Raw genomic sequence first — 57,671 nt, 5'->3', positions numbered from 1 at the left:
CGTCTGATCTGGCTCACCTTCCGGCGTCACAAGCTGGCCATGACGGGCCTCGTGATCGTCAGCCTGTTCTATCTGATCGCGATCTTTGCGGAATTCCTGGCGCCGTTCGCGCCGAACCAGACATCGTCCGCCAACATCTTCCACCCGCCACAGGCGCTGCACTTCATTGATGCTAGCGAGGATGGCGGCTGGCGCATCCGCCCCTATGTCACAGGCATGGATTTCAAGCGTGACCCGTTCACGCTGCAGACGACCTATACGGCCAATCCGGACAAGAAGATCTACATAAACATCTTCGGCAAGGGCGAAGCCTACGAGCTCTGGGGCCTCATTCCCATGGAGCGCCATCTGATCGCCCCGGCAGACAGCGCAGAACGCTTCTACCTTCTGGGCGCGGACCGGCTTGGCCGCGACATGCTGAGCCGCATCATCTACGGCACCCGTATCTCCATGTCGATCGGGCTTATCGGCGTCGGACTGAGCCTCTTTCTCGGTCTGCTGCTCGGCGGTATATCGGGCTATTTCGGCGGACGGATCGACATGCTGATCCAGCGCGTCGTCGAGCTTATCCTGGCACTGCCGACCATACCCATCTGGCTGGGCTTAAGCGCGGCCTTGCCGCAAAGCTGGTCACCCTTGACCCGCTATTTCGCGATCACGGTAATCCTTTCATTGGTCGCCTGGACGGAACTGGCACGCGTGGTGCGCGGGCGCTTTCTGGCGCTCCGAACCGAGGATTTCGTCACCGCCGCCCGGCTTGACGGCGGCAGTCAGGGGCGCATCATCTTCCGGCACATGATGCCCTCCATGGTCAGCCACATCATCGCCTCGGTGACGCTGGCAATCCCGGTCATGATCATTGCCGAGACCTCCCTCTCCTTTCTCGGACTGGGACTGATGCCGCCGACGATTTCCTGGGGCGTTCTCCTGAAGGAAGCGCAGAATGTCCGCTCGATCGCGCAGGCCCCGTGGCTGTTCGCGCCGGGCGGTGCGGTCTGCCTTGCCGTTCTGGCGCTCAACTTCCTCGGTGACGGTCTGCGGGATGCCGCCGATCCGTATTCCCAGGTCACGCATTGAAGCGAGTTTGCACATGACCCAGTCGAACGAAGAGACCGTTCTCGAGATCAAGAACCTGACGACGGAGTTTCCCGGCCGCGAGCAGAACTTTCGCGCCGTGGACGATGTCTCGATCGAACTTCATGCCGGCAAGACGCTTTGCGTCGTCGGCGAAAGCGGCTCAGGCAAGAGCGTGATGTCGCGGTCGATCCTGCAGATCGTGGACAAGCCCGGCCGGATCGCCGGGGGCCAGATCCTGCTCCACCGACACCGCACGGCCAAGGGCAGCGGGGAGGAAGAGGTAATCGACCTTGTCCAGCTCGACCCCAAATCGCAGGCGATCCGCAACATCCGCGGCCGCGATATCGCGATGATCTTTCAGGAGCCGATGAGTTCGCTCTCGCCGGTTCACCGGATTGGCGACCAGATTGGCGAAGCGATCCGCCTGCACGAGCATGTCAGCAAGAAGGAGGCGCGCCTGCGCACGCTCGAACTGCTGCGCAAGGTCGAAATTCCGCGACCCGAGACCGCCATCGACGCCTACCCCTTCGAATATTCAGGCGGCATGCGGCAGCGGGCGATGATCGCCATGGCGCTCGCCTGCAATCCGTCGGTGCTGATCGCCGACGAGCCGACCACGGCGCTGGACGTGACCATCCAGGCCGAAATCCTGGCGCTGATCCGCTCGCTGCAGAAATCCAGCAACATGGCCGTGCTGTTCATCACGCATGACATGGGCGTGGTGGCGGAAATCGCCGACGAGATCGCGGTGATGCGCTTCGGCAAGGTGGTCGAGCGCGGCGATGTTCACGCGATCTTCGAAAACCCGCAGCACGACTATACCAAGCGCTTGCTGTCGGCGGTGCGCGAACTCGACAATCCCTCGCAGCGCCGCCTAGCCATGCGCGAAAGTCGCCCGGTGGGAGCGCCGTGCCTGGTTTCGGACGGTATCCGCAAGGAATTCTACTACAATCACGGCTTTCTGGGGCGCAAGCGCGGCAGCATTGTTGGCGTCGATACCGCCAGTCTCGAGCTCCGCACCGGCGAAAATCTCGGCATTGTCGGCGAGAGCGGCTCGGGCAAGACCACGCTGGGGCGCTGCCTGCAGCGCGTTTACAATGTCACCGATGGTCGCGTGCTTTACACCAATGCCGAGGGCAGGACGACCGATCTGGCGCCGCTCGGCGACAACCAGCTCAAGCCCTATTGGCGCGATATTCGCACCGTGTTCCAGGACCCCTTCGCCTCGCTCAACCCGCGCATGACGGTCGGGCAGATCATCGCCGAGCCGCTGGTGGTCGAAGGCAAGCTGACAACCGCGCAGATACGCGACCGGGTGATGGAACTGCTCGAACTTGTAGGCCTGCCGACGCTTGCCTATTCGCGCTTTCCGCATGCCTTTTCGGGCGGCCAGCGTCAGCGCATCTCCATTGCCCGCGCGATTGCGCCCAATCCGCGGATCATCATCGCGGATGAGGCGACATCGGCGCTCGATGTCAGCCTGCGCACGCAGATTCTCGACCTGCTGCTCGATCTTCAGGACAAGCTGCATCTCAGCTACATCCTGATCAGCCACGACATTGCCGTCATCCGCTATTTCTGTGATCGTCTCGCCGTCATGTACAAGGGGCGGATCGTCGAGACCGGCGACACGGAAGAGGTCTGCACCAATCCGCAGCACGATTACACCAAGGCTCTTCTATCTGCCGTGCCGTCCGCCGATCCGCGCCGACGCGGCATGGCGCAGCGTTTCCGCTATCAGGAAGCAAACTGAGGACGTTTCATGAAAATTACCGATATCAAAACCTATCTGATGCAGGTTGGCGCCCGGCCCGGCCTGAGCGGTGCCGAGGGCTCGTTTCGCGGATCGCGCAACTGGCTGTTCGTCAGGATAGAGACGGATGAAGGCATCAGCGGCATCGGCGAGTGCTCGGGCTGGCCGCGCGTCATCGAGCGCGCCGTCCTTGATTATCGCTCCATCCTGATCGGCGAAGATCCCCGCGACATCGACCGACTGTGGCAACGCCTGTTCGTGGGCTCGATGGGGCACGGCATGGTTGGAACCGTGGGCGGGGGCGCGCTCACCGGTATTGAAATGGCGCTATGGGACATCAAGGGCAAGGCACTCGGCCAGCCTGTCTGGAACCTTCTCGGCGGAAGGTTCCGCGATCGCATTCAGGTCTATGGCCACGCCAAGAAACCGGAACGCGCCCGCGAATTGCTGGAGCGCGGCTACAAGGCCGTGAAGGTTGGCTTCACCGGCGCTGTCGACCTCGACCTCGTCGGGGCGATCCGCGATACGATCGGACCCGATATTGATCTGATGGTCGATGCCCATGGGCCATCCTGGATGACCACGCGCGACGCGATCCTGGTGGGCCGCGAACTCGAGCAGCACGACCTTCTGTTCTACGAGGACCCGATCGCGCCGGAAAATCTCGACGCTCTGGAACGGGTGCGCGATCAGGTGGCGATACCGCTGGCTGCCGGCGAGCGGGTCAGCACGATCTACGGCATCCGTCCCTACGTCCAGCGCCAGCTCGTCGATGTGATCCAGCCGGATACCGGCCGCGCCGGCGGCATCACCCAGATGCGCAAGATGGCGGCCATGGCCGAGTCGAACTACATCACCATGGCGCCGCATTCCGGCTCGCTCGGACCCGTCGCGGAATTTGCCGCGCTGCACGTCATGGCCACCATCCCGAACGCGCTCATGCTCGAGCGTGTCGAGTTCGACTGGCAGGGCCGCTATGAGGTTGTCGATCCGGTGCTGAAGGTCGAGGACGGCCATCTGCCCGTGCCGGACGCGCCGGGGCTCGGCGTGGAACTGGTCGAGGAGGAGATCGCCAGATATCCGAGCGAGCGCAACGTCTCGGACATGCCCCAGAATGATGGCGCCTACGAGCCGGGCACGGTCGATGAATGTGTCTACTTCCAGACGCGTCTGCGCCGCGGTTCGCGCCTCCGGCTGAAAAGAACCGGCGACAAATAGCCGTTTCAGAATCGCCAGCAAATACGGCCGGGGAATGCTCCCCGGCCTTTTTCGCCCTTGAACCATGATTTCCGCTCGGAATGGCCGATAAAAGCGCGGCAGGCTTTTCAGCTAAAAAACCGACATCCTCTTTCCCGACCCTCTTTTTCAGCGCCCTCGTGGGAAAGCCGCCTCGCCTCCGCTAGAGCATTTCCGGTGAAAACAGAATCACCAGAAATGCTCTATCTATTTGTTTTGGCGCATTTTCGCGGACGTCAGGTGATTCCACCTGACTGCGAAATGCTCTAGCGAATACGTATGGGGCCCTGGTAGTCGGTGGCAACAAACCTCCCGCCCTGATAGAACGCCTCGACCTCGCTTTCATCGCTTTCGGCAAAAGCTTCGGGTGCGGCGCGTTCGACAATCATGTCAACGGGAGCGTAGCCAAGCTTTTCTGCCGCGGAATTGTCCCACCAGCTTCCGCCGCCCTTCGAAACGCCGAATACGGTCGTGACATCGACGTCTTCGTGGGTCAGACCGATGAGAACCAGTTGCCGCAGGTCCGCCGGGCTGACCCAGATTTCCAGAGCACGCGGCGTCTTTGGACGATCGGCCGAATTGCCGATGCGGATAATGAAACTCCTGAGTCCGTATTTGTCGTAATAGAGTCCTGCCAGAAGTTCGCTCCAGCATTTTGACAGACCGTAAAGCCCGTCCGGCCGCATCGGACTTTCCGGCGAAACCCGGGTGGTGCGGGGATAAAACCCGACGGCATGATTACTGGACCCGAGCACGATCCGGCCGATGCCGGCGACCCGCGCGGCCTCGTAAACAGTGGAAGTTCCGCGCACATTGATTTCCAGAATATCGTCAAGCGACGCTTCCCTGGGGATACCGGCGAGGTGAACAAGCCCGTCCAAACCGGCAAAAGCCGTCTCGAGCGAGGCCTGGTCCAGCATGTCGACGGCGCGGAATTCCTCGTTTTCAGCGAGTTCGGACGGGGCGTTCAGGTCCAGGACGCGGATCGACCTCACCCTTTTCGACAGCTCGCGCCGCAGAGCCGTCCCGACACGCCCGGACCCGCCCACAATTCCGATATTCATCTGACCAATTTCGGGCATGAGGCCTGTCTCCGCTTGTTTCAATTGATTGTTTTTATATGAATATTGCGATTATTGTCAATATTTGTAAAGATAAGGTTCAGATCGGACAATACCTGTCACGAGGCCAGCTCAGAAAGATCGATCGTGCATGAATAAAGAAAACAGAACGCCCGCCGAACAGCAATTAACGATCTCCCGTGGCGGCCTGACGATTGAAGTCTCCGAATATGGCGCCCGGCTGACCAGGTGCCTCGTGCCGGCGAGTGACGGCAGCATTGCCGATGTCGCGCCCGGCATGGACAGTGCGGAAGATTATGCGGCACGCGGCGGAACCATGGGCGCGGTTCTGGGTCGCTATGGCAACATCATCAGCGACGCCAAGGTCGAGATCGGCGGAAAGACATACGCCCTGTCGGCCAACAGGCCACCGCACAGCATGCATGGCGGGGCCGGCAATTTCGGAACCCGGTTCTGGAGCGGCGACAAGATCGACGCCGGTACGATCCGCCTGTCGCTGGAAAGCCCCGACGGCGACCAGGGATGGCCCGGCCGCGTGCGCGCGGCAGTCGAATATGGGCTGAGCGAAAACCGCGAACTGACGATCGAAATGACGGCGCACTCAGACCGTGACACCTATCTCAACATGCTTTTCCACGGCTACTGGAACCTTCGCGGCCATGGCTCGGGTTCCGTGCGGTGCCACCGTCTCAGGATTGCCGCCGATCACTATCTCCCCAAACGGGCGGATGGAGCGCCCGATGGGCGGATGATGTCTGTCACAGACACGCCGTTTGATTTCACGCAGGCACGGGAGATCGGCGAGGGCATAGACCGGCTTGGACGCGGTTACGCCCACAATCTCTGCCTTGACCGGAAAGCGCCGGAAGCGCTGGGGGAAGTTGTCAGACTGGCCGATCCCTCAAGCGGACGCGCGCTGGCGCTTTCAACCGACCAACCCGGCGTCCAGCTTTTTACCGCCAATCTATGGTCGGGGCTGAAAGGCAAGGGCGGCGCGATCTACAACGCCCATGACGCGGTGGCGCTGGAAACCCAGCTTTATCCCAACACCCCGAACACGCCGTCCTTCAAGCCGCAGCTCATTCGGGCCGGAGAGACCTACAGACACCGCATGGTCATCGCGTTCCACGCGCTCGATCCGGCAAATATCGATAATTTTCTGAATGCGCCGTTTTGAGACGCAGCCCGCCTCTGGGCCGTTGCCTCAGATGCCCTCGAACATGCGCTTTCTGGCATTGACGATATGGTTCTTCATGGCGTCAAAGGCGTCATCTTCCTTCTGCGCCTTGATCGCCTTCACGATCATCTCATGTTCCTGCTGGACGGCGCGGAGATGCGGCTCGGACCGGCGCATGCTCAGGCTCCTGGTGACATTCATACCGGCGATGACGTGTGAACGCAGCGAAGCCTCGATGGAACTGTGATAGTGATTTTTCGTCGCGATCGCGATGGCATTGTGCAGCTCGAAATCTTCCTCGGCCCCGAGCCGTCCTTCGGCAACGCACTTGTCCAGCACGGCCATCGCCTCATCGATGCGCGCGAGATCCTCGTTATCGCGCCGAAGCGCTGCCAGCGCCGCCGTTGCGGGCTCAAGGCCCGCCCGGAACTCGAAGCAGCGCTGAACATCGGCGAGCGACCCCACCGGCACCAGTTGCAGCACCTCGACATCGGGCCGCCGCTGAACATAGGAACCGGACCCCTGACGGGAGACGATCAGCCCGTCATCGCGCAAGCGCTGCAAGGCCTCTCGAACAACAGGACGCGAGGCCTCGAACCGCTCCGACAGATCCATTTCGGAGGGAAGGCGACTCTTGACCGGAAACACATTGCTGGCGATCAGTTCAACGATCTTCTCGTAGACGACGCCGCTCATGCGACCGTTTATATGCGTTTCCGACTGTTCTTCATCCAAGGTCGCTGCCATGCCTTCTTTCCGGTTTAGCGTCCGTTTTTCTGCCGCCAGTCGCCGAAAGCCTTCTGCGCTTCTTCATCGGGCGGATAGATACCAAAAATTGACGAACCTTCCACAACTTTCTCATATACGAAGTCCTCGAAAGCGGTCTGCTCGAACGCCTCGTCTGCGACTTCCTGCGCAATATGCTGGGGAATAACTACCACACCTTCCTGATCGCCGACAATGATGTCACCGGGGAAGACGGGAACATCGCCGCAGCCAATCGGTACATTTATGTCAGTTGCGTGATGGCGGATCAGATTGGTCGGGGCGGAGGGCGTCCGATGGTAGGACGGAAAGGGCAGCTTGGCGATGTCGGGCGTATCGCGGAAGCCGCCATCGGTGACGATGCCGGCAACACCGCGCTTGTAAAGTCGGGTGACGAGAATACCGCCGGCCGAGGCGGCCGAAGGATCCTTGCGGCTGTCGATGACCATCACCGCGCCGGCGGGGCATTCCTCGATGGCCTTGCGCTGCGGATGTTCGCGGTCCTCGAACACCTTGATGTCATCGAGATCTTCGCGCGCAGGGATATAGCGCAGCGTATAAGCTGGCCCGACCATGCGCGGGGCGTCAGGGTTGATCAGGCCCGACCCACAGATGAAGGTGTTCCGGAAACCGCGCTTAAACAGCACTGTCGTCAGCGTGGCTGTCGAGATCGACATCAGCTTCACGCGCATATCTTCATTCATCACAGGCATCGAAAACTCCTCCGTGCATTTTCCTCGATGGGCATTCCGGGACAGTCTCGTACGTGCCCGCAGCGCATGATCGACCTCTAGTTTGATTTGACGTAAATTGTCAATAGTTGTAATGGGTATTGAACCTTATACGTTCGCTCCATCAATGAAAGGAAACGCGGCATGAGGCCTCTTCCCCATCCGGAACAGGTTTATCTCAAATTTCCTTTTTTCAGTATTTTAAGGCGTCTTTTCATATGATTCAGGGCGATTTCATATCGTGAGATATGGCAACAACAAGGCACGGAAATGAGCCTGTCACTACCACGATGCGACCAGTGACATGATTTCAAAATTGACAAATTTTATAATGATGATCACCATTTTCGCTGTGATGAACAAGGGAGAGTAGCATGCAGTTGGCATTCATTGGTCTCGGCACCATGGGACGCCCCATGGTCGAACACATTCTGGCGGCGGGCATCCAGACGCGGTGCAGCCGCATCAAGCCCGTGTCCGAATACCTTCTCGAACGCGGCGCCGTCGCCGCATCGTCTCCGGCAGAAGCGGCGAAGGACGCCGATATCGTCATTTTAATGTTGCCCGACACCCCGGATGTCGAAGCGGTTCTGTTCGGCCCTGACGGTGTTGCCGAAACGCTGACGGAAGGCAGCCTTGTCATCGACATGAGCTCGATTTCGCCAGTTGCCACCAAAGAATTCGCGCGCCGTATCAAGGACATGGGCGCAGGCTATCTCGATGCCCCGGTCTCGGGCGGCGATGTCGGCGCGCGGGCGGCATCGCTCTCGATCATGGCCGGCGGCAGCGAGGCTGATTTCGAACGCGCTCTGCCGGTGCTGAAACTGATGGGCAAGAACATCACCCGGGTCGGTGATGTCGGCGCCGGACAGGTCTGCAAGGTTGCCAACCAGGTTATTGTCGGACTCACGATCGAAGCCGTCTCCGAGGCGTTCCTGCTGGCCGAGCGCGCGGGCGCGGACGTGGCGAAAGTGCGGGATGCGCTGATGGGCGGCTTTGCCCAGTCGCGCATTCTCGAGGTTCACGGCCAACGGATGATCGACGGCGCGTTCGAACCCGGATTTGCGATGCGCCTGCACCGCAAGGATCTCAACATCGCCCATGACGTCGCCCGTTCGCTCGATTTTTCGCTTCCCAATACGGCCTCGACAATCCAGCTCATGAATGCCGGCCTGTCGCAGGGCCTGGCCGACAAGGATCATTCGGCCCTCCTGTCGGTGCTCCGCAACATCTCCCCGGGTGGTAACGCCGCCTCCTGAGGTGGCCGCCCAAACCACTGGCTCACCATCCGCGCCGGACAAAAGCCGCCAAAGGCCTCGCCCGGCGCAGGCGCGACATATGCTATAGCCCTTACAACCGCAACAATGGATAACGAGGACCCCGAAATGCAGACAATCACGACACTGGACATCACGGATGCGCGCAAGCTGATTGAAGGCGCGCGCAACCATGCCGACAAGATCGGCGTGCCGATGTGCATCGCGGTCACCGACAACGCCGGCAATCTGATCGCCTTCGAGCGAATGGAAGGCGGCAAGGTGACGAGCACGACGATTGCCATCGACAAGGCGTATACGGCCGCCGCCGCCCGCAAGGCGACACATGAATATGGCGAGGCCAGCCAGCCCGGTAAACCGGCCTACGGGATAAACTCCGCCATTGGCGGCAGGCTGATGGTGGTGGCCGGCGGACTGCCGGTGACGGCGGACGGCACGGTGGTCGGAGCCATCGGCATCAGCTCCGGCACGCCAACCCAGGATCTGGAAGTAGCACGCGCGGCGCTCGCGCACTTTTCGGCCTGAAAAACGACCAGCCTCGCCAGCAAGCTTCAAAAAAGGGAACATTCAATGACGTCTGCACTGAGAGGAAAACACCTCATCGCCGGTGAATGGGTCGGCAGCGAAACACGGTTTTCGTCCGAACCTTCCACCGGCCCGGCCCGTGAATTTTCGGCCGGGACGCCCGAGCTGGTCGACCGCGCGGCAAAGGCTGCCGAGGAGGCCTTCTGGTCCTACGGTTACACAGGCCGGGCAAAACGCGCGGCATTCCTCCGCGCCATCGCCGACGAGATCGAGGCTCGCGCCGACGCCATAACCGAAATCGGAACGGAGGAAACCGGGTTGCCTGCGGCACGTCTCAACGGCGAACGGGGCCGCACCACCGGCCAGTTGCGCCTGTTCGCGGACCACATAGAAAAAGGCGATTACCTCGATCGACGCCACGACGAGGCCATGCCGGAGCGCAAACCGGCGCCGCGCCCAGACCTGCAGATGGTGCAGCGACCCATCGGTCCGGTCGCCGTGTTCGGCGCTTCCAACTTTCCCCTCGCATTCTCCACAGCCGGCGGCGACACCGCCGCCGCCCTTGCCGCCGGCTGCCCGGTCGTGGTCAAGGGCCACTCCGCCCATCCCGGCACCAGCGAGATCGTCGCCGACGCCATCGATGCTGCACGCCGCCGGTGCGATCTCGCGCCGGGCGTGTTCTCGCTCATCCAGGGCGGCAACCGGGATGTGGGAACGGCGCTGGTCCAGCACCCCTGCATTCAGGCCGTAGGCTTCACCGGATCGCTCGGGGGCGGTCGCGCGCTGTTCGATCTGTGCGCCTCACGGCCGGAGCCGATCCCGTTTTTCGGCGAGCTTGGCTCGGTCAACCCGATGTTTCTGCTGCCGGCGGCCGTAGCGGCACGCGGGTCCGATATCGGCAAGGGCTGGGCGGCATCGCTCGCCATGGGCGCCGGACAATTCTGCACCAATCCGGGCATCGCCTTCGTGATCGACGGCAAGGGGGCCGATGATTTCATCGCTGCCGCCGGAGAAGCGCTGGCGCAAACGCCGCCGCAGACGATGCTGACCGACGGCATTGCCTCGGCCTATCGCGAAGGGCGCGAGCGCGTGAGGAAAGGCAGCGGCGTACGCGAACTCCTCGAGACATCCTGTTCCGGGCGCAGCGCGACGCCCTATCTTTACGAAACCGACGCGGAGAGCTGGTTCGAAAACCATGCGCTTGCCGAAGAGGTCTTCGGACCCCTCGGACTTGTCGTCCGCCTGCAATCGGAAGATCAGATGCGGCGGATCGCGACGTCGCTCAAGGGACAGCTGACCTGCACCATCCACATGGACGGAGCGGATTCCGGGCTCGCACGCTCCCTGATGCCCGTTCTGGAGCGCAAGGCCGGGCGGGTGCTTGCCAACGGCTTTCCGACCGGCGTGGAGGTGGTCGATTCCATGGTGCATGGCGGCCCTTATCCGGCCTCCACCAATTTCGGCCACACATCGGTCGGCACGCTGTCGATCCGGCGCTTCCTGAGGCCGGTCTGCTATCAGGATGTCCCCGAAGATTTGCTGCCGGCCGATCTGGCCGGTCGGGACTGACATCGCCCGGAGATGACGTTTAGCCGCCGCCGCCCTTTCCGGGAGGCGGCGGCCATATGCGGGTCTCTCGGTTGCCTCGGCGGATTAGGTCTCGTCTTCAGTCTGCACCGTCGCGCTATAGGCCGCCATGGCCGCCATGTTGACGATGTCGGCATCGCGCGCGCCGAGCGAGACGATCTGCACCGGCTTGTCGAGCCCCACCAGAAGCGGACCGATGACCGTCGAGCCGCCCAGTTCCTGCAGCATCTTGGTTGCGATCGAGGCGGAGTGGAAGGCCGGCATGACGAGCACATTGGCCGGACCCGAAAGCCGGCAGAACGGATATTGCCGCATGCGTTCGGCGTTCAGCGCCACATCGGCCGCCATCTCGCCGTCATACTCGAAATCGACGCCGCGCTCGTCGAGAATACGCACAGCATCGCGCACCTGGCTCGCGCGCTCGCCGCGCGGGTGGCCGAAGGTTGAGTAGGCAAGCATGGCGATGCGCGGCTCGTAGCCCATATGGCGGGCCATGGAGGCGGCCTCCTCGGCGATATCTGCAAGCTCGGCGGCGTTCGGGGTGTCGTGAACGGCCGTATCGGCCACCAGCACGGTGCGGCCATGGCAAAGCGCCAGCGAAAGGCCGATCACGCGATGCCCGGGACGGGCATCGATCACGCGCCGCACATCGGAGAGCGCGGTGGAATAGTTGCGCGTCACCCCGGTCACCATGCCGTCGGCATCGCCGAGCGCCACCATGGTGGCGGCGAAGTGGTTGCGGTCATTGTTGATGAGCCGCTGGCAATCGCGGAACAGAAAGCCGTCGCGCTGCAGCCTCTTGTAGAGATGCGCGGTATAATCGGCGTTGCGATGGGAAAGCGAGGCGTTGATCAGCTCGATGCCGGGGCGCTCGATATCGGCGCCGGCCTGTTGGGCAGCCTTGCGCACCAGATCCTCGCGACCAAGCAGGATGGCGGTGCCAAGCTTCTGGTTCACGAAGGAGATCGCGGCACGGATCATCTGCTCCTCTTCACCCTCGGTAAAGACAATGCGCTTCGGCTGGCGGCGAACCCGCTCATAGACGCGCTGCATGGTCGAGGCGATCGGATCGCGCCGGGCCGACAGCACGCGCTCATAGTCCTCGAAATCGGTGATTTCGCGCCGCGCAACGCCCGATTCCATCGCCGCCCGCGCGACGGCCACCGGGATGGCGGAGATCAGGCGCGGATCGAAGGGAACCGGGATGATGTAACCGGGCCCGAATTTCGGCCGGTTGCCGGCATAGGCTGCGGCGACATCGTCAGGCACGTCCTCACGCGCGAGTGCGGCAAGCGCCCGTGCGGCGGCCACCTTCATCGCCTCGTTGATTTCGGTTGCGCGCACATCGAGCGCGCCCCTGAAGATGTAAGGAAAGCCCAGAACATTGTTGACCTGGTTGGGATAATCCGACCGGCCCGTCGCCATGATCGCATCCGAGCGAATGGCGGCGACATCCTCCGGCGCAATTTCCGGATCGGGATTGGCCATTGCGAAAATGACCGGATTCGGCGCCATGGTGGCGACCATGTCCTGCGTCAGCGCGCCTTTGACGGAAAGGCCGAGGAAAACATCGGCACCGTCGACGGCGTCTGCCAGCGAGCGTCGGTCGGTACTGACGGCATGGGCCGATTTCCACTGGTTCATGCCGTCATTGCGCCCCTCATGGACAACGCCCTTGCTGTCGCAGAGGATGATGTTGTCATGAGGCGTTCCCATGGCCTTCAGCAGCTCGATACAGGCAATCGCGGCCGCCCCCGCGCCGTTGCACACGATCCTGGTCGACGCGAGGTCGCGGCCGGTCAGGTGCAGCGCGTTGATCAGTCCCGCCGCGGCGATGATGGCCGTGCCGTGCTGGTCGTCGTGGAAAACCGGAATGTCCATCGCCTCGCGCAGGCGCTGTTCGATGATGAAGCAATCCGGCGCCTTGATATCCTCAAGATTGATGCCGCCGAAGGAGGGGCCGAGCAACCTGACACAGTTGACGAAGGCATCGATATCGGTGGTGTCGACCTCAAGATCGATGGAATCGATGTCGGCAAAACACTTGAACAGCGCCGCCTTGCCTTCCATCACCGGCTTGGAGGCAAGCGCGCCGAGATTGCCAAGACCCAGGATCGCGGTCCCGTTGGAAATGACGGCGACCATGTTGCCCCGCGTGGTGTAGTCGAAGGCGCGATCCGGATCTTCCGCGATTGCCCGGACCGGCACGGCCACGCCCGGCGAATAGGCAAGCGAAAGATCGCGCTGGGTCGCCATCGGCTTCGAGGGCGTGATTTCCAGCTTGCCCGGACGCCCGCGCGCATGAAAATCGAGCGCCTCCTGCTCGGCCGGGCGCGGCCGGGCGTGTTTTTCCTGACGATCATCGTCGCTGCTTTTCTGTCGCATGATGGGCCCCTCCGTCCTGGCTGCAAAAGAATGGCAGGCAGGGTTAGGCGCGGCCGGTCGGGATGTCAATAAACGTAAGGCGGCATAAGTCTTTCTACGCGCGGGAGCAGAGACCTGGCGGGGAACGGGGCCCACGGCCTGCCATCACCGCGGAGCGAAGCGCCCAGATGTCTAAATCTTCTCAGGTTTCAGACGGCTGGCCCTTCCCTGTCAGCCCCTGCCGCCGCGTTCCCGGGCCACGCTTGCGAGGACTGCGCACGCCGCAATAATGGCGGAACCCGGAACCATGTAGAGGCATGTTGTTTAAATTGGTAAATAATTGTAGTTTGATTCCCAACCATGGCAGGCGTCCGATGCCTGTCGGGAGGAATAGCCTGCGCCATGCGTGCAGGCAAAGAGGAGACCGGTTCAAAGTGATCGCCACACCATCCGAGGTCCGCATCGAAGAGGTGCTTTTCACGCTCGCGCTGCCGGAAGACGCGCTCCGCGAGGTCGAGGCGGTTCTGGCCCCGACAAGGATCATCTTTGCAACCCCCGATGACGATGCGACGATCAGAAAAGCACTCGAAACCGTCGATGTCGCCGTCGTGCAATCCGACATAGACGAGCGGTTTCTTGCCGGCCCGAAGCTGAAATGGGTCCATTGCGGCCATTCCGGGCTGACGAAATCCGCCATGCCGGGTGTGTTCGAAAAGGGGATCGTGGTCACCGGGTCGGCGGGCCGTTCGGCCGAAGCGCTTGCCCAGCATGCCTTCTACTTCGCGCTCGCGCTGACATTCGACGCCAGACGGCTGATCGAATGTCAGGCGGCGCATATCTGGCGGGGCATCCCCGGCTATGACGAAAGACTTGGTCTTGCCGGAAAGACGCTCGGCATTGTCGGGCTAGGCCATACCGGCGCGGCAATGGCGGCGCTCGGCAAGGCGTTCCAGATGAATGTCATCGCCTATACCCGCAGCGCGCGCGCCGACACGCCGCCGAATGTCGACAGGCTCATTTGCGCCGATGCGGGCGGCAGCCTCGACACGTTGATCGAGGGCGCGGACGTGATCATGCTTGCCACGCAGCTCAATGACGAAACCCATCATCTGTTTTCCGCCCGCGAGTTCGCGCTGATGCGCCCTTCTGCGTTCATCATCAACATGGCGCGCGGACCGGTGATCGACGAGGAGGCGCTGACTGCGGCGTTGCGCTCCGGGGCGATCGCGGGCGCGGGGCTTGACGTGTTCGACCAAGAGCCCCTGTCCCCGGATGCGCCGATCTGGGATGCGCCCAACGTGCTGATCACCCCACATATGACCCCTGCCCTGCCGGACAGGGCAAGGCGCGTCGCCGAAATCCTGCTGGAAAACATCCGGCGCTACCGGGCGGGCGAGCCGATGCTGAACCAGCTTACCAGCCGCGATGTCTACTCGAAACGTGTCTGAGCGGGCGGTTTTGCCGTAAATATGTTTTGGGCCCGGCGCCATGTTGGCGCTGCGCAAAAGAGTGTGAGACTGAAAATGACGACAATATCGGCGGATGTGTTCTCGATGACGCCGTGCCGGGTGGGCGAAAGCCCCGTCTGGGACGATGCCCGCAAACGCCTGCTCTGGGTCGATATTCCCAAAGGGCGCATTCACGCCAAGGGCGAGGATGGGGGCGCGGAGACATACTGGGACTTGCCGGAGCCGGTCGGATCGTTCGGCCTGACGGATGACGACCGGCTGGTGGTTGCCATGGCCTCCGGCGTTTATCTCTTCGCGCCCGATACGGGAAAGCTCGACTGCCTTGTCGAACCCGAACCCGGAGAATATGCGCGCCCTGCCAAAAACCGCCTCAATGACGGCAAGGTTGGGCCGGATGGCGCATTCTGGGTGGGCAGTATGCACCGGGACAAGCCGACGGCGGCGCTCTGGCGCGTCACCGCGGATGGAAGGGCCGAACGCAAGATCCGGGACCTCAGCACCTCCAACGGGCTGGCGTTCTCGGCTGACGGAAGGATGCTGTTTCACTCCGACTCCAGGCAGCGCTGGATCGAGCGCTGGCGGCTGGACCCGCAAACGGGCGCAATCAGCGAACGCACCCGCATCGCCGATCTTGAGGAAGAGGATGGCAGGCCGGACGGGGCGGCAACGGATCAGGAAGGCCGCTACTGGAGCGCCGGCGTTTCCGCCGGTCGTCTCAACTGCTTCAGCCCCGAGGGCGAACTTCTCAAGTCCATCCCGGTCCCACCTGATGCTCCGACAATGCCCTGTTTCGGCGGCAGCGACATGAAGACGCTCTTCTTCACCAGCCTGCGGCGGCCCGAAAGCCAAAACCCCAATTGCGGCCTGGTCTTCAGCCTTCGCGTCGATGTGCCCGGCGTTCCCGTTCATCGGTTCAGGACCTGAGATCGACGGCCGCAATTCTTCAAACAGCCGCCTGGACAATTCAAGGACATAGCATGCCCCATAGAGAAAGCGAGGCCGCCCGAGAGGCCGGTGCCGAGCCGGTGAAGCCTGCCAGCGCGCAGACCGTGGTGATAACAGGCGGCGCCGGAAAGATTGGCCGCGCCAGCCGCAAGCATCTTTCCGGAAAGCTTAAAGCAATCCGCGTCGTCGATATCGTCGAGCCGGACGACCTTGCGGAAAACGAAAGCTGGCATCGGGTCGATATCTGCGATCCGGAAGCGGTTCGGCAGGCTCTGGACGGGGCCGATAGCGTCGTCCATCTCGCCGGCTATCCCAATGAGCGGTCGATCGACGAGATATTCCGCGTCAACGTGATGGGCACCCACAACATCTACGAAGCGGCGCGGCAGACCGGCGTCAATCGCATCGTCTTCGGTTCGTCCAACCACACCGTTGGCTTTTATCCACGCTCCGCCAGGATCTCCCCGCAGGACGCCATGCGACCAGACACCTTCTACGGCCTTGGCAAATGCTGGAGCGAGCTTCAGGCCGGCCTCTATTTCGAGCGCTATGGCATCCAGACCCTCAGCATCCGGATCGGCAACGCCACCGCCGGCATTTTCGACGAGCGCTCGCGGGTGACCTGGCTCGGAGATCGCGATTTCGCGGAGCTCGTCCGCATCGGTCTCGAACACCCCGATATCGATTGCACGACGGTGTTCGGAGTCTCCAAGAGCGATCAGACATGGTGGGACAATTCAAATGCGCAGGCCCTGGGCTATTGCCCGCAGCAGGATGCGGAGACAGACGCTGCACCGGGGCCAAGCCGACTGGCGGTAACCGCATTTCCGGAGATCAACGACTACTTCCAGGGCGGACGTTACTGCGTGATCGACCATGACGGCCAGGTTCGCCGACGTCGCTGGACCTGAGCCGCGACGCCGTCAGCGCGTGGCGGCCGGCTAACGCTTCGCGCTCAGCTTCTCGGCGATCATCGCGTCGATGCTGTCTTCAACCAGCGACATCGGCACAGGCCCGAGCCCCATGATGCGGTCGTGAAATACGCGGATGTCGAAATCCGACTTGAGCGTATTTTCGGCCCCGGCACGCGCCCGCTCGATCGCCATCATGCCAAGATAATAGCCGAGCGCCTGCCCCGGCCAGCTGATATAGCGGCGCAATTCCGCCTCCATGGCGCGCGGGTGCAGGCCGGTATTACAGATCAGATAATCCAGCGCCCGCTCGTAGGACCAGCCCTTCGCATGGATGCCGACATCGACGACCATGCGCACGGCGCGCAGCGCCAGAGAACTCCACATGCCGAAAAGCTCATAGGGCGTCTCATAGACGCCCATCTCGATGCCGAGCGTCTTTTCGCAGTAGAGCGCCCAGGCATTGCCATAGGCAATGCTGTAGGTCTTGGCGCGAAAGTCCGGCCGGTCGGGATTTTCCGCCGCCAGCGCGGTCTGGAAGCAATGTCCGGGAACGGCCTCGTGAAGGGTGAGGTCGGGCAGGAGATAGAGCGGCCGTGACGGCAGGTCGTAGGTGTTGAGCAGAAACAGGCCGGGGGCGCCCGTGCCGGCCGGAAAATTCGGCGCGATATCATCCGGAACCGGCTCAATCGCGTAACGGCCTCGGGGCAGAACGCCGAAGAACAGGTGGAGCTTGCCCTCGATCCGCCGCGCGATCCAGGACGCCCGCATCAGCAATTCCTCAGGCGTTCGGGCGTAGAATTCCGGCGCTGTTTCCAGTTGCTTGACGAAGGCGGCAATATCGCCCGAAAAGCCCGTTTCGCGCATCGCCTCGGTCATCTTCGACCGGCACAGCTCGACTTCCGCCAGGCCCGCCTCGAAGACGGCCTCCGGCGTCGTCTCGAGCGTCGTGAACTCGCGCAGCCTGCTCTCGTAGTAGGCGCGCCCGCCGGGAAGGTCGCATGCGGCGATCACGTCCGTCGCCGCCGACAGATAGGTCGACCTCATGAAGGTCAGAAGCGCTTCATGGGCGGGTAGAACGGCATCGCGAATGGTATCGAGCGCGGCCTCACGCAGCGCTTCCCGGGTCGCGGCCGGCATCTGCGGCGGCAACGCCTTGAAGGGCTTGTAGTAATCGGTTTCGGCGGGCGACTGGCGCACGAAGGATTCCAGCGATTTCAGGCATTGCGGCACGATCCGCGCCGGCTGGGAGAAGCCGCGCGCGAGACCGTCTTTCATGACCTCCATCATTTCCTCGAAATAACGCGGCACATCGACCATCATCGCAAGCGCCGTGCGGTATTTGTCCTCGCTGTCGAAACGCTCCTCCCGAATGACCGCCGCGACATCGCCCCAGAAGGTGGTGAAGGCGTTGAACGGGCGCTCATACTCGCGGAAATGCTGCTGCGCCACGAATGTCTCGACCTGCTGTCGCAGCACGAACCGGTCCTCCCGCGCCACTTCTGAGAGCTGCGCCTCATCCAGCGCGTCCAGCTCTTCAAGAATATCCTGCCAGAAGGCCAGCTTCTCGCGCTGGACCTCGGCGCAGACGCGGGGCAATTCTGGCCGCAGCGGCACATAGGCGCCGAGTTCGCGTACGAAATGATGCCGTCGGAACTGCCATTCCCTGCGGGCGATCTCCGACAGGAGACGATCGTGAGCCGGAGTGACTTTTCCCATGGAAGCTGTTCCTTCAGTTGAGATGATGACAACGGGAGCTGGCTGTCGCGCGCAACCGGTGTTCCGGCGCACGGATGATAAGCTCTGTATTACAGAAAATAACAACAATAAACACCGCGGCTCTTGACACGGCGTTCATCGCGGCAATTTATCCGGCGCTTGGCTGGATGGCAGCTCGCCGGTAGACGCTTCCATCAGCAAGCAGCCGACCCTCCAGAACGTACGCTAAATCAGCCATTTCTCAAGGGGATCGTCGATTTTCGCCGAATTCAAAAAAATTCGCCGTAGAGGCGGCCATGTGGTCAGGCGATAGAAAATCAACGCTGCCGAGGTAAAAATAAGTGAAGACTTCTGAGTAACAATTAATTACAATTTTATGGTCAATGCCCTAGATGTGCTCCCTGCGGCTGCGGTACAGATCTTTCCGCGCGAGGCGGACGAAGACGAGTCCTATCTGCGGGAACCGGAGCGGGCCGGCAGTCGCGGGCGGAGCTGGCGCAGCGACTGGAAAGAATGACAAGAAAGGGAAATCATGGGGACGTTATCAAGATCATATCTGCCTGCTCTTCGGCGCGGCAGGCTGTTGCATATCGCTCTGGCGACAACGGCGCTTTCATTGCCGGCCGGCGCCCTCCAGGCGCAGATGAGCTATTCGCAGGCGCCGGAACTGGCGGAACGCGTGGAAGCCGGCGAACTGCCTCCCGTGGAAGAACGGGTCGGAGAAGACCCTCTCGTCATCGAACCGATCGACAGCATAGGAATCTATGGCGGCGAATTGCGTTTCGGCCTGCGCGGAAGTTCCGACCAGAATCACATCCTGCGCATGGTCGGCCATCAGGGGCTGGTGCGCTGGGACCCGACCTATACGGAGATCATTCCGAATCTGGCCAGCAGCTACGAGATCAGCAATGGCGGCCGGGATTTCACCTTTGACCTGCGCCGCGGCGTGCGCTGGTCGGATGGCGAGCCCTTCACCGTCGAAGACGTCGCGTTCAATGTCGAGGATCTGGTGCTGAACGAGGCGTTCGCGCCGGTCCAGACCCGCTACACGCTCAACGGAGACCCCGTGGCATTCGAGGTGGTGGACGAGGATACGGTTCGCTTCAGCTTCGATGAGCCGAACGGCGACTTTCTGGCCGTACTCGCTGCGCCAACCGGGCAGCATCCCGTGCTCTATTCAAAGCATTACTGCTCGCAGTTTCACCCGGACTACAATGAAAATGTCGATCAACTCATAGAGGAAGCCGGCGCGCCCGACTGGCAGACGCTCTTCCTGCAGAACTGCGGCGACACCGAAGTCGCGACCCGCTGGGCCAACCCGAACCGTCCCACGCTTGATACCTGGGTCATCAAAGAGCCCTATACGGGCGGCGCTACGCGCGTGGTTCTGGAGCGGAACCCGTATTTCTGGCAGGTCGATACCGAGGGCAACCAGCTTCCCTATATCGACAGGCTCACCGCCTCGGTCTCGCAGGATGTCGAAAGCCTGATTCTCGCGGCGATCGCCGGCAAGATCGACTTCGGGCTACGTCATCTCGACACCCCGGCGAACCGGCCGGTGCTGGCCCAAAACCGGGAACAGGGCGATTATCGGATGTTCGCCGCCATCGTCAGCGGTTTCAACCAGATGATGATCGACCTCAACCTGACCAGCAAGGATCCGGAACTGCGCGAAGTCTTCAACGAGAAGGATTTCCGGATCGCGCTTTCGCTCGGCATCAATCGTCAGCAGATCATCGATACGGTGCTGCTCGGCGAGGGCGATCCCTGGCAGCAGGGACCGTTCGAGCCGGAGAACCCCTATTACAACGAGAAACTCGCCACGCAGTACATCGAGTATGACCCGGAACGCGCCAATGCCCTGCTTGACGGGCTTGACCTCGAGCGCGGCCCCGACGGTATCCGGCTACTGCCAAGCGGCAAGCCGCTGGCCTTCCAGATCGATGCCATCCCGACCTACCGCGCCGACTGGGTCGATATGCTCGAACTGGTTCGTCAGCAATGGGCCGAAATCGGCGTGGACATGTCCGTCAACCCGGTGGAGCGCACCTATTTCTATGAACGCACTTCCAACAGCAACGAACATGACGCTGCGGTCTGGGTCGGTGGCGCAGCCTGGATCCCCGGCAGCGATCCGCACCAGATCATTCCCGTCAATCACGATGCCCGCTGGGCAATCGGCTGGCGCGACTGGTATCTGAGCGACGGTGCGGAAGGCATGGAGCCGCCGGAAAGCGTGAAGGAGCGTTTCCGCCTTTATGACGAAGCCCGCGGCGCAACCGATCCCGAAGAGCGGCTGGCGATCGCCAGAGAGGCGGCGGATATCGCGGCCGAGGAATTCGAGGTCTTCGGCATCGCCAAGGCCATGCCGACCTACGGAATCGTCAAGAACGACCTCGGAAACGTCCCCGAAGAGATGCTGAACTGGTGGGACCTTGCCACACCGACGCAGGCTAACCCCCAGACCTGGTACTGGAAGGACTAAAAACGCTGAAGGCGGGCTTTGAACAGCCCGCCTTCCCATAACAGGCGTGCCGTCATCTCCATGATGGCGCGGCCAGTTCCGGCCCCTCCCCCACGCATAACGACACAGGATCTCCAATGCCGAAAGAAACGCCGGGACGTGTTCGGCGGTTGCGCGCAGCGATGGCCCGCGAGGGCTTCGATGCGATTGTCGCCTTTAAGCCGCAGAACAGTTTCTACATGAGCGGCTTCAACCCGATCATCTACAGCCATCCGGTGGTGGCCATCCTCACGCCAGAGGGATCGGACGCCCTGCTCGTGCACGCCCTGCGCGACGATCATGCGAAAGAAGCCAGCTTCCTGTCCGACATCCGGCTTTATGGCGCTTGGTCGACCAAGAAGACCATGGGGCCGAGCTGGCGCGCGGCGCTAAAGACCATCCTTGCCGAACGCGGCATCGAAAAGGGCCGGATCGGCCTCGATCTCGACTTCATCTCCGTTGCCCGCTTCCGCGAGATCGAGACGGAGCTTGCAGGCGCGGAGTTTGCCGACGCATCCGACGCCATCATGCAATGCCGCTCGGTGAAGGACGACGACGAGATCGAAAACGCCCGTGCTGCCGGCGAGATCGCCGATGTCGGCATGGACGCGGCCATTCTGGCGCTCAGAAAGGGCGGAAACGAGCGCGAAATCTCACTCGCCTCCATGGCCGCGATGAGCCACAGCTGGGCGGACCGATACCCGGACAAGGAGGTTGCCGATTTCGGCAATCTCGAACACGGCATCCAGAACGGCATGTTCGCCTGGGTGCTTTCGGGAGACCGCATGTTTTTAAACTGCGACAACCCGACCACGAAGACGCCGCAAAACGGCGAGACCACGGCGATCCTGCTGTGGAGCGTGCTGGACGGAATCCACACGGAGAACGAACGGACCGTGATGATCGGCGAGGTCTCGCAGGAGAAGCGACGGGCGCTGGAAGCCATCCTCGAAATCCGTTCGGAAGTCTTCGACATGATCCGTCCGGGCACACTCTATTCCGACCTTTTCAACGCCGCCAAGGCCGGTCTCGAAACGCGCGGCTATGGCAGCTATATTCCCGGTCGTATCGGCCATTCCATGGGGCTTGGCGCGCATGAATGGCCGTCTATCGACGCGGCGACGGACATACCGCTTGCCCCCGGCATGATACTGGCCATCGAGCCGAATATCCGAATTCCCGGCGAAGTCGCCACCCAGATCTCCGACACGGTGCTGGTCACGGACGAGGGATGCGAGTTCCTGACGAAGTCCGAAGGCGGTCTTCTGCAAGCCTGACGATGCGCGTCAAGTGCGGAAACCTGGACAATATGTGTCAACTGGATGGCTTCGGTTTGACGAACGACGCACGACATCCCGGTCTGCAGGCTTCGGCGGATTGGGAGTGTTGTAGGTGGCGATGAAATATGAAGGGGCTGGCGAAGCCTAGCCGATGGGAAGCGGGCGCTGCTCCTCGATCGCCTCCATCGCGAAATAGGAGGTGACGGTATCGAGCTCGATATCCTTGATCAGCCGCTTGTAGACCTCATCATAACCGGACATGTCGCGGACGACGATTTTCAGCAGGTAGTCGTAATCTCCGCCGATGCGGAAAAAATCTATGACTTCCGGGATGTTGGAGACATGCCGGCGGAACTTGTCCAGCCATTCGGAGGAATGATGGCGCGTCTTGACCATGGAGAAGACGACCAGGCCGAAGCCCAGCTTGGAGCGGTCGATGACCACGGTGTGGTTGCGGATGATTCCGGATTCCTCAAGCGCCTTGAGCCGGCGCCAGCAGGCATTCTGCGACAATCCCACCCTGTCGGCGACGGCGCGCTGCGACTGCGAGGAATCATGCTGAAGTTCGCGCAGGATCCGGAGATCCAGTCTGTCCCATTTTTCGCTCATATTGATATCGTATGACACAATCTTTACAAATATCAACAAAAAATGTGTAATGTTTTCGCGGGTAAATTCGTTAGTTTATCGATCAAACCATTTCTGAGACGGGAGAAAAAGCATGTCTCCAATCGAGACATTCATACAGTCACTGGGAGGCGCCGACGCCCGCGCGCGCATTCAGGCTTCCCTGATCGGCGACAACGCGGCAATTGACGGCCCCTTCGGTAGAAAGACGCTGATCTACGCGGATTACGTCGCCTCCGGGCGCGCCCTCGCCCTTGTCGAGGATTTCATTCGCGATCAGGTGCTGCCTTATTATGCCAACACCCACACCCAGGCATCGTTCTGCGGCTCTTACATGACCCGGTTGCGCGAGGCGGCGCGCGGCGAGATCGCGCGCCTTGTCGGCGCGGATGATGAGACCAGCGTGATCTTTTCCGGCTCTGGCTCGACCGCCGGGATCAACCGTCTGGCAAAGCTTCTGGACATTGCCGAAAGCGTGGCGGCCGGCAAGCGCGCGGTCGTCCTGATCGGGCCTTATGAGCATCATTCCAACATCCTGCCCTGGCGGGAAAGCGGCGCCGAAATCATCGAGATCGCCGAAGGCCCCGATGGCGGCCCCGATCTCGGACAGCTTGAAGCCGCACTTTCGGCTTCGCAATCGGCGGATATCCTGGTCGGCGCCTTCTGTGCCGCCTCGAACGTGACCGGCATTCTGACCGATGTGGACGCCGTTACCCGTCTGCTGCGCCGCCATGGCGCGATATCGATCTGGGATTACGGCGCGGCCGCGCCCTATGTGACGATGGACATGAAGCCCGGCACGGATGCGGAGAAAGACGCGATCGTTTTCTCGCCGCACAAATTTCCAGGCGGGCCGGGCGCATCCGGCGTCCTCATCATGAAAAACGCGATTGCCCGACGCGCGACGCCCAGCATTCCCGGCGGCGGAACGGTTTCCTTCGTATCGCCGTGGGGGCATGTCTATTCCGGTCGGCTTTCGACGCGGGAGGAAGGCGGCACGCCCAACGTCATCGGCGATATCCGCACGGCACTCGCCATGCTGGTCAAGGAGGCGCTCGGCCAGGACTGGCTGGACCAGCGCCATCAGGAACTGCGGAAAATGGCGCTCGATGTCTGGACGCAGAACGAGCGGCTCGAACTTCTGGGCATGGCAAGCGCGCCCTCGCTGCCGATCTTTTCGTTCCGTATCCGCGATGGTGAAGGCGGCTATGTCCATCATCAGCTGTTCACACGACTGCTCAGCGATGTCTACGGCATTCAGGCGCGCGGCGGCTGCGCCTGCGCCGGTCCCTATGCCCACCGGTTGCTCGACATCGATGAAGCGAGGTCTTCGGCGATCATGGAGGCAATCGCTCTTGGCGACGAACTCGAAAAGCCCGGCTGGGTTCGCCTCAACCTTTCCGCGCTGCTCGACGATGCCAAGGCCGAGGCCATCGTCAGGGCGGTGGATGAACTGGCCGGAACGGCGACGGAACTGGCCCGGACCTACCACGGCAACGCCGAGACCGCCCAGTTCAAATATCGGGAGCCGGCCGCAGCGGCGCTTCCATAAACTGCCGCTCCGGCGAGAGTGTAGGCACGCAACCAGCAAAATTCAACACTTCGTTCAGGAACTCACCACATGTCAAATGACCACTCTCCCGCAGATGACAGCGGACTGGAAGCGCTGGAAGCCCGCGTGAAAGAAGATCTCCGCTTCCTGTGCTATCCGGGCAAGACCTGGATCCCGCAGCGCCCCGGCGTCACCGATGTGGTGATCGTCGGCGGCGGCATGTGCGGCATGCTGGCCTGGTTCGCGCTTCGGGGCGCCGGGATCACCAATGTCCGCGTCGTGGATCGAAGCCCGGAGGGTCTTGAGGGCCCCTGGCTGAACTATGCGCGCATGGAAACGCTCCGCTCTCCCAAGGAACTGCCGGGCCCCGCCTTCGGTCACGGCCCCCTCACCTTCCAGGCATGGTATCGCGCGCAGTTCGGCGCGGAGAAATGGGAACGGCTCGACAAGATCCCGCGGCCGATGTGGATGGACTATCTCCGCTGGTACCGGAAGGTGCTTGAGGTTCCGGTCGAGAACGGCATTTCGCTTGACCGCGTCGAGCCGGAAGGCGATCTGCTGAGACTGCATCTTTCGGGCAAGGAGAACGGCTCCATCCTGGTTCGCAAGCTGATATTCGCCACCGGCCGCGACGGCACTGGCGAACCCAATATACCGGGCTTTGTTGCAGGCCTTTCGCGCCGGCGCTGGGCCCATAGCGCCGACGAGATCGACTTTGACGCCCTCAAGGGCAAGAAGGTTGCGGTCATCGGGGCCGGCGCCTCGGCTGTCGACAATGCCGCCGAAGCGCTGGAACACGGCGCGGCCGAGGTGCGCCACTTCGTTCGCCGGGCGAAGATGCCGACGATCAACAAGATGACCGGCGTCGGCAGCCCCGGCTTTACCGCCGGCTTCGCGGCGCTGCCGGACGCCTGGCGCTGGCGCTTCCTGCAATACGCATTCTCCTGCCAGACCCCGCCGCCGCACGGCTCGACGCTCCGCGTCAGCCGCCACCCCAATGCGTTCTTCCATTTTGGCAAGGCGGTCGACACCATCGGGGAAAGCGATGACGGGCTGACGATCCGGTTCGCCGATCGTTCGTCCTATGACGCGGATTTCGTCATTCTCGGCACGGGCTTTACCGTTGATCCGCTGGCGCGCGCGGAGTTCGGGGACGATGCCGACAAGATCCTGCTGTGGAGGGATGTCTACCAGCCGCCGGCAGATGAACAATCCAGCGACCTCGGGGCCTTCCCCTATCTCAATTCCGATTTTACCTTCCGCGAAAAGTCGGCGGGCAGCGCGCCCTGGATCGGCAATATCTACTGCTTCAATTACGGTGCAACGGCGAGCCTCGGCAAGGTCAGCGGCGATATTCCGGGCATTTCCGATGGCGCGGCCTGGCTGACGAAGGCGCTTGCCGCCACCCTTTACGGGGAGGACGTCGACCATCACTGGCAGTGTATACAGGATTACTGCACCCCCGAGCTCGACGGCAGCGAATGGACGCCGAGCGAACTGGCGGCGGTGCATGAGGAAGGATGAGATGACGATGAAACAGAGTACGACGGCATTGTCGTTCATCGATGCGCCGGCCGGAACCGGGCTTGCCGATGCGATCGCCAGCCGCAGCAGCATTTTCGACATGACCCAGGCCGCAGAAGAAGCGGTGCTGCGTCCGGCCGAAACCGGCGCCTGGTCCTACGAGCTGCGCGCAGCTCTGGCAGCGCGGATTGCCTTCCTCAATGACGAAAGCGCGCTGGGCGCGCACTACCAGGCGGGTGCCGGCTCCCTGGCTTCGCTTGCCGATGTCGCCAATGACGGCGCCGCCACGGACTACGCTGCCGTGGTCGCCTTCATGGACATGGCCGCCGCCCGGACGAAAAGCGCCGCGGCGGAAGACATCGCGACGTTGAAGGAAGCCGGCGTCGGCGACGCCGATATCGTTCGCCTGGCCGAGCTCAACGCCTTCATATCCTATCAGGTTCGCGTCATTGCCGGATTGCGGCTGTTGAAGGGGGACAACGCATGAGCGTTATCGTCAAGAAATTCACCCGCACCATTCCCGACTGGCAGCCGCGCGTGGTGCCTGTCGATATCGAGACCGCAACCGAGGCCCAGCGCGAAGCCCTGCAGATCACGCCGTCGAATGCCGGGATTTCCCCCTATGTGCTGACGCTGGCCCATGACGTGGAAACGCTGAAGGTTCGCTCGCCGCTTTTCAACGCCATCATGTATGGCAAGGATGGCCTCAGCCGGGCGGAGCGCGAGCTTGGCGCGATCAGCGCCTCCGTGGTGAACGGATGCATCTATTGCGCCGCCGTGCACGCCACGCGCCATGCCCAGCTGGAAAAATCGACCGAGGTGACCGATCAGCTTCTCATGGCCGGCCCCGACGCCGAACTGTCGCCGCGCAACCGGGCGATTTTCGATTTCGCCGCCGCTCTCTCCGCCTGCCCCCCGAAGGCCGATGCGGCTCAGCTTGACGCCTTGCGCGCGGCGGGACTTTCCGAGATCGAGATCGTCGATCTCGTGCTTTCGGCCGCCCTCTTCGGCTGGGCGAACCGCCTGATGCATGTTCTGGGCGATCCCGTGCGGCGGCAGGCATGAAAAGACCCACCGACACGCCCGAGATCGTCTTTCTGGAACAGGAAACCATGGGGCCGTCCGTGGACCTGTTCCGCCCTTCCCTGCCGCACCGCTGGACATCCTACGACAAAACCGCGCCGGAGGCGCTTGTCGACCGGTTGGCCGGCGCCGAAATCGCTGTCGTCAACAAGGTCCGGATCGGCGCGGACGCGCTGCAAAGCCTGCCGGCGCTGAAGTTCATCGCCATTGCCGCGACCGGCTACGACAATATCGACCTTGAAGCCTGCCGGGCGCGCGGGATCGCCGTTTCGAATGTCCGCGACTATGCGATCGACACCGTGCCGGAACACGTCTTCGCGCTGATCCTCGCGCTGTCGAAGAACCTCATCGGCTACCGCCAGGGCGTGATTGCCGGAAAATGGCAGGAGTCCGGCCAGTTCTGCTATTTCTCGCACGATATCAGGGCGCTCAGAGACGCGAGACTGGCAATCTTCGGCGGCGGCGCAATCGGCAGGGCCGTCGGGCGCATCGGCGCAAGCTTCGGCATGGATGTGGTGTTTGCCGGGCGAAAGGGCGAAACGGCAGAGCTGGAAAAGCCCTATATTCCCTTCGACGAGGCGATCGAGACGGCCGATGTGCTGAGCATGCACGCGCCGCTTAACAGCAAGACGCGCGACCTGATCGCGAAGCCGGAATTCGCACGGATGAAAAAGCGGCCGATCATCATCAATTGCGGACGCGGTGGCCTGATCAACGAGGATGCGCTCGTTCATGCGCTCGAAAACGGTTTGGTCGCGGGCGCGGGGATCGACGTCCTGACGCGCGAGCCGCCAGGCGATGACAACCCGCTTCTCGCAGTCGCCGCAAGAGACGACGTCATCATCACCCCCCACATCGCCTGGGCCTCGAATGCGGCAAGACAGGAAGTCTGGCGTCAGGTCGTGGAGGCAATCGAGGCCTTCGCCGCCGGATCGCCCGTCCGCGTCCTCACATAAGGCCGCTGTCCCAGCCCAGCGTAAACACAGCCGTCACCTGCGTTCCGTAACTCCGAAGCGCTGAAAACCGCTGTCCCAACCAAACCGATAGTGGGGAGGTTTCGCGACGTCCATTCGACGATCAAGGCTTGCCTTTCGAAAACGCGCATCTTGAAATAAAAGCCGGAAGGAAGAACCGGCCGGAAACATCCCTGCCTGGTTCTCTCACCCCGGAACAAGGGGCAGGCAGCCATTGTGCGGATGATAAACCTACCCGATTTTCTCGATCCGCATTTCAATAAATTTCGTTCTTTCTGAACAGAGGTCTGACATTAGGCTGCGTTCACGCAAGAGGGAAACGCACTCATGATGCAACAGCAACCGACGGGCTTCATTTGGCCTTGGGACGATGGGAACCCCTATCGCGCTGAACCTCGTTTATGCTGGCCAGCGCGTTGTCGTCTGGAACCAGACGCCGGAACGCTGCACGCCGCTCGCTGAGCCCAGTGCTGACGTAACCCCGACGACGGACGACCTTTTTACCCGGTGCGAAACGGTGCTTCTGATGCTCGAAAACGAGCGCGCCACGGATGCCGTTCTCGGACGCGGCACAGACCGCTTCGCCGAGCGGGTCGGCGGACCCAAGACTCTCCGGAAAAATGGAGGGGAGTCGGGGCTCAGGTCACCTCCTACATCTTGCGACGGGTGTTTCGGGGCAGAATAGCAAAAAAGGCCTCGCCGGTTGAGAGCGAAGCCTTTGATATGATTTATAAAACAGTGCTGGTTGCGGGGGCTCGCAACCACCGATACCGACATTCGCTCAAAGTGGCGGTCTAATTCACAATCGGCCGCCAAGGGTCGTCACCATTTGCGCACCTGTAGCCGAGAATAGTCGCGAGTTCCAGCGCGCTGGGTCGAGGAACTCGACGCGCTACAGGACAGGTCCACTATCGCGGAGATGCGGAAGCAGGCCTAAGCGTACATACAGTGAAATTACTAGCGTCCGATGGCCGTTTTGGTGCTGCCACCATGCTGCGTGATGCGAGGACGGCACTTGATCTTCACTGCGCCCCGCGTGAATGAGTCGTCCGAGGCCTTACTCGACCACACATAGGCTTCGCCGGTACCGAGATGGCTCATCTTGTCGGAGGTCAGCTCGCCGAGGGCGGCATTCGCCTTCTGGATGTGTTTCAGCCAGGCGGGCGAGTTAAATTTGTGCATGATGATCTGTGAAGACAGCTCGATCAGCGAGACCGGGACCGATGGCGGGTCCTGAGAGGCGACCATGATGCTGGTTCCCTTGTGTCGCATCTCACGGACAACCTCTACCAGGCCGGAAACCAGGTCATCGTTCTCGATGTACTTGTGGGCTTCATCGAAAACCACCAGCTTATTGAAGGCGCTTCCCTGAAAGGTTGCTTCCGAGAAAATCTGCAGCATTACCACGAAAAGGCCGAGGGCCTCGTCCTTTTCGATGTATTCATCTCGCAGATCCACAATGATCAACCGGCCTGGGCGAATCAGATCCTGGAGGCTCTGGTTATCATCGATATATTCGCTGGCGAACAGTAGACGCGTCTGAGCCAGCTCTTTCAGGTGATCGGACAGACCAGAGTTATCGATGCCTGCTCGCAGGGCATCTAAGGTCAGGTTATCCCGCAACCCCCTCATGATGAGATTGATTTGCCGCATATACATGCTCTGGCTGCCAATCGCTCCCATCAGGAATTTCCAGTGCGCCGCCTTGAGTTCGGAGGCAGAAAAAGCAATCGGCTTAACCTCGATATCCGGGTACTCGGCCCGGCGATCATCCACCTTGTTGGCTGGGGTAAGAATCAGGACATCCTTTAGGGCCTCCGGGTTGGCCTTGTAACGCTCACGAAGGATGCGGATCTCTTCATCCACCGAGTTGGCATTGATCATCGAGGTAAACTCCGGCGCATAATCCTGCGTCGGGCTGTAATGGAAAATGACTGTGGCGAGCGGGCTTGGCAGTACATTGATGTGCTGAAGTGGCATAGAGGCCATCTCAATGACTGTTCCAAGGGTGTAGCTCTTGCCGCCGCCTTGAACCCCAAAGAGACTGATCGTGTGGGTGTGGTTAAGGTCCAGGGCAATCTTTCTGCCGGAAACCTCTCCGAGCAATCCGTACTGGGGTGAGTCACCAATTACGCCCAGCACGATGTCATAGCTGACCTCGGCTTGAGGCGCAGGCTCGGATGCCGGATGTTCTGGCGCTTCAAACTCGGGTTGAACAGGTTCTTCCGGTTCAACAGCAACGGCGTCGGGCTGTCCGTCTTCTTTTTTCTCTTCAGGCGCAATGGTGGAAGGTCGCGGTGCTTGCTCGACAGGTTCCGCCTGTTCTTCCTTCTCCGCTTGGGCAGATGAAGGTGTTTCCTCTGCGGCAGGAGGTGTTGGCTGGGTGATTGGTGCCTCTGGATCTTCGTCCCAGAGCTCATCCACCGTCCAGGACGTTGACCGGGCTCTCTTGGGTGCGATGAAAGCGGCTGTCTCGAGCTTCGGCACGTTCGGTATAAACTGCTCGCTTAGGAGGTGCGCGGTCGGTTCTTCCTCAATCTCGACGGAAACAGGCTTGCGGCAGTTCTCTAGCAAGCCATGAATGAGATCCTTGCCGATGCGGTGGAATTCAATGCCCACCTCATTGTCCGGGGCTTCGGTTCCAGTCTTGTCGAAGTCAAAGATCAGGGCGCAGCGTCTGAACTGAAGCGAGTAGCCCTGCTCGATGGATTCAAGTAACCCTCGCGCTTCTTGCGCGGCAGTCGCATCAAAGATCCCGTAACGCAGGGAGCGCTCCAGATAGAAACGAAGGATCTGAGCCAACTCTCGGCTCTTGAGCAACCTATCCGGTCGATCCGGGTTCTTCAGGGCCGGATCAAAGTGGCGCTGGAGGATGCGCTCGCTCTGATTGATTTGGGCAGAAATCCGCTCCTTCAGTTGGTTGAAGGCCGCAAAGTCGCCCACCTGCGAATAGCATTTCACCTCAATCAGGTTGCAGGTGATCGTCCTGGCGTTCAGATCCAAGTCGAACAACCCCAAGTCGGTGCGTTGCAGGCTGATGGCATCGTTGACGTCGTCTGACTCACCGCTTGAGCGATAGAGGTCCGTGTGTGCGTCCAGCGGCACAATGACCTGATTGCTCAACGCGCCCTGATATTCGAGATAGAGCCGCGCCAGTGCCAGGCCAAGAGCCTCCGCCTGTTGCGTGCGTGCGGAAATGAGTTTCAGGGCGAGCTGACCCGAAAGCGAGCGCAGGTTCGCCAGTATCTGAACCGACTGCTCGCCGTCGGCGGACAAGCCGTGCTCAAGCAGTACCGGCTTCAGCATGGCTTCCAACTCATCGTTCGAGCGCGAAGAGATGATCAGGTTATGTGTCGCTTGGGAGCTGGCTCCCGGCACATAGTCAATCAGATAGTCCGGTCTGTTCTTCCGGCCGCCATGGTCGAAAAACTCAATCCCCATATTTCGGTCGATGGTGAACACCCAATCGCTGATCTGGTGAACCTCGTAGATCAGTTCTCGTTGGACCACATCGAGGCCAAGTGTCACGACGGGTACGGCTTTGAAACTGGCACCAGAAGCAGCAACCGCTGAGGTCGCAAAACAGAGGTGGCGGCTCAGGGACGACAGCAAATCGAAACACGCAGCGTGGTTGTTCGCGCCCAGGGAGCGCCCGACAATCGGCCGCTTATTCCAGAAGGTACCCGAATCATCATCAACGAATTCGGTGTCGAAATCCTGTATCAACCCATGCAGCGGAGTCACTCCCATCGGCCTCTCGGCAATGGAAAGCTCCTCGGCGGGGAACACATCCAAAAGAACGCTGATGTGCGCCGGAAACTCCTTGGAATTTGCATGGAATTCATTCAGCGCGTGCTTGGCCAAGTTCAGCTTGGAAAACAGATGGCTGCCAGTTGAAGTCGCAAACGCGTCGGCTGCGTCATTTACCGTCGCTCCAGGACGGACCATGGATTCAAGCGCCTCACCCAAAACCGGCGAGTCAGGATCGGTGGTAAAGAGGCGGATGTCATAGCGCAAATCGGCATGCTCACGCTTTTGCTGGAGCGATATCAGGGCCTCCGCTATCACCGAACCGGCCCCGGGGTTGAAGATGTTCAGGGATAGCTCTCGCACATACGGATGCTGAGAGAGATAGCGCTCTATCTTGTCCGCAATGACCTTTCCGGAAATATCGGTTCCCGCCGCAGAGGGCTCGGCCAAGCCGAGGGCCGAACAGATCTCCGCCATCAGACCACGGGAATTCTCCTCGGTGGTCGGGGCGTAGAGCGCCCAGAACGCATTCAGGTTGTCCACCGGAGTGAAAATGCGGCCATCCTCTACGGGAATACCGACCGGGTAGGCCGAGGGCACAAGGCCATCCAACAGCGCGGAACGGACTTGAGGAATGTGATCTTTCCCACCTGCCTTGATTCTCTCGATCCAGTCCTTGCCCAGGGTGACCCAACTGCTCAGCCACAAGGCACGGAGCGGATGGGTTGGTGAGACCAACACAGCCTCGCGATGCCTTCCGCGGAAGTCAGTCAAGATGACATGAATGGAATCAACGGCCAGCACATTTCTGAGCGCTTGCAGGTGTTGCTGACGCTCGGCACTGGAAGTCGTCTCGGCCTGACGGATGAGGTTCCTGACCAAGTCAAGGTAGCTTTCAGCATACGCGAGGCATTCCTTTTCCGAGTCCCGGAACGACAGCCCCTGCATGATCAGCTCGGCAGCGTCTTTGCGCACCGCTTCAAAAAACTCTTCGCGGGTAGCCAGGAAGGAAGCCATCGCGGCAGAAGATGGCAGCGTGAGTCCGACCTCGGAGGGTGGCTCGGCGGTATCCAGGTTGATCTGCATTCGCCAGCCTGACGGGTGCTTGGGCTCCGCCAAGATGCGCTGCTCGATGGTTTTGAGCATACGCGAAAGCGGAATCTGAACAGCGCCCTCACGACCGAATTTTGCGTGCAAGGTTTCCTGGCGGGAAGTTTTCTTGGAACGCCCCCCTTCGGCCCATGCGACAACACTGATGGCGATATCATCGGGATCGCGTTCATCGCCCAGGGCAGTCAGTTGCAGCCGGAAACGTGCATGCTCCAGGCTCCGCTCAATGGGTATAGCGCGTTGCGGTGGTTCTTCCTCAATGTTGCCACCGGGCAGGACGTAGAAAGGTTCGCTCTCGTAAGAGCGTTTAGCGCCCTCGGAGGCGGAATCCGCTTCCAACGGAACCGGGTCGCCATCGGCCGTCCAAGGCAAGACACGGATGAAATGCCATCCCTCCTCGAATTCGATCTTGTTGAGTTTGGCCAGGTTGGTCGTGCATTGCAGGCGGTTTGGCGTCCAGGCTTTGACCTTTTTGGATTTTCCAACCGGGCCGTCATTCTGCGAAACAATCTGAACCGTAAAATGGTCAAGCCCGCTGACCTTGCCGGGGTGAGGGTTAACGTCGAACACCACGTTCATCTTACGGCGGTCGTTCGGGACCAGAACCTGTTGCCCGATGAGACCAGAGAGTTGGTCGTCGGTTTCATCCTCTTGAACGACCGGCAAGTCGGTCTCCAGCACCGTCAGAAGAACCTGGTCCAGCGAAAGCTCTTCTTGGAACGTCCATTTGTCGAAAGAAATGCTCCACGAACTCTTGTCGGTCGCGATGGGCGGCGTCCAAAACTCGGGCTCCTGGACATCGTATTTTTCAAAGTAGGTGAACAGGCGCGACTCCAATGCCTCGTCGCTAAGCCCCAGATCGGCGATGCGACCACGAACCGACTTGTGCGAAGTCATCAAACCGCGGACACTGCCGAGGTTGCGGCGGATCATGCCATTGACCATCCCGAGATCGGCAAAGAGTTTGAAGTCTGGAATCAACGTCAATTCATACAGGCTGGCCCCGAGGGTTTCTCCGTCAATCCCGTTTTCGAGCGCGGTGAGCAGATACCGCACGCGGGAAACAGCGTCGGCAAACAGCCATTCCTCCTCCGTGAGGATGCTCAAAAGATCACGAACATGGCCGACCAGTGTTGCCGGGAGCCGGTCAAGCAGCGAGTTGATAAGGTCCTCGTAAATGCCGGTGAAAGCCAGTTCCTCGAACGTCGCCACGCCAAAAGAATCCTCGGCGCTGGTGCGGAGCGAGGTCGGTATGAAGACCAGCAAAGGCTGGCGTAGCTCGCCGTTCACGTCAGGATTACGAAGTTCCACCAGTTTTGTGGAAGTGACTCGGAAGGGGTGGCCCTCCAGGTCATGGCTGCCGAGGATAAAGATGTTTCCGTCGGGCCGGGTTCGGCGCAGTTCCTTGCAGACCGACTCCATTATGTCGTCGTCTAGATCGGTGACGCGCATGCAGTGGCCGGGGCCACGATCCCCCAAGATTGCTTCGATACGGGGGCACAGCACACCAGCAACCGCCGCGTTTAGTTTATCCTGGGGAAGCTGAGTGAACGCGTTACTCATGCATGCCTACCGTTCTTATCTGTTCCGTCAGTTCTCTCAATTGCATAGCGGGGCGATACTTTTTGGGTCACGTAAGCGTCCGACAAGTCCTCGTAGAACCCGATTTCACGCAGGCGTCGCTTGAAGGCTTCGAGGTTGAGGCGCAGGGCGCGTCTGTCGAGGATGCTGCTGTTGGCCTGGGCACCGATCGGCAGCCGGTCGATGTGAAGGCCGTAGCGGTTTCTCAAAAAGGCCAGCAACTCCTCGATGCGGACCTCACGGGTCACGAAACGCCCCCCATCCTGGGTGAGCACAGCCACCTGAAGCAGCACTTCAAGCAGCTTGCTTCCCAGCACAAATCGCCGAGGACTTCCCTTGGTTCGGGATTGGGCCAGCAGGCCGTTCTCTTTGTTCTTCAGCAGCAGAGAGTCCAGACACTCAGTGATGTACTGGCGGTGATACTTGCCGCGATACGCCATCAGGATTTCGATGAAGGATTCGAACTCGCCAAGGCCCATACCAGTGACTTCCCGAATCTCCGGATCGACGTCCTCGTTCCCGGAGGTCGATTCCTCGATCAGGCTGGCCAGGCGGAATTTGAAGTAGGCTTGGCGCTCCGCGTCGTGCTCGGGCTTCAGCAGGGATACCAGATCGCCAACGGTGAACACGCCGCCCCCAGGTGTAGCCAGCTTGCCCGTTTTTTTACCCAGGTATTCCGCCATCTCATCGAGTTTCTTGACGACGAAATTAGCCTGCACAAAAGCCGGTATCTGACGATAGAGCCGGTCAGCGGACTTGCGAGCCAGCTCTGCCATATGCGGGTTGTTGACATCCCCCATGTCCACGACCAGCGACACGGGATCAGGCGAACTCTCCAGCGCGTTATCCGAGCGCTGCTTCACCAGCTTGGGCAGTATCTGCAACAGCTTGAGGTGGTAAAGCGCCAGATGGAATGCCATCAGGGTTTTGAGGTAATCCACCAGCACCGAACGCGGAATATAGGGCTCATAGGCTAGAAGCCGTAGAAGGTCGTCAGCCATAATATCGGCCTGGCCGATACACAGCGGCTGGAAGCGTGAGGGCTCTTTGGAGTCCTTCATGTCCTGGGTGACCTGATGATCCAGACGCAGGATGGCCTGTGTTTCCACGTCCACGGATGCGTTGGGATCGTAGCGGTCCGTCACCAGGTCGATTCCCGGGAAGAAGAAGCGCTTCAAAGCATCTCGCGCAGCTTGGCCCTTGCCTTTGCGGGCATAGAAAAGCATCCAGTAGATCTGCTCGGCAGCGCCGTAATCACGCGTGTGTTTGGCATTACGAAACTTATAGGTATTGCCATGCAGCGGCCTCGGTGCGGCCACGGCCTGATTGGCTTTGCCCCGATTAACCACATCCATCAGATCGGTTTCGATCCAGCGGTGTACCACCTGTGGAAAGCGATCAAAGCCCGCAAACCATTCGGGATGCTCAAGGAAGTCCTCCATGAACTCTTCAACGGTCAGGTCGCTGCCACGGGGTGGGCGTCGGCTGGCATAACCATCATATTTCAGCCGGGGAAAGAGCATGGTCAGCACACGATCCATCTCGATGTGCTTGAAATCGACGTAAGTCGTCTTGGGCGTGCGGAACTCCTTGTCTCTGCCTTTGATGCTCATGCTTTAGCCCTCCTGCTCACTTTTCCCAGGTGCAGGATGCCTTTGTCGTCGCGCCGGATCTGGAAGAATTCGAAGCCGCTTTCGGTGAGGAGCACCTCCTGATAGGGAGCGGCCGATAGAACATTCTTGAAGACCGCCAGACTCAGGTAGAAACCTTCCTGCTCCTCGATGCTGGGACGGTAGCCGTTGTTGAGCCGCATCAGCATTTCATAGATGTCGAGATTGATGCGCAGGTTGGCCTTGTGCCCGTCGCCGGAGTCGTAAAGAAGCACCAGCGCCTGAGACAGGCACTCGAGGAAAGGATGAGCCGCCGTTTCCTGCTCGGTGCGGAGCGTAAAATGGTCGCCGTCAAAGAGGCGGTAACTGCGGATGGTGCCCTTATCCACATGGCGAACACGCAGCGCCAACTGGTTGCCCAGCCGCGCCGGATCGCTCAGACCTTCACCCCGGTTGATGGCCCGAAGAATGGCGGTTACCTCATCGGCGCTTTTCGCGCCCGGCTGCTCAATGGCATCCAAGAAGGGATCGATGCTTCCGTAAGGCAGCATTTCCTTCCAGCCCATGTCGCGTCGCTCAAAGAAATGGCGGCGGCGCATGTGCGAGAGGTAATTTCGGTGCTTGGCGATCAATCGAGCACGGTTCTTCGACGAGTAATCGCGAGGCAGATTGCGGAATAGCGTCTCCACCAGTTCGCTGTCATATCCGGCCCGCTCCGCGAACGAAAAGCGGCTCATGGCCTTGGTCTTGGGATTGAGGAAGCCAAGCTCGCGGTCCAGATCGGGGTTGCTGACTTCGGCAACGTCGATCTCGCGCAGCAAGGCAATCAGCCGGTCATTGGAGCCTTCCGCCCCGCCAAGCCACGAGTTGAAATAGAAACCGTCAAGGATGCGATTCTGGGTCTCTTCACCGCCGTTCTGATAGAGCTGGTGAATGCCGTCGCAGTCCTGGGTGCCCACCAGCATGAAGGCCAATGCCGAACGCAGGTCGCGCATGGTGATGTGCAGTCGCCCGCGCAAGTGGGTAATGGTGTAGAGCATCTTCAGGCGCTCGATCACCTTGGGACCGGCAACCGGGTCCTGAAAGGTCCGGGCATTATGGTAGGCAAAGCACTTGCCCTTGAGGTCGCAATTCTCGCAGGCCTGCCAGTATTCCTGCTGCGTCATGCGGGCAATCAGCCGCTCCAGAATCGAAGGCTGACCTTCCTCTGGTTCGGCGACCACCGAGCGCAGGTTGAGGTTGATGACCGCGATACCGCCTTCCGGTGCGGCTCCGGCCAATCCCTGCTGGATCTGCTTGGAGAGGCGCGGGAACTCCTCCCCGTGCTCCAGGAAGAAATCGATCAGACGACCCTCATTGATGGCGATCAGCCGGGTTTGATTCTCGGGCCAACTGGAAGCGTCCCTGCCTGCGAAGGGGGCGAAGAACTTCTGCAGCACGGCATCATTGCGCTCGTCCCCTTCATCCTGACTGCCGTCGTAGTTGCTCTGGTAGGTATGCCCCTTAAGCTGGAACACAGCGCCATTCGCTCCGCGCTGCATCTGCGCGCCCTTGCTCTCGGCAAAGGCCTCGAACTGCTGAATGAAGGCCGTCTTACCGTCGCCGGCGTTACCGCTGATGATCACCAGGCGGAACTCGCCCTTGAGCAGCGCGGGCTTGAGCTTCTCGTCCAGATAGGTCGGCACATAGGTCGCCTTGCCAACTTCGTCGAGGCCACGGGTGCCAGCGTTGGATACTTGGCTCTGGCTGTAGAGGGTCAGCAGGTGGGTGACAAAGGGGTTGGTGTTGGGCCTGGTCGGCTCAAAGCCCAGCTTGGACACCACCTTGGGTCCGGCACCAATCTCGCCGGTCGTCAGCACTGAGCGCAAGCGCTTGACCTCGGTCATGGCGATCAAGAACTCATCGACTGATGCGAAGCGATCCTTGCGCTCCGGCGCGATCATCTTCACCAGTACATCGATCAGAGATGAGCTGAGGTCGGCGCAGCCTTTGAACTGCTTGGGATCCTTGGGCTGAGTCTTGATCGGCGGCGTGGGGTCGTCGAAAGGATACTTACCGGTCAGGCATTCGTAGAAGGAGATGCCCAGGGCATAGAGGTCGCGGTCTATCCGATCCGAGGCATCCGGCTCGTTGGAATAATCGTAATCCGGCGGCAGGTAGCGGCGCGTGCCGCCACCGCCTTGCACCTCGTCGTTCTCGGAGACCGCGACGTTGAAATCGATGATGCGGACACCCTTATCAGTCCACAGCAGGTTGGAGGGCTTGACGTCCTGATGGTAAACACCGTGTCTGTGGAGATGGGTCAGCCCCTCGGCGGCCTCCCGCACAATGCGCACGGCGTCATCCAGCGACAGCGCCTCAGCATCGATCAGATCCGAGACATCCAGACCTTCCACATACTCAAAGACGATGTACGGCGTCTGCTTGGCGTCGGCCATACGATCCGCCCAGATCACCTTCACCACATGCGGATGATCGGGCAGATTGGTCAGGGTCTTGTATTCTCGGCGTAGCCTCTCGTACACGCTGCGCCGGTCCTTGGTCACCAGCTTGATGACCCGCACCACATCGCCCAGGGAATCGAACACCTTGTAGGCGACGCCGAACCCACCACTGCCCAGCTTCTTCTGGACGCGGAAGCGATCCGCCAGGACGAAATCTTGCGACAGGTTCGTCAGGTCATCGGGAAGTTGTGGCTGCGCCACGGTCGGGCCGCTTACATCCTGGGCGGAGTCATTCTTGGCCTCGGGCAGGATCAGGTCATCCAGGCCCTTGCGGGCGATTGCCGCGCTGGTGTGTCGTTCCTCGGGGTCGAACTCGCAAAACTTCTGCAACCACTCATCAATCCCCTTGGGCAGGTCCGGCTTGTGCTCCGAGGGTTTGATGGGGAACTTGCCGTCGGCCTCCATCATCTGGTCGACGCTTTCAAAGGGGAGTTCGCCGGTGAGCAGCTCATATAAGACCAGCCCGGCGGCATACAGATCGGAGGCGATGCTGGCCTGGGCCGGATCTTTAAAGCACTCCGGGGCCTGATAGGCGGCATCCAGATCATCCACCACCTGATCGGCGACGGTGGAGGTTCGGTTCTTGCCCACCCGGGCGAAATCGAAGCCAGTTACCCGGGCCTGACCGCCCTTGGTCACCAGAATGGCGTCCGGGGTAAGGTTGCGGTGGATCACCTCATGCCGGTGCGCATGGTCCAGGGCCGACAGCACGTCGCGCATCACCTGGAGCTTCTGGTCAAAAGTCAGCGCCAGGGAGGCCTTATTGATGTGCAGGCGCAGGGCTTGGCTGGGCAAATCCTCGGTGACCAGCACCACCATATCTTCATCGTCGGAGACGAACAGATCCTTCACCGCCAACACGTTGACGTGGGTCGGCATGTGCGCCACTGCGCGATAGGCGTTGCTGATCTTCTTGAACTCTTCCCTACGGGCGGCCGCGTCCTGGTAGGGGTCCGCCTGATAAACGCGCAGCCGCGCCATGCCGCCGCTCTTGCCCAACAGATTGTGCTTAGCGCGGTATTCAGTGTAGCGGTCGGTACCTCCGAGTTTCTCCTCTACCTGCCAATCGCGGAACACCAACGCCGCGCTCTTCGGTTTGGCTTTCCCCGTGATCGTTTTCGCAATTTGGGAGTGAATGCGTGTGATGTTATCCAGACGGTTGTCAGGAATGCGGCTCGCATCGCGGAAGTATTTCAGGCAGTGTTTTAAGTCGGTCACGTCCGGACTATCGATGCTCGCCTGGTCGAACACGGCGGCATCATTGGCGGTGAGCAGCACTGTGGCATGTACATGCGCCTTGCGCAGCTCAATCAGGCCGGTATTGCTCTCCCGGATGATGGTGGCCATGGTCTTGGCGTGGCTGCGCAGCTTGGCTAGCGGCGAGAAGAACGGCTGCCGCCCTTCAGGATACCACTTGGAGCCATACACATCGATGTTGCCCCGCGTTCCTTTGACATCCACCAGGTAAACCGCATGAGGCGCGAGGATGGCGATGTCGATCTCAAAAACCTCCTCCCGCTGCCGCATTTCGAAATTGTGGAAGATCAGCCAGCCATCAGGCAGATGATCCCGAAGGAAACCGATGGCCTGGCGTTCAGATTCGTTCGCGGGTTGCCCGATAGGTATGACCTTCGCCATCAGCGAGCCCCGTTTTCTATCGCTCTTTCGACAAGCTGAACGGCTTGCCGTTCTAGCTCGAGAGCTTCTGCGATTTGATCGTGTGCTCCTACGACCGGACCGGCTAGTTGCCTACGAACGCTTTCGTCTGGCCATGGCAGCTCAAATTCAGCCATGTGAGGATCCCATACGCGTGGGATGCTATTTCCAGAGGCTTGCCTTTTGATCAGCACCTGCCCATGCGGTGTCCTTAGAAACAGGTAGATGAAAGCACCATCTACCTCGGTTTTCGGAACTATCCGGTACAGATCATCTGCACAGAAAATATCTTCAAGCCAGCCCGAAACAAAAAGTGGTCGCCCAAACAGACCATAGATTTGCCCTGCAGCTTGAAATATTACCCAGCCCCTTTTGACAATAAATTCCTCAAAATTCGGAGTGCGGCTGCTCACAAAGCGCGGCTCGTTTGCTTCATAAAGATAAGCATCGGTCCCGCTGATGAACTGGCGGCCGTAGGTCTCGTCATCAACCCAAAGTCTCTTAAATATTGGTGGCTTGAAAAGCCGTTCGGCAACTGTCGATAGCCGTTCACAAGAATAGCGGCCGTTCTTGATGGCGGCTTCGGCCTCCAGAGCCGCGGGAGAATGGTATGGAGCATCCAATCGTCGTTTAAGATTCGCAGACGAAACGCTTGACCATCCTAGCTGGCTCACATCCGAATACTCTAACGCCGGTAGGTTAAGCTCCTTTAAGAGCCCACTTGTGCTGGCTTCTATCACTTTCGAAGCCTCTGACCGGAGGTCAGCTGCCGCCTGAACGAGCTCGTGTGCGCTGTCTTCTACCTCGCCAAGCCGTGGCACCGGCAGATGAGCAATGTGATGCGGTTCTAAGTGCGTGATTATAGAGCCGTAGGTTCCTGAGGTTACGATGGGTAGGCCAAATCTTGTGCCGAGGTATGCGTATATGTAGCCAGACTTGACCTTATTCTCGTCTGGAATGACACGCAAAACATCCTCAGTGCATGCCATTCCGTCCATATCGGCGCGAGCATAAGCCATTCGCCCAATTGAACCGGATCGTGTGATGAGTGTCCAACGATCCCTGATTAGGAGCTGACTGTTCTGGTGCGCAACCGATTTTGCAATGTGACTGATGTTGCTGAGGTCAGCCTGAAGAATGTCAGTGCTCGATAAAAACGGGTAGCCATGTTGACTATCGTCTACCCACAGGCGGGTAATACGACCCGCGTTTATAATCCCAGAAATACCACCCTTGGTCAGGTCTTGCAGATGGTCTTTTCTCGCAGTGAGCTGGTGCAGGAGTTCTCTGGCCTCCATTGCACCCGACATATACGGCCCACAATCAAGGCGACGCCCTTGTTTCTCGATCCAACTACTTGGGACAGTTTTTATTTGGAATTTTCTACTCATAACATCACCTCGCCGGTCGCGCGGAATTCCTTATATTTCTTTGCAACCAGCGGCAGCTCGTCATGAATGCGGCGGTTACGGCGCGTGGTTCGGCGGATTTCCACTTCGCCACCTTCGCGAACTCGCTCGATCACTTCCTCGTCGAAGACCAGTTCTTCACCATCCGGGGCTCGCTGGAACAGGAGATTGCCCCGAGCATCGACACCGGCCCGATCCACCACGGCCATGAAGACCTTGTATTCCGGGTGCTCGGTGTTGATCAATTCCTCTTGGCTGCGACGGCGTAGCACCAGAAGGCTGGGCAAGGCGGGCGTCAGGCCATATTCTTTGACGGTGACCTTGAACGGCTCCACCGGCAGGTCAACCGAGGCCAAGACCTCGCAGTGGTGCAGAATCCACCAGCGCACGTATTCATCGCTCGGATTGCCCAGTAAACCGTCGGGAAGCAGGATGCCAACGCGGCCCGTACCGGGCTTTACCCACTGCAAGGCACGTTCAATGAACAACACCTCGGGTGGCACACCGCCGGTGCTCAGATTGCCGGTGTTGCGGAACCCGCCTTCCTCGTCGCGCTCCCAGTTGTTGCCCAGGTCATAGCGTTCCAGGATGGAGGTGTCGCTCACCGTGTCTTGGGTGGAGAACCATGGATTGAGCAGAACCACATCCATGCTGCCCAGGGCTATAGCCGGGCGAGCGGCCTCGATGCCATCAAGATCACCATCCGGGAAAGTGCGGGCGTCGATGCGAAACACGCGGCCTGGATTGCCGGTGGTGAACAGCAGGTTCATGCGGCTGGCCACGGCCAGGAAGGGATCGATGTCGCAGCCCAGAGCATTGCTGGCCGCCCATGCGGCGGTTTCGTTTTGCGCCTGGCGGATCTGTTCGTTGGTGGCCTCTTCAGGCGTGGTGCCCATGACCGCCAGTTTCTTCTTGAAGATGTGCGCGGCGGTCATAGCCAGGAAAGTGCCGGTGCCGCTGGAGCAGTCCATGATGCGTTCGCCGGGTTGCGGGTCGAGCATCTCCACCGCCATTTCGGCGACGTTGAGTGGCGTGGGGTAGCGGCCCTCACGTCCGTCCATCACGCTCCGGGCGACCGCACGGAAGGCCCCTGTACGGTAGCGGGGTTGGGTTTCACTCAGGGAGTATCGGGCCAGTTCCATCACCACTCGAGCGGTCTCGTGGGGTTCCAGCGTCACATCCCAGCCGCGGGTCAGCAGGTTCGGTTGCCAGGCCTTGGCGGCGGCAATGGACTCGTTGATGCGCTGCGCAACGGCCTGTTGGCCCGCATCGGTGAAAGGCTCGTCGCCCTTGATCCAGAACTTGCGCTCGCCGGCGGGCAACGTCTCGTCATGAATCTTGGCCAGCATCAGCACGGCCAGTTGCTTGAAGGAATCTTTGTGGTCGAGACCGAGGTTACGGTTCAGATACCGGTGGCACCGCATCAAGGCATCTTCCAAATCCTCCGCCTCGGCGCTGACCTGAATGACGCCGCCGGTGCGGTCGAGATCGGTGGTGCGTTCGCCTGGCACCGGCCAGACACCCAGTGGCTTGGCTCGGACCTCGAAGCGGGTGCGCTCCACCTGGAACAGGAACTCTTCCTGGCCGTTGGTCCACATGCCCAATGTCGCGCCGGGGATCAGTTCCAGCAGCTCCTTCAACTCGCGCAGGTCAGCATCGGCCTCAGCAATGGAACGGAGCTTGTCGCGCTTCTTCTGATTCTTGCAGACGATGATCCGCTGCAGGTTGTCGTTGTTGTGCTCGGCATCGGGACGGAATATCGCGATGTCAATGCGCTTGCGCCCCTGGCCGGGGATCTGCGGGTTGTAGTTGATCTCCAGATCGTTCCGGTCAAAGCCGTAGCTCTCGATGAGCTGGCGCAGAACCTTCTGCACCAGCAGCTTCCTGGCCGAGGCGCTCTCCTTGTTGCCGGTCAGGATGTCGATGAAAAAATTATCGGGGCCGCTCTCTTCGGCTGAATCCTGCGGGGCATCAGCGATGTTGTCGTTTTCATCGCTCATTTGCTTGCCACCTTCTTCTGGGGCCGATCGTTGATCCGGCTAGGTGAGCGTTTCTTAACGAGAGTCTGCCCGTCGTGCTCATGGAGAAATTCGCGATATTTCTCGGCAATCACCGGCAGATCGTTGTCCTCGATCTTTTCACTGCGGGTCAGGGTCCGTTCCACGAAGCGCCCACCGATGCGGATGCGCTCGGTATACTGCCTGGGCTCAACGATCTCTTCGCCGTCCGGCGTGCGCTTGTAGAGCTTGTTACCACGGCGGTCGAAGCCAACCTTGTCGGCCACAGCCATGAAAACCGGGTATTCCTCGGCACCGCCCAAGGCCTCACGATGTTTTTCCTGGTCATCCTTACGGCGCAGAAACAGCAGACTGGTGAGGATATTGACGTTGGCTTCGGCAATGAAGGCTTCCACCGGCAGGTCAACGGAGGCGAGCACCTGGGTTTCACGCATGACCCACCAGCGGATGTATTCTGCCGCTGGATTGCCGAGAACACCGTCGGGCAGGACGATGCCCATGCGGCCCTTGCCTGGCTTGAGCCATTTGATGCAGCGCTCGATGAAAAGAATCTCTGGCGCGACGCTGCCCTTGAGCACGCCGGTGTTGCGGAAACCGCCTTCACCATCCGGCTCCCAGCTATGGGCCAGTTCGTACTGCTCCAGAATGTGCTTATCGGTAATCGGGATGTCCGAGCCGAACGGAGGATTGGTGGCAACGATATCCACCGACCCGAGCGGAATTTCTTTCTTGGCGGAAGGTAGATCGGCCAGATGCCCCAGCGGGAATTCCAGGGAATTGACGTTGTAAATGTGGCCACGGCCGTCACCTGCCAACACCATGTTCATCTGCGCGGCACGGATCAGAAAGGGATCGAAGTCGGTCCCGAAGAGCTGGGCGGCGGCATACTCTTTTAACCGTTCGTGGACATTCAGGAATTCGGTGGTGTCCTCGTTTCCGGCCTGGGTGTTTTGCTCTTCCCGAAACTTCTTCAGCATGTGCCCCAGCGTAGCGACCAGGAAGCCGCCTGTACCACACGCCGGGTCCAGCAGGGTCTCGTTCTCCTTGGGGTCGAGCATTTCAATCACCAGCTTCACGACGCCCCGGGGGGTGAAATACTGGCCACGGTCGCCGCGCAGGTTGACGCCCACCAATTCCTGGTAGGCCACACCCTTGGCATCGACATCCGTCCGGGTGAAATCGTACTTGGCCAATTCAGAAACGATAAAGGCCAGCGCCCGGTCGGACAGAGTAATCTCCTCGTTGCCCCGGAAAATGTTCTTGTATTGCTTTTTGACCTCGATGAAGAGTTCCTCGATACGCGCGCGGATCGCCTTGCGGCCATGTGCGTCGAACTGCTCTTTCGGGCCTGCCCAGAAGCGGCGTTGCCAGGCTTGGCGCTGCTTGGCACGTAGGTTTTCATCGTGCATCTTGCAGAAGATCAGATAGAGGAACTGCCAGAAGGCGGCGTCCTTGGGCATACCCTCGTTGCCATGGATGAAGTTGTGGCAACGGCGGAAGGTAATCTTGAGCATCTCGTTGTCGGCGACGCGGGTGTGGGCATCGGAGATGACCTCCTTGGTGCCGACCGACTCTTCGGCCAACGGCCAGTCGCCGATGGGGTTGCACTTGGTCTCAAAGCGCTTTTGCTCCTTCTCGACAAAGAAGAACTCCAGGCCATTGGTCCACAGGCCGTACTGAACCGCATCGACCTCGCGCATGATGGTCTCGATTTCGTCAAGGTCCTTAGCAGCCTGCTCGAAGTCGCGGATGCGCACTGCATTCTTGCCGGTGTTCGGCTCCTGGCGACAAATCACGGCGCGGCCAAGATTCTCGATGGCGTGTTCCTTACCGTGGTGGAAGATGGCCACGTCCACCCTCTTTCGCCCGCCAATCGAGAAATCCAGCTCCATGTCTTCCGGTGAGAACCCGTATTCGTGGATCAAGGCGCGAACCACCCGCTGCCGGACCAGCTCCTTTTTCGTTTCCTTGATCTGCCTGCCAGAAACATAATCGAGCGTATATCCCGCCGGGATGGTGTTCTCGGCCTGCATGCTTTTTTTCGTTTTCATTTTGGTCTCCCTGTAATGCAGGCGAACATCATCGTTTATCCTCGTCACATTGTTCGTGAGTTGTACGTTTTTGCTGCTCGATCCACTCATCAAGATCTGCGCGAGAAAACCTCCACTGCCCTCGAACCTTGAAGCCAGGAAGCTCTCCTGCTTGGACCATGGAGTAGACCGTCTTTTCCCCTACCTTTAAGAGGGTAGCGACTTGGCGCAGTTTCAGGATCTCTTCGCTCGACACAGCAGCCCCCCTTTGCTCACAAACGCGCGGCAAGAATGATCGAACAGATTATGCCCGTTTTTACCAAACTTTGGCATTTTACACCAGACGATTTATGTGTTGCATAACACTAAACAATTTGATAGATTTCATGATCATGAGGAACTTCGGCGAGACTCTCCGAGAGCTGCGCATTGCCCAGGACCTGGGACTTCGGGAAACGGCGGTGAAAGTCGGAATTTCGCCGGCCTATTTGAGCCGCATCGAACGTGGCAAGGAGAGGCCGCCAAGTGCGGAGGTGATCAAGGCATTGGCAAGTGTCTTGGCCGCCGATCCCGATGTGCTCTTTCGCTTGTCATCCTCCACAGACCCAGAGATGACCGAATTTCTCCATGGGCACCCGGAGGTCATGAAGTTATTGAGATTGCTAAGGGAGCATCATGCGTCGGCTTCAGAAATCCGGCACCTTTTGAAGTCGGCGAGTGCCTTGGTCGAAAAGCGCGGTTCCCATTAGGGGTCAATTCTCGCGTGTTCGCTGGGGTGACCTGTAGGCTGCGGTCGCCACAAGAACCCAAGCTGCGTCAGCGCCCCTTCGTGCGGCAAGATTCCCCTGCAACGCGCCACTTGAGAGGAAGAGTGTGGCCCCTTGGCCCCTCGGGAGGAAGCAACGTTTTGCATTTTTTACAGCCAATTCGGTCCGAACAACTCCTCCAAGGGGCTCAGGATCGGGGGAAGGCTTTCCTCACAGGTCAGCCCAAGGTAGGTGGCCGCGCGGGTGGCGCCAACGTACAGATACTTGTCGAAAAGGTCTGGGTGCCTTTCGGCGAGCCGATCTATCCCAACGAAGAAGACTGCTTCAAACTCCAGTCCCTTGATATGCTGAACATTGAAAACGCGGACGGCGCCATCGCGGCCGCGCACCCTACCGTCCAAGCAAGCTTCGACGCTGATATTGTGTTCAGCAAGCGCGTCGCTGAGCGCTGCTGCCACGGGACTAACTTCGTTCTCGTCGTTTACCAGCACGGCGATTGATGGCAGATCACCGACAAATCCCTCGATCTCCACGATCCGATCCGCCAACCATGTTGCGGCGTCGTCCAAGCTACCCATGTCTTTTGCCAACACGGGCGGGACACCTTCGTTTTCGGCGAAATCCGGCAGAATGGCATCGTCCTCACTTCCTCCTGAGAGAACTACAAGCTGTCGCGCCAGGTTATGAAGCTGCCGGCTTTGTCTGTAAGCGACCGTAATCGTCCGCGTTGCAATATCTGGAAGTACCCACTTCATTTCGTCGCGGGTGCGTGTTCCCCAATTGGTCACACGCTGATTGAAGTCTCCGCAAGCAAAAAAGGAGCGGGTTGTCGGCCTCGCCATGGTTGCCATACAGGCCAGTTGGAGTGGCGAAAAATCAGTTGCCTCATCGACAAGAACCTGCGTTCGGTAAAGCTGCGATATTCTTTCCAGCGTCCCACGCGCAGGCGTCTCCATGTTGGTCAACGCGCGTGCGCCGGTTATCAGTTCGTCGGTCCCGCGCAGCATGGCAAGGAGCATGACATCGACTTCGAGAGGGTGGACATCCGTCGCGCTGAAACCGTCGGCGCGATACCATCGCTTTTCGCTCTGTCGGGTACGTCTGAAACGGCGATAGCGCGCCGGCGTTCCGTCGATGTATCGACGCACGGGATTGACGAACGTCCGCAGCGCGGATTGCACAACCAAGCTTTCCCCTACCTCTGGTAATTCCTCTTCCTGCAGCGTCCTGTCGCCGAGCCAACTGAGAAGGCGACCCGTCTGCCCCGTTTTGGTTGCGCTTCTCTTGCGGGCACGCGAGCGTGCCAAGGCGCGAACGGCACGCATGTACGCCGCAACGGCCGCTGCTCGACCTACGCGGGGCTGGTTCGTTTCTTCTTCGTCATCGACCTCTTGATCGGAGTCATCATCCGGCACGTCGTCCAGCGCCGAAATGAACACCGCCATGTCGTCGAGGAATGCCTTGTCTCGATTTACCTGAAGATTTAGACCCCGCCGGATCTTCCCGTCCGTCGTTTCCTTCATGGCGCTGACCCGCGTTCCAATCTCGGCCGCTAGGTCCATGAGGGACGCGAACGTTCCCGGCTGGGGCGTTGGCCCTGCGCCTTCGATGATGGCCAAGACCCGCCGGCCGAGCTTCGCAACCTCCGGTGACGGGTTTTCGCTCAGGCTTTTGGCCGCGACGCGCATTTCTTCCCAGAATGTGGCCTGCTGCCACTGGTCGAAGTCTGAGAACCAAGCGATCTGCTCCGCCTCCACTTCAGGAGAGAGTGTCCGCGCCGTCTCCTTCATCACGAGCGAGCTGCTACTTGCGGCCGAGCGCAATATCCGGAAGCCGCCACGAGCCAGTTCCTCTCGAAACTCCGCCCAGGTGCGGATACGGTCATCCGGTGCGGGGATACCTTCCCGATTGAATGCCTCTTTCACATACAGCCTAAGCAACTCCGTCGGTGTGAACATTATCCAGCTTTGCGCGTGATCTGCCTCAGAGACGTTGCGTATCGCTTGACGTTCGGCGTCGTCGAGAAAGGCCAAATCCAACTTCTGACCGAGACGGCGAATGAGTGTGGTCGTCTTTCCGGTCCCCGGTGCACCGAGGATCAGAAGACGACTCCCAAGCGGCATTCGGAAGATTTCGCCCTGGTAGCGATCCAGAATAGGCTGGTCGCGAAGGTCCATTCTGGAAATCACCGCGCGCCGCACGCCCTCTCGGACGTTGGCCTCGCTACTTTCTTCTTTCAGCAGTTCCTCAAGGGCGGTCTCGTCAATCTCTTCGACCGTTTCGAGGAGCGCCCGCAAAGACTCGACGGTCAGCGGCCCATAGTCGTCGCCTTCTAAAATGGCATTGCGCGCGTCCCATATCTGGTTCGCCCGGAATGGTTGGAACCGGGCATGTTCGACGATCTCCACGTCAATCGTCTCGCCGTCGCGGGGCAATTCGTACTCATCGCCGATGCTCAGCTCCGCGAGCCGCCCAACCCGGGAACGATAACTGGCAAACTTAAGCCGCTTGTCAGGAAGGGGTGCCGCAGCCGCGCGAGAGAAGTAATAGGTCATCTTCTGACCATTCTCGTCGGCTACGACGACGCGCGCGATCGCAGGTTCACGGGAGAGAATCTGGTTTCCTTCGAGGTTCTCTTGTGTGATCCGGCTGTGTGTTCGGATGGTTTCCTGTTCGGTAAAGGTGTTCCTGACAATCGACGTCGGGCTGCTGCCAGAAACGCCGCTTTGAAGGGCTGCTTCCGCAGCCTTCGCTACCTTATCGAAAGTCTCAAGACTCTCTTCTGCGACCGGACGGATATGTTCTTCTGTCTCCCGCGCGTCACTCATACCTCGTCCCCCAAGTGCAATTTTTCTAGGATTCAACGTCGCAACGCGCGAATGGCAACCCAATCGCCGTCGCCGGGGCGCTTGACCGACCAATAGTTCCACCCATCCAGTCGTGTGTGCTTCCCATCTTTCGTAACAGCTACGCCTCCTGCAGCGGCAGATGGGCTTTTAAACCGTTGGCCCTCGACCAGCCATTCTCCATCAGTAATTGCGCCCTCATATCGGCGGCCGTTGTATTCCATGCGAACTTCACTACCATGTGGCAGCGTTACCCCCTTACCAGACCAAGATCGCCTGGCTTCATTGATCGCGTCGGACTCCGCCGCACCGCCAAGCTTGAGCAAACGGCGGAGCACATCGTTCGGCGATTCTGAAAAGCTCTTCCGTTCCGCTTCAATTTTCTTGTGAACATCGAAGTCAATCTCGATCGTGCGTAGATCTCCCATGGGTCGCTCCAATCGTAAGCTACATAGGCTGACGTTACCCCATATCGCTTCATTTGTGAAGTAAATATAGTATTAATAGTAGTTCAAGAGGGGAAAGCCACCCCCTGCAGCCGAGCCTGTAGTCTCGGCCGACCCCTTCGAGCGGGGGAATCCCCCGCAACGCCCCCTTTTCAGAGTGAGAGTGCGGACCGGTTTGCCGTGACGGGATGAGGACCGGAGGAGAGGCCACCGGCGCCCGTCGCGGAGAACCGCGATGTCCAGTAAGAACCGCAAATCCTGCGCCCGTCGCGACCGGACCAATCTCTATTCCGAAATCACCGACAAGATCATTGCCGAACTGGAGGCCGGCCGGGTGCCTTGGGTCCAGCCTTGGGGAACGGCGGCGGCGAAGGCGCCCCTTGGCCTTCCGAAGAACGCCTCCACCGATCGTCAGTATTCGGGCATCAACATTCTGCTCCTCTGGGGCGCCGTCATTGAGCGCGGCTTTTCCGGCCAGAGCTGGCTGACCTTCCGCCAGGCGCTATCGATGGGCGGCAATGTCCGCAAGGGTGAACGCGGCACCACAGTCGTCTACGCCGATCGCTTCGTGCCGGAGGACGAAAAGCGCTGTGCGCGTGAGACCGGCGAGGATGCCCAGGCGATCCCGTTCCTCAAGCGCTTCACCCTCTTCAACACCGATCAGTGCGAGAACCTGCCCGAGGATGTCGCGACCGCCGCACCGCCGGTGCCGACAGGTCTGATCGAACCACGTGTCGAGGCACTGATCGCCGCCACCGGCATCGACTTTCGCATCGGGGGCAACCGGGCCTTCTACGTGCCGGCCCATGACTACGTGCAAGTGCCTCCGCCGCAAGCCTATTTCGAACCCATCAATTGGCATCGCACCGCGCTGCACGAGCTGGGCCACGCGACAGGCCATCCCTCGCGTCTGGGGCGGGATTTCTCGGGCTCCTTCGGCACCAAGAAATACGCCTTCGAAGAGCTCATTGCGGAGATCAACGCCGCCTTCTGCTGCGCCTCGCTCGGCATCGCGCCGACCGTCCGGCACGCCGACTATATCGGCTCCTGGCTTGAGGTGCTGCGCGAGGACAATCGCGCCATCGTCCGCGCCGCCAGCCAGGCGGGCAAGGCCGCCGACTGGCTTCTGGCCTTCACGCCAGAAGATGCGAAATCAATCAATGGGATTCCCGAGGCGCTCACGATATGATTCAATGGCAACTACACCATCGCCGCGCACCCGCTTGTTCGACCAATGTAAAGCCAACAACAATGACAACATATGCTCCCAAGCGAACGACCGGCCCCGGGCAGACCATCCAACTCAACCAACTCGAGATCCACTACGAGGAATACGGAACCGGGCAACCGCTTGTTCTATTGCACGGGTTCGGCGGATGCAGCCAGAATTGGCATCCCTTCATCGACCAACTCTCCGAGCGCTATCGCTTGATCCTCGTCGATCTGCGCGGCCATGGTTACTCCACCAATCCAGATAACAGGTTCACACATCGGGACGCGGCCGAGGACGTGTTCCTCCTGCTCGACGAACTTGGAATTGAATCCTTTTCGGCCATGGGCATCAGTTCTGGCGGAATGACGCTCCTGCACATGGCGACAACCAAGCCTGAGCGCATCGACTCGATGGTGCTTATCAGCACGACCACCCATTTTCCGGACCAGGCCAGGGCCATAATGCGCCGCGCTTCGATCGGCTCACTGCCTCGTGACGTTCAGGAAATGTATCGCGAGTGCGCCAAGCGCGGCGACGAACAGATTCGCCAACTCCTCTCTCAATTCAACGCGCTGGCAGAAAACGATGATGATATGAATTTCACGAAAGAGAGCTTGTCGACCATCACGGCGCGCACGCTCGTCGTGCACGGCGATCGCGACAACTTCTTCCCGGTTGAAATTCCGCTCAACCTGTATCGTTCGATACCGAATTCCGAGTTATGGATTATTCCGGGCAGCGACCACTCTGCCATTTTCGATGCCGCGACTCCCTTCGCCTCTACGGCGTTGCGGTTTCTTGATAGGCCGCACTGAATACCGAAGCTTCTCTTGGACCGACTGATCACCCTGTTGAACACTGGTTTGACCAATGATGGTGGGCCAGTTCGCGCGCCGAGCTAGGCGAGGATCGGTTGGTCGCGCCGATAACCCACTGCAAGAAACGGACACGCAACTGTATCCCGGCCAGAGTCATCGGAAAACTCGGCGGTTCCGGCATTGGCAAGAAGGAGAGTGAGAGGGCTGCGCCCTGTTTCCGTGACGGGTTTCAAGCCGAGAGAGAGGCTCTCGGCGCCCGTCGCGGAGTAACTCACCATGGCCACAGCAGCCAAGAAGATCACCCTGTCGTCGTCGCGCGACATCCCCTTCAACAAGCTCGTCCTCTCCCAGTCCAATGTCCGGAGGATCAGGGCCGGCGTCTCGATCGAGGACCTGGCCGAGGACATCGCCCGCCGCGGCCTCCTGCAGAACCTCAACGTCCGTCCGGTCGTGGATGGCGACGGCGAGGAGACTGGCATGTTCGAGGTTCCGGCCGGCGGCCGCCGCTTCCGGGCGCTCGAACTTCTCGCCAAGAAAAAGCGGTTGGCCCGCACCGCGCCGGTTCCCTGCAACGTGCGCGAGGTGGACAGCGACATCTCGGCCGAAGAAGATTCGCTCGCCGAAAACGTCCAGCGCGCTGCCCTACATCCTCTCGACCAGTTCCGCGCCTTCCAGACATTCCGGGACCAGGGCATGAGCGAGGAAGACATCGCCGCGCGCTTCTTCGTTTCGGTCAATACCGTCAAGCAGCGCCTCAAGCTCGCTTCGGTGTCGGAAAAGCTCCTCGACCTTTATGCGGAGGACGCCATGACGCTCGATCAGCTCATGGCGTTCACGGTTTCCGCCGACCATGCTCGACAGGAACAGGTCTGGGAGGCCATCGAGCATAGCTGGTCGAAGGAACCCTATCAGATCCGTCGCATGCTGACCGAGAATACCGTTCGGGCCTCGGATCGGCGCGTGCGCTTCGTCACTATCGAAGCCTATGAGGAGGCCGGCGGCACCGTCCTGCGCGATCTCTTCCAGGACGATGACGGGGGCTGGATCGAGGATGTCACCCTGCTCGAACGGCTGGTCGGCGAGAAGCTCACCGCCGAGGCGGAGGCCATCGCTGAGGAGGGCTGGAAATGGCTCTCGGTCGCGGCCGATTTCCCCTATGGCCACACCAACGGCTTGCGGGCGCTCACCGGCACGTCGGTCGATCTCACCGACGAGGAACGGGCCACACGCGAAGCCCTGCGTGAGGAGTTCGACCGTCTGGAGGCCGAATATGCCGAGGCCGATGAGTTGCCCGACGAGGTGGATGAACGTCTCGGCGAGATCGAGGTGGCGCTCGACGCGTTCGAGGATCGGCCGAAGCAATACGATCCTGCCGAGATCGGCCGCGCCGGTTCATTCGTCAGCATCCGCCACGATGGCCAGCTCTCCGTCGAGCGTGGCTATGTCCGCCCCGAGGATGAAGTGTCCGAAGGCGGCGATGACGCGGGAAGCGATGGCGATGGGACGACCGAGCCCGGCGCCGTGCAGCGCACCGTCATTTCCGTCGGCGGCGAACCCGAGCCGCAGGACGAGGAGGACGATGCGATCAAGCCGCTGCCCGAACGGCTGGTGATCGAATTGACGGCGCATCGGTCCCTGGCGCTGCGCGATGCGCTGGCGAACAACCCGTCCGTCGCCATGACCGCGCTGATCCACAAGCTGGTGCGCGACGCCTTCCAGCACGTCTCGTCACCGGGATGCCTGGAGGCATCGGTTCGGCAGGTCTATTTCCCGGTGCAGGGCGATGACCTGAAAGACAGCGCTGCCGCCAAGACCGTCGACGATCGGCACGAGGCCTGGAAGGCTGACCTGCCTCTCGATGATGACGAAGCGCTCTGGGCCAAGATCGACGGTCTCGACGAAGCGAGCCGCATGGCGCTTCTCGCCCATTGCGTATCTTTCGGCGTCAACGCGCTCTACGAGAAGGCCAATCCCTATGGCGCGGGGCCAACCGCGGGTGGCGTTCAGCAGCGCATCCACGAGGCAGACCGGCTCGCCCGCGCCGTCGGGCTCGACATGGTGGAAACCGGATGGCGGCCGACAGTCGACAACTATTTCGGCCGGGTCACCAAGCCCCGCATTCTCGAAGCGGTGCGCGAAGCCAAGGGCGAAGAAACCGCGCAGCTCATCGACCACCTGAAGAAGCCGGACATGGCCAAAGAGGCCGAACGCCTGCTGGCCGACTGCGGCTGGTTGCCCGAACCGCTACGTCTGCCCGCCCTCGACGACGGCACCACCTCGGATGCCGAGGGGGACGACGCCGAAGCCCTACCGGCCTTCCTCTCCGATGAGGACGACGAGGAAGAACCGGTCGACGAGCCGCAGACTGTCGCTGCCGAATAGCCGCTCCCGCGGGACGGCCCCGGGCCGCCCCGCATCTCCCACCATCAGTCTCATCACGGCCCGGTCATCGCACCGGGCCTATTCGTTTCAGGAGCCTGTCATGGCCGACTACTTCACCCACTTCTCCTGCGTCCTCGACGTCAGAACACCCGAGAACGCGGCGCGCGCGCTCGATCTCTACAACCACCTGGCCGACGAAAACGCAGCGGAAGACCCGCCATCGGAAGGCTTCGATCTCTCGATCGTGCCCGAACATGGCGGCACCTGCCTCTGGATACGCGATGATGGCACCGGCGATCCGGAACACGCTATCCAATTCGTCAAACGATGCGCCGCAGCGTTCGCACTGACCGGCCGGTGGGGCTTTCAGTACGCCAATACCTGTTCGCGGCCCCGTATCGATGCGTTCGGTGGCGGCGCCCATGTCCTCGACCTTGCCACCGGCGAGACCGTGGCGTGGACCTATACCGGCGAATGGCTCGCCGACACGCTTGCGGGAGGCCAGTCATGAGCATTCCCGACCATGCCCGCGCCAATTTCCAGACGCTGCTGCGGGCCGCCGCCGACGGCAATCTCGCCCTGCTCGAATGCGCCGACGCCGAGACCGGAGCGGTGCGCTATGTGATTTGCGCGGTGGGCCGGGATGCCGGCGAGTTCCTCTTCACGCCCTTTGGCCATCTCGCCGACGGTAATCCCTACGAGGCCTATCGGCCGCCCGAGCCATGAGAGGGAGAGGGTTGCCGGGACGGGTATGAGCCGGTGCGGTCCAGAGAGAGCGCTGCCCGGCTTGCCCCGTTCCTGCTCTCCCGAGGTTCTCCCCCATGACAGAGATCATTCCCGCGGCGGCGCTTGCCCGCGCCGCCCGTCAACTCCTTCCGCTTCTCGAACAAGCGCATCGCATCGACGCGCCCGCGCTCCGCATCGCGATGGACGCCGCCTTCGGCGGCTCCGATACCGATGGCGCCTGGGACTGGAAGACCGCCTATGACGTCTGCGAAGGCGCCGCCGTCCTGTTCTTACGCAAATACGGAAAGGCGCTTCTGCGCAAAGCCGGATCTCCGGCGGCCGCGTTGCCATTGCTCACCAGGATCGCAGGCCTTCAGCCCTCGCACACCCGCCGCTCAGAAGAGAGCGAAGCCTTCCAGCAATTCTCGACGCCGATCCCCCTGGGCTTCGCCGCGGCGACCGCCGCTGCGATCACCGTGGACGACATCGTGCTGGAACCCTCCGCCGGCACCGGACTGCTCGCCATTCTTGCCGAGATCGCTGGGGGCAAGCTTCATCTCAACGAACTGGCCGAGACGCGCGGCGCGTTTCTCTCGTCCCTCTTTCCGGCTCTTTCGGTCACACGTTTCGATGCAGCCCAGATCGACGACTATCTGGACGCCAATGCTGTTCCCACCGTCGTGCTGATGAACCCGCCATTCTCGGTGATGGCAAATGTCTCCGGACGCATGGCAGATGCCGCCTATCGTCATGTTGCCTCGGCGCTGGCGCGCCTGGCGCCCGGTGGACGCCTCGTTGCCATCACCGGCGCCAGTTTCGCACCCGAGACCCCGAGATGGCGGGACGCATTCATGCGCCTGCAGGAGCATGGGCGCGTCGTCTTCACGGCTGCGATCGACGGTGCGGTCTATGCGCGCCATGGCACCACCATCGACACACGGCTGACGGTGATCGACAAGATCGCGGCCGACGATCCCACCGCCTTTCCGGCATCGCTGGGCGTCGCGCCTGATGTCGCGACGCTGCTTGGCTGGATCGAGGCGGACATGCCGCCCCGCGCACCGGTCTCCTTGCCGACGATCTCCGGACAGCAGGTCACCCCGTCGCGTTCGACCTCAGCCGTACCGCGCCATAACGGTGGCATCAGCACTGCATCTTCCATTGCCGCCCCGACCGGCGAAGAACTCTCCTACGAGACAGTCGATTGGACCCCGCCGCAAGGCGGGCATCTCACCGATGCGATCTATGAGGAATACGCGCTTCAGTCGATCCGTATTCCCGGCTCTCAGGCGCATCCGACCAGGCTCGTCCAGTCCGCCGCCATGGCCTCTGTCGCGCCGCCGAAACCGGACTATCGCCCGCATCTGCCAGCGGAACTCGTAGCCGATGGCACTCTCTCCGACGCCCAGCTCGAAAGCGTGATCTATGCCGGCGAAGCCCATGCCCAGCATCTCGCCGGCGCCTGGATCGTCGATGAGACCTGCGATGTCGTCACCGCCGCGGCGGAGGATGCCGACGACGCTGTCCGCTTTCGGCGTGGCTGGTTCCTCGGCGACGGCACCGGCGCGGGCAAGGGCCGCCAGGTCGGCGGCATCCTGCTCGACAACTGGCTCAAAGGTCGCCGCCGCGCCGTCTGGGTATCCAAATCCGACAAGCTACTCGAGGACGCACAGCGCGACTGGTCGGCGCTCGGACAAGAGCGGTTACTGGTCACACCGCTGTCGCGGTTTCGCCAGGGCACGCCCATCCGTCTGCCGCAGGGCATCCTATTCACCACCTATGCCACGCTGCGCTCCGACGAGCGCGGATCCAAGGTTTCGCGGGTCCGGCAGATCGTCGATTGGTTGGGGGAAGATTTCGATGGAGTGATCATTTTCGACGAAAGCCACGCCATGCAGAACGCCGCCGGATCGAAGGGCGAACGCGGCGACCAGGCCGCCTCGCAGCAGGGCCGCGCCGGGCTGCGCCTGCAGCACGCGCTCCCCGATGCGCGTGTCGTCTATGTCTCGGCGACCGGCGCCACCACGGTCCACAATCTCGCCTATGCCCAGCGGCTCGGTCTCTGGGGCGGCGAGGATTTCCCCTTCGCCACCCGTGCCGAATTCGTCGAGGCGATCGAGGATGGCGGGGTCGCCGCCATGGAGGTGCTGGCCCGCGACCTGAAGGCGCTCGGCCTCTACCAGGCTCGTTCTCTATCCTATGAAGGGGTCGAATACGAGTTGGTCGAGCACCAGCTCACCGACGAGCAGCGGCGCATCTACGACGCCTATGCCGGCGCCTTCGCGATCATTCACAACAATCTCGACGCCGCCATGCAGGCGACCAACGTCACCGGCAGCGAAGGCACTCTGAACCGGCAAGCCAAGTCCGCCGCACGGTCCGCCTTCGAGAGCGCCAAGCAGCGCTTCTTCAACCACCTCATCACGGCGATGAAGACGCCGTCGCTGATCCGCGCCATCGACGCCGATCTCGAAGCCGGCCATGCCGCCGTCATCCAGATCGTCTCGACCGGGGAAGCCCTGATGGAACGTCGGCTCGCCGAGATTCCGACCGAGGACTGGAACGACGTCCAGGTCGACATCACCCCGCGCGAATATGTATTATCCGGAGCTCCGGATAACACATAATATGCCGCGTCGGCGTT

General features: G+C 60.7%; 39 protein-coding genes and 1 pseudogene (1 of these 40 running past the window's edge). 25 read left to right on the top strand and 15 right to left on the bottom strand.

The window, feature by feature from the left end:
* The 3 genes in view from B4E36_RS24185 to B4E36_RS24175 are tightly spaced (at most 13 nt apart) and all read left to right on the top strand, a layout consistent with a single transcriptional unit that may run on beyond the window.
* Positions 1-1,077: the 3' portion of an ABC transporter permease gene (locus B4E36_RS24185; RefSeq protein WP_018066248.1), read on the top strand. Its footprint begins 69 nt before the window's first position; 1,077 of the gene's 1,146 nt are visible here — the last part of the coding sequence; its start codon lies beyond the left edge, outside the window; the stop codon is at positions 1,075-1,077.
* A 13-nt stretch (positions 1,078-1,090) separates the two neighbouring features.
* Positions 1,091-2,830 carry a dipeptide ABC transporter ATP-binding protein gene (locus B4E36_RS24180; protein ID WP_292057602.1) on the top strand — a complete coding sequence of 580 codons (1,740 nt, stop codon included), beginning with the start codon at positions 1,091-1,093 and terminating at the stop codon, positions 2,828-2,830.
* Positions 2,831-2,839: 9 nt separating this feature from the next.
* Positions 2,840-4,048 (top strand): mandelate racemase/muconate lactonizing enzyme family protein, encoded by a 1,209-nt coding sequence (locus B4E36_RS24175; protein WP_292057599.1) that lies wholly within the window; start codon positions 2,840-2,842, stop codon positions 4,046-4,048.
* 284 nt (positions 4,049-4,332) lie between these two features.
* Here B4E36_RS24175 and B4E36_RS24170 read toward each other — a convergent pair whose 3' ends face one another.
* The gene (locus B4E36_RS24170) at positions 4,333-5,148 is read right to left on the bottom strand and encodes an NAD-dependent epimerase/dehydratase family protein (protein ID WP_292057597.1); all 816 of its coding nucleotides are present in this window, start codon (positions 5,146-5,148) and stop codon (positions 4,333-4,335) included.
* Positions 5,149-5,278: 130 nt separating this feature from the next.
* Between B4E36_RS24170 and B4E36_RS24165 the strand changes: the two genes are divergently transcribed.
* A complete protein-coding gene (locus tag B4E36_RS24165; protein ID WP_292057595.1) occupies positions 5,279-6,325 on the top strand; it encodes an aldose epimerase family protein in 1,047 nt (348 codons plus the stop codon).
* Positions 6,326-6,352: 27 nt separating this feature from the next.
* On the opposite strand, the gene B4E36_RS24160 is transcribed toward B4E36_RS24165, so the two are convergent.
* Both B4E36_RS24160 and B4E36_RS24155 read right to left on the bottom strand, forming a co-directional pair.
* Positions 6,353-7,072 carry a FadR/GntR family transcriptional regulator gene (locus tag B4E36_RS24160; protein ID WP_292057594.1) on the bottom strand — a complete coding sequence of 240 codons (720 nt, stop codon included), beginning with the start codon at positions 7,070-7,072 and terminating at the stop codon, positions 6,353-6,355.
* A 14-nt stretch (positions 7,073-7,086) separates the two neighbouring features.
* Positions 7,087-7,803 (bottom strand): ribonuclease activity regulator RraA, encoded by a 717-nt coding sequence (locus B4E36_RS24155; protein ID WP_292057592.1) that lies wholly within the window; start codon positions 7,801-7,803, stop codon positions 7,087-7,089.
* A 392-nt stretch (positions 7,804-8,195) separates the two neighbouring features.
* Here B4E36_RS24155 and B4E36_RS24150 point away from each other — a divergent pair, with 392 nt between their 5' ends.
* From B4E36_RS24150 to B4E36_RS24140, 3 genes are all read left to right on the top strand, one after another.
* Positions 8,196-9,080, top strand: coding sequence for a 2-hydroxy-3-oxopropionate reductase (locus B4E36_RS24150; RefSeq protein WP_292057590.1), 885 nt, complete (start codon positions 8,196-8,198; stop codon positions 9,078-9,080).
* Positions 9,081-9,206: 126 nt separating this feature from the next.
* On the top strand, positions 9,207-9,623 hold the full coding sequence (locus B4E36_RS24145; protein ID WP_345900919.1) for a heme-binding protein: 417 nt from the start codon (positions 9,207-9,209) through the stop codon (positions 9,621-9,623).
* 45 nt (positions 9,624-9,668) lie between these two features.
* On the top strand, positions 9,669-11,192 hold the full coding sequence (locus B4E36_RS24140) for an aldehyde dehydrogenase (NADP(+)) (RefSeq protein WP_292057586.1): 1,524 nt from the start codon (positions 9,669-9,671) through the stop codon (positions 11,190-11,192).
* An 84-nt stretch (positions 11,193-11,276) separates the two neighbouring features.
* Here B4E36_RS24140 and B4E36_RS24135 read toward each other — a convergent pair whose 3' ends face one another.
* Complete coding sequence (locus B4E36_RS24135) at positions 11,277-13,595, bottom strand: NADP-dependent malic enzyme (RefSeq protein ID WP_292057584.1); 2,319 nt, start codon at positions 13,593-13,595, stop codon at positions 11,277-11,279.
* Positions 13,596-14,008: 413 nt separating this feature from the next.
* Between B4E36_RS24135 and B4E36_RS24130 the strand changes: the two genes are divergently transcribed.
* The 3 genes from B4E36_RS24130 to B4E36_RS24120 all read left to right on the top strand — a co-directional run bounded on the left by B4E36_RS24130 (position 14,009) and on the right by B4E36_RS24120 (position 16,899).
* The gene (locus B4E36_RS24130) at positions 14,009-15,022 is read left to right on the top strand and encodes a D-2-hydroxyacid dehydrogenase (RefSeq protein ID WP_292057583.1); all 1,014 of its coding nucleotides are present in this window, start codon (positions 14,009-14,011) and stop codon (positions 15,020-15,022) included.
* A 75-nt stretch (positions 15,023-15,097) separates the two neighbouring features.
* Positions 15,098-15,967 (top strand): SMP-30/gluconolactonase/LRE family protein, encoded by an 870-nt coding sequence (locus B4E36_RS24125; RefSeq protein WP_292057581.1) that lies wholly within the window; start codon positions 15,098-15,100, stop codon positions 15,965-15,967.
* Positions 15,968-16,020: 53 nt separating this feature from the next.
* Complete coding sequence (locus tag B4E36_RS24120; RefSeq protein ID WP_292057579.1) at positions 16,021-16,899, top strand: NAD-dependent epimerase/dehydratase family protein; 879 nt, start codon at positions 16,021-16,023, stop codon at positions 16,897-16,899.
* A 30-nt stretch (positions 16,900-16,929) separates the two neighbouring features.
* Here B4E36_RS24120 and B4E36_RS24115 read toward each other — a convergent pair whose 3' ends face one another.
* The gene (locus tag B4E36_RS24115; RefSeq protein WP_292057577.1) at positions 16,930-18,618 is read right to left on the bottom strand and encodes a DUF885 domain-containing protein; all 1,689 of its coding nucleotides are present in this window, start codon (positions 18,616-18,618) and stop codon (positions 16,930-16,932) included.
* Positions 18,619-19,201: 583 nt separating this feature from the next.
* On the opposite strand from B4E36_RS24115, the gene B4E36_RS24110 reads away from it, so the two are divergent.
* Positions 19,202-21,103: an ABC transporter substrate-binding protein gene (locus tag B4E36_RS24110; protein WP_292057576.1), complete on the top strand. Its 1,902-nt coding sequence runs from the start codon at positions 19,202-19,204 to the stop codon at positions 21,101-21,103.
* Positions 21,104-21,219: 116 nt separating this feature from the next.
* A complete protein-coding gene (locus B4E36_RS24105) occupies positions 21,220-22,398 on the top strand; it encodes a M24 family metallopeptidase (protein WP_292057574.1) in 1,179 nt (392 codons plus the stop codon).
* A 147-nt stretch (positions 22,399-22,545) separates the two neighbouring features.
* Here the strand turns inward: B4E36_RS24105 and B4E36_RS24100 are convergent, their stop codons facing one another.
* A complete protein-coding gene (locus B4E36_RS24100) occupies positions 22,546-23,010 on the bottom strand; it encodes an Lrp/AsnC family transcriptional regulator (protein ID WP_026173718.1) in 465 nt (154 codons plus the stop codon).
* Between the two features lie 112 nt (positions 23,011-23,122).
* Here B4E36_RS24100 and B4E36_RS24095 point away from each other — a divergent pair, with 112 nt between their 5' ends.
* From B4E36_RS24095 to B4E36_RS24070, 6 genes and pseudogenes are all read left to right on the top strand, one after another.
* Positions 23,123-24,580: an aminotransferase class V-fold PLP-dependent enzyme gene (locus B4E36_RS24095; protein WP_292057569.1), complete on the top strand. Its 1,458-nt coding sequence runs from the start codon at positions 23,123-23,125 to the stop codon at positions 24,578-24,580.
* Positions 24,581-24,649: 69 nt separating this feature from the next.
* Positions 24,650-26,104 carry an NAD(P)-binding domain-containing protein gene (locus tag B4E36_RS24090; protein ID WP_292057567.1) on the top strand — a complete coding sequence of 485 codons (1,455 nt, stop codon included), beginning with the start codon at positions 24,650-24,652 and terminating at the stop codon, positions 26,102-26,104.
* 7 nt (positions 26,105-26,111) lie between these two features.
* The gene (locus B4E36_RS24085) at positions 26,112-26,591 is read left to right on the top strand and encodes a hypothetical protein (protein ID WP_292057565.1); all 480 of its coding nucleotides are present in this window, start codon (positions 26,112-26,114) and stop codon (positions 26,589-26,591) included.
* Entirely contained in the window at positions 26,588-27,169 is a 582-nt protein-coding gene (locus tag B4E36_RS24080; RefSeq protein ID WP_292057563.1) for a peroxidase-related enzyme, read from the top strand. Before B4E36_RS24085 ends, B4E36_RS24080 begins: the two co-directional genes overlap by 4 nt.
* Positions 27,166-28,143 carry a D-2-hydroxyacid dehydrogenase gene (locus B4E36_RS24075; protein WP_292057562.1) on the top strand — a complete coding sequence of 326 codons (978 nt, stop codon included), beginning with the start codon at positions 27,166-27,168 and terminating at the stop codon, positions 28,141-28,143. The genes B4E36_RS24080 and B4E36_RS24075 overlap by 4 nt, the downstream gene beginning before the upstream one ends.
* Before the next feature lie 385 nt (positions 28,144-28,528).
* A pseudogene (locus B4E36_RS24070) lies at positions 28,529-28,846 on the top strand (NAD(P)-binding domain-containing protein); the annotation flags it as partial.
* A 272-nt stretch (positions 28,847-29,118) separates the two neighbouring features.
* Here B4E36_RS24070 and mads8 read toward each other — a convergent pair.
* From mads8 to mads1, 7 genes are read right to left on the bottom strand one after another with little or no spacing between them, the layout of a single operon-like run.
* Entirely contained in the window at positions 29,119-34,584 is a 5,466-nt protein-coding gene (mads8, locus tag B4E36_RS24065) for a methylation-associated defense system ATP-binding protein MAD8 (protein WP_292057560.1), read from the bottom strand.
* Entirely contained in the window at positions 34,581-36,215 is a 1,635-nt protein-coding gene (gene mads7 / locus B4E36_RS24060) for a methylation-associated defense system protein MAD7 (protein WP_292057558.1), read from the bottom strand. The genes mads8 and mads7 overlap by 4 nt, the downstream gene beginning before the upstream one ends.
* Positions 36,212-40,354, bottom strand: a complete 4,143-nt coding sequence (gene mads6, locus B4E36_RS24055; protein WP_292057557.1) for a methylation-associated defense system protein kinase MAD6 — start codon at positions 40,352-40,354, stop codon at positions 36,212-36,214. Before mads6 ends, mads7 begins: the two co-directional genes overlap by 4 nt.
* Positions 40,354-41,763, bottom strand: a complete 1,410-nt coding sequence (gene mads5, locus B4E36_RS24050) for a methylation-associated defense system restriction endonuclease subunit S MAD5 (RefSeq protein WP_292057555.1) — start codon at positions 41,761-41,763, stop codon at positions 40,354-40,356. The genes mads6 and mads5 overlap by 1 nt, the downstream gene beginning before the upstream one ends.
* Complete coding sequence (gene mads2 / locus B4E36_RS24045) at positions 41,760-43,781, bottom strand: methylation-associated defense system DNA methyltransferase MAD2 (RefSeq protein ID WP_292057553.1); 2,022 nt, start codon at positions 43,779-43,781, stop codon at positions 41,760-41,762. The genes mads5 and mads2 (B4E36_RS24045) overlap by 4 nt, the downstream gene beginning before the upstream one ends.
* Entirely contained in the window at positions 43,778-45,850 is a 2,073-nt protein-coding gene (mads2, locus tag B4E36_RS24040) for a methylation-associated defense system DNA methyltransferase MAD2 (protein WP_292057551.1), read from the bottom strand. The genes mads2 (B4E36_RS24045) and mads2 (B4E36_RS24040) overlap by 4 nt, the downstream gene beginning before the upstream one ends.
* Positions 45,851-45,878: 28 nt before the next feature.
* A complete protein-coding gene (gene mads1, locus B4E36_RS24035) occupies positions 45,879-46,085 on the bottom strand; it encodes a methylation-associated defense system helix-turn-helix domain-containing protein MAD1 (protein ID WP_292057549.1) in 207 nt (68 codons plus the stop codon).
* A gap of 130 nt (positions 46,086-46,215) precedes the next feature.
* Here mads1 and B4E36_RS24030 point away from each other — a divergent pair, with 130 nt between their 5' ends.
* Positions 46,216-46,578, top strand: coding sequence for a helix-turn-helix domain-containing protein (locus tag B4E36_RS24030; protein WP_292057546.1), 363 nt, complete (start codon positions 46,216-46,218; stop codon positions 46,576-46,578).
* A gap of 167 nt (positions 46,579-46,745) precedes the next feature.
* Here the strand turns inward: B4E36_RS24030 and B4E36_RS24025 are convergent, their stop codons facing one another.
* A complete protein-coding gene (locus B4E36_RS24025; protein WP_292057544.1) occupies positions 46,746-49,424 on the bottom strand; it encodes an ATP-binding domain-containing protein in 2,679 nt (892 codons plus the stop codon).
* A gap of 32 nt (positions 49,425-49,456) precedes the next feature.
* Positions 49,457-49,870, bottom strand: coding sequence for a hypothetical protein (locus B4E36_RS24020; RefSeq protein WP_292057542.1), 414 nt, complete (start codon positions 49,868-49,870; stop codon positions 49,457-49,459).
* A 253-nt stretch (positions 49,871-50,123) separates the two neighbouring features.
* Between B4E36_RS24020 and B4E36_RS24015 the strand changes: the two genes are divergently transcribed.
* The 6 genes from B4E36_RS24015 (at position 50,124) to B4E36_RS23990 (ending at position 57,654) form a co-directional block, all read left to right on the top strand.
* A complete protein-coding gene (locus tag B4E36_RS24015; protein ID WP_292057539.1) occupies positions 50,124-51,077 on the top strand; it encodes an ArdC family protein in 954 nt (317 codons plus the stop codon).
* Between the two features lie 62 nt (positions 51,078-51,139).
* Positions 51,140-51,916, top strand: coding sequence for an alpha/beta hydrolase (locus B4E36_RS24010; RefSeq protein ID WP_345900918.1), 777 nt, complete (start codon positions 51,140-51,142; stop codon positions 51,914-51,916).
* A 279-nt stretch (positions 51,917-52,195) separates the two neighbouring features.
* Positions 52,196-54,301: a ParB/RepB/Spo0J family partition protein gene (locus B4E36_RS24005; RefSeq protein WP_292057536.1), complete on the top strand. Its 2,106-nt coding sequence runs from the start codon at positions 52,196-52,198 to the stop codon at positions 54,299-54,301.
* A 100-nt stretch (positions 54,302-54,401) separates the two neighbouring features.
* Positions 54,402-54,812, top strand: a complete 411-nt coding sequence (locus B4E36_RS24000; protein ID WP_292057535.1) for a hypothetical protein — start codon at positions 54,402-54,404, stop codon at positions 54,810-54,812.
* Entirely contained in the window at positions 54,809-55,027 is a 219-nt protein-coding gene (locus tag B4E36_RS23995; protein WP_022698295.1) for a DUF6117 family protein, read from the top strand. The genes B4E36_RS24000 and B4E36_RS23995 overlap by 4 nt, the downstream gene beginning before the upstream one ends.
* 95 nt (positions 55,028-55,122) lie before the next feature.
* Positions 55,123-57,654: a strawberry notch-like NTP hydrolase domain-containing protein gene (locus B4E36_RS23990; protein ID WP_414673826.1), complete on the top strand. Its 2,532-nt coding sequence runs from the start codon at positions 55,123-55,125 to the stop codon at positions 57,652-57,654.
* Positions 57,655-57,671 lie beyond the last annotated feature (17 nt).

The organism is Martelella sp. UBA3392, assembly GCF_002358775.1.
Taxonomy (GTDB): Bacteria; Pseudomonadota; Alphaproteobacteria; order Rhizobiales; family Rhizobiaceae; genus Martelella; species Martelella mediterranea.
Note: the sequence above shows the minus strand (reverse complement) of the source record. Positions and strands in the feature narration are given on the sequence as shown.

Excerpts from the sequence above, each read along its gene's own strand:
- B4E36_RS24180 (WP_292057602.1), top strand. The coding sequence starts at position 1,091 with ATGACCCAGTCGAACGAAGAGACCGTTCTCGAGATCAAGAACCTGACG.
- B4E36_RS24175 (WP_292057599.1), top strand. The coding sequence starts at position 2,840 with ATGAAAATTACCGATATCAAAACCTATCTGATGCAGGTTGGCGCCCGG.
- B4E36_RS24170 (WP_292057597.1), bottom strand. The coding sequence starts at position 5,148 with ATGCCCGAAATTGGTCAGATGAATATCGGAATTGTGGGCGGGTCCGGG.
- B4E36_RS24165 (WP_292057595.1), top strand. The coding sequence starts at position 5,279 with ATGAATAAAGAAAACAGAACGCCCGCCGAACAGCAATTAACGATCTCC.
- B4E36_RS24160 (WP_292057594.1), bottom strand. The coding sequence starts at position 7,072 with ATGGCAGCGACCTTGGATGAAGAACAGTCGGAAACGCATATAAACGGT.
- B4E36_RS24155 (WP_292057592.1), bottom strand. The coding sequence starts at position 7,803 with ATGCCTGTGATGAATGAAGATATGCGCGTGAAGCTGATGTCGATCTCG.
- B4E36_RS24150 (WP_292057590.1), top strand. The coding sequence starts at position 8,196 with ATGCAGTTGGCATTCATTGGTCTCGGCACCATGGGACGCCCCATGGTC.
- B4E36_RS24145 (WP_345900919.1), top strand. The coding sequence starts at position 9,207 with ATGCAGACAATCACGACACTGGACATCACGGATGCGCGCAAGCTGATT.
- B4E36_RS24140 (WP_292057586.1), top strand. The coding sequence starts at position 9,669 with ATGACGTCTGCACTGAGAGGAAAACACCTCATCGCCGGTGAATGGGTC.
- B4E36_RS24135 (WP_292057584.1), bottom strand. The coding sequence starts at position 13,595 with ATGCGACAGAAAAGCAGCGACGATGATCGTCAGGAAAAACACGCCCGG.
- B4E36_RS24125 (WP_292057581.1), top strand. The coding sequence starts at position 15,098 with ATGACGACAATATCGGCGGATGTGTTCTCGATGACGCCGTGCCGGGTG.
- B4E36_RS24120 (WP_292057579.1), top strand. The coding sequence starts at position 16,021 with ATGCCCCATAGAGAAAGCGAGGCCGCCCGAGAGGCCGGTGCCGAGCCG.
- B4E36_RS24115 (WP_292057577.1), bottom strand. The coding sequence starts at position 18,618 with ATGGGAAAAGTCACTCCGGCTCACGATCGTCTCCTGTCGGAGATCGCC.
- B4E36_RS24105 (WP_292057574.1), top strand. The coding sequence starts at position 21,220 with ATGCCGAAAGAAACGCCGGGACGTGTTCGGCGGTTGCGCGCAGCGATG.
- B4E36_RS24100 (WP_026173718.1), bottom strand. The coding sequence starts at position 23,010 with ATGAGCGAAAAATGGGACAGACTGGATCTCCGGATCCTGCGCGAACTT.
- B4E36_RS24095 (WP_292057569.1), top strand. The coding sequence starts at position 23,123 with ATGTCTCCAATCGAGACATTCATACAGTCACTGGGAGGCGCCGACGCC.
- B4E36_RS24090 (WP_292057567.1), top strand. The coding sequence starts at position 24,650 with ATGTCAAATGACCACTCTCCCGCAGATGACAGCGGACTGGAAGCGCTG.
- B4E36_RS24085 (WP_292057565.1), top strand. The coding sequence starts at position 26,112 with ATGAAACAGAGTACGACGGCATTGTCGTTCATCGATGCGCCGGCCGGA.
- B4E36_RS24080 (WP_292057563.1), top strand. The coding sequence starts at position 26,588 with ATGAGCGTTATCGTCAAGAAATTCACCCGCACCATTCCCGACTGGCAG.
- B4E36_RS24075 (WP_292057562.1), top strand. The coding sequence starts at position 27,166 with ATGAAAAGACCCACCGACACGCCCGAGATCGTCTTTCTGGAACAGGAA.
- mads8 (WP_292057560.1), bottom strand. The coding sequence starts at position 34,584 with ATGAGTAACGCGTTCACTCAGCTTCCCCAGGATAAACTAAACGCGGCG.
- mads7 (WP_292057558.1), bottom strand. The coding sequence starts at position 36,215 with ATGAGCATCAAAGGCAGAGACAAGGAGTTCCGCACGCCCAAGACGACT.
- mads6 (WP_292057557.1), bottom strand. The coding sequence starts at position 40,354 with ATGGCGAAGGTCATACCTATCGGGCAACCCGCGAACGAATCTGAACGC.
- mads5 (WP_292057555.1), bottom strand. The coding sequence starts at position 41,763 with ATGAGTAGAAAATTCCAAATAAAAACTGTCCCAAGTAGTTGGATCGAG.
- mads2 (WP_292057553.1), bottom strand. The coding sequence starts at position 43,781 with ATGAGCGATGAAAACGACAACATCGCTGATGCCCCGCAGGATTCAGCC.
- mads2 (WP_292057551.1), bottom strand. The coding sequence starts at position 45,850 with ATGAAAACGAAAAAAAGCATGCAGGCCGAGAACACCATCCCGGCGGGA.
- B4E36_RS24030 (WP_292057546.1), top strand. The coding sequence starts at position 46,216 with ATGATCATGAGGAACTTCGGCGAGACTCTCCGAGAGCTGCGCATTGCC.
- B4E36_RS24025 (WP_292057544.1), bottom strand. The coding sequence starts at position 49,424 with ATGAGTGACGCGCGGGAGACAGAAGAACATATCCGTCCGGTCGCAGAA.
- B4E36_RS24020 (WP_292057542.1), bottom strand. The coding sequence starts at position 49,870 with ATGGGAGATCTACGCACGATCGAGATTGACTTCGATGTTCACAAGAAA.
- B4E36_RS24015 (WP_292057539.1), top strand. The coding sequence starts at position 50,124 with ATGTCCAGTAAGAACCGCAAATCCTGCGCCCGTCGCGACCGGACCAAT.
- B4E36_RS24010 (WP_345900918.1), top strand. The coding sequence starts at position 51,140 with ATGACAACATATGCTCCCAAGCGAACGACCGGCCCCGGGCAGACCATC.
- B4E36_RS24005 (WP_292057536.1), top strand. The coding sequence starts at position 52,196 with ATGGCCACAGCAGCCAAGAAGATCACCCTGTCGTCGTCGCGCGACATC.
- B4E36_RS24000 (WP_292057535.1), top strand. The coding sequence starts at position 54,402 with ATGGCCGACTACTTCACCCACTTCTCCTGCGTCCTCGACGTCAGAACA.
- B4E36_RS23995 (WP_022698295.1), top strand. The coding sequence starts at position 54,809 with ATGAGCATTCCCGACCATGCCCGCGCCAATTTCCAGACGCTGCTGCGG.
- B4E36_RS23990 (WP_414673826.1), top strand. The coding sequence starts at position 55,123 with ATGACAGAGATCATTCCCGCGGCGGCGCTTGCCCGCGCCGCCCGTCAA.